The organism is Amazonocrinis nigriterrae CENA67 (assembly GCF_016056305.1).
GTDB classification, from domain to species: domain Bacteria; phylum Cyanobacteriota; class Cyanobacteriia; order Cyanobacteriales; family Nostocaceae; genus Amazonocrinis; species Amazonocrinis nigriterrae.
Genome location: NZ_JAECZC010000037.1, coordinates 1 through 53,749, shown reverse-complemented (window position 1 = coordinate 53,749; position 53,749 = coordinate 1). Strand labels below are relative to the sequence as shown.

41 protein-coding genes and 1 pseudogene are annotated in these 53,749 nt (G+C 42.0%); 21 read left to right on the top strand and 21 right to left on the bottom strand.

Annotated elements, in window-relative coordinates:
- Positions 1-47: 47 nt before the first annotated feature.
- Positions 48-1,805, bottom strand: coding sequence for a M23 family metallopeptidase (locus I8748_RS18740; protein WP_198126078.1), 1,758 nt, complete (start codon positions 1,803-1,805; stop codon positions 48-50).
- Between the two features lie 428 nt (positions 1,806-2,233).
- Complete coding sequence (locus I8748_RS18735) at positions 2,234-3,052, bottom strand: biotin--[acetyl-CoA-carboxylase] ligase (protein ID WP_198126077.1); 819 nt, start codon at positions 3,050-3,052, stop codon at positions 2,234-2,236.
- Between the two features lie 75 nt (positions 3,053-3,127).
- Between I8748_RS18735 and pgeF the strand changes: the two genes are divergently transcribed.
- Positions 3,128-3,931: a peptidoglycan editing factor PgeF gene (gene pgeF / locus I8748_RS18730; RefSeq protein ID WP_198126076.1), complete on the top strand. Its 804-nt coding sequence runs from the start codon at positions 3,128-3,130 to the stop codon at positions 3,929-3,931.
- Positions 3,932-4,440: 509 nt separating this feature from the next.
- On the opposite strand, the gene I8748_RS18725 is transcribed toward pgeF, so the two are convergent.
- The 4 genes from I8748_RS18725 to csaB all read right to left on the bottom strand — a co-directional run bounded on the left by I8748_RS18725 (position 4,441) and on the right by csaB (position 8,713).
- Positions 4,441-5,835, bottom strand: a complete 1,395-nt coding sequence (locus I8748_RS18725; protein WP_198126075.1) for a serine/threonine protein kinase — start codon at positions 5,833-5,835, stop codon at positions 4,441-4,443.
- Between the two features lie 33 nt (positions 5,836-5,868).
- Positions 5,869-7,182, bottom strand: a complete 1,314-nt coding sequence (locus tag I8748_RS18720) for a serine/threonine protein kinase (RefSeq protein WP_198126074.1) — start codon at positions 7,180-7,182, stop codon at positions 5,869-5,871.
- Positions 7,183-7,305: 123 nt separating this feature from the next.
- Positions 7,306-7,662, bottom strand: a complete 357-nt coding sequence (locus I8748_RS18715; RefSeq protein WP_198126073.1) for a hypothetical protein — start codon at positions 7,660-7,662, stop codon at positions 7,306-7,308.
- A 13-nt stretch (positions 7,663-7,675) separates the two neighbouring features.
- Positions 7,676-8,713: a polysaccharide pyruvyl transferase CsaB gene (gene csaB / locus I8748_RS18710; RefSeq protein ID WP_198126082.1), complete on the bottom strand. Its 1,038-nt coding sequence runs from the start codon at positions 8,711-8,713 to the stop codon at positions 7,676-7,678.
- A 152-nt stretch (positions 8,714-8,865) separates the two neighbouring features.
- Between csaB and I8748_RS18705 the strand changes: the two genes are divergently transcribed.
- A complete protein-coding gene (locus tag I8748_RS18705; protein ID WP_198126072.1) occupies positions 8,866-9,213 on the top strand; it encodes a DUF2499 domain-containing protein in 348 nt (115 codons plus the stop codon).
- Positions 9,210-9,503 (top strand): DUF3593 domain-containing protein, encoded by a 294-nt coding sequence (locus I8748_RS18700; RefSeq protein ID WP_198126071.1) that lies wholly within the window; start codon positions 9,210-9,212, stop codon positions 9,501-9,503. Before I8748_RS18705 ends, I8748_RS18700 begins: the two co-directional genes overlap by 4 nt.
- Before the next feature lie 281 nt (positions 9,504-9,784).
- On the opposite strand, the gene I8748_RS18695 is transcribed toward I8748_RS18700, so the two are convergent.
- On the bottom strand, positions 9,785-10,267 hold the full coding sequence (locus tag I8748_RS18695; RefSeq protein ID WP_198126070.1) for a tellurite resistance TerB family protein: 483 nt from the start codon (positions 10,265-10,267) through the stop codon (positions 9,785-9,787).
- A gap of 563 nt (positions 10,268-10,830) precedes the next feature.
- Between I8748_RS18695 and I8748_RS18690 the strand changes: the two genes are divergently transcribed.
- From I8748_RS18690 to I8748_RS18670, 5 genes are all read left to right on the top strand, one after another.
- On the top strand, positions 10,831-11,166 hold the full coding sequence (locus I8748_RS18690; protein WP_198126069.1) for a hypothetical protein: 336 nt from the start codon (positions 10,831-10,833) through the stop codon (positions 11,164-11,166).
- Positions 11,167-11,290: 124 nt separating this feature from the next.
- Positions 11,291-11,641 carry a YtxH domain-containing protein gene (locus tag I8748_RS18685; protein ID WP_198126068.1) on the top strand — a complete coding sequence of 117 codons (351 nt, stop codon included), beginning with the start codon at positions 11,291-11,293 and terminating at the stop codon, positions 11,639-11,641.
- 11 nt (positions 11,642-11,652) lie between these two features.
- Positions 11,653-12,204, top strand: coding sequence for a DUF948 domain-containing protein (locus I8748_RS18680; protein WP_198126067.1), 552 nt, complete (start codon positions 11,653-11,655; stop codon positions 12,202-12,204).
- Positions 12,205-12,879: 675 nt separating this feature from the next.
- Positions 12,880-14,337 carry an efflux RND transporter periplasmic adaptor subunit gene (locus I8748_RS18675; RefSeq protein ID WP_198126066.1) on the top strand — a complete coding sequence of 486 codons (1,458 nt, stop codon included), beginning with the start codon at positions 12,880-12,882 and terminating at the stop codon, positions 14,335-14,337.
- Positions 14,338-14,477: 140 nt separating this feature from the next.
- Positions 14,478-15,695: an ABC transporter permease gene (locus I8748_RS18670; protein ID WP_198126065.1), complete on the top strand. Its 1,218-nt coding sequence runs from the start codon at positions 14,478-14,480 to the stop codon at positions 15,693-15,695.
- Between the two features lie 133 nt (positions 15,696-15,828).
- Here I8748_RS18670 and I8748_RS36075 read toward each other — a convergent pair whose 3' ends face one another.
- Positions 15,829-15,978: a DUF4351 domain-containing protein gene (locus I8748_RS36075; RefSeq protein WP_318781243.1), complete on the bottom strand. Its 150-nt coding sequence runs from the start codon at positions 15,976-15,978 to the stop codon at positions 15,829-15,831.
- 781 nt (positions 15,979-16,759) lie between these two features.
- Between I8748_RS36075 and I8748_RS18660 the strand changes: the two genes are divergently transcribed.
- On the top strand, positions 16,760-17,470 hold the full coding sequence (locus tag I8748_RS18660; RefSeq protein ID WP_214662651.1) for an ABC transporter ATP-binding protein: 711 nt from the start codon (positions 16,760-16,762) through the stop codon (positions 17,468-17,470).
- 58 nt (positions 17,471-17,528) lie between these two features.
- Here I8748_RS18660 and I8748_RS18655 read toward each other — a convergent pair whose 3' ends face one another.
- Both I8748_RS18655 and I8748_RS18650 read right to left on the bottom strand, forming a co-directional pair.
- Positions 17,529-18,932, bottom strand: coding sequence for a hypothetical protein (locus I8748_RS18655; RefSeq protein ID WP_198126064.1), 1,404 nt, complete (start codon positions 18,930-18,932; stop codon positions 17,529-17,531).
- A gap of 351 nt (positions 18,933-19,283) precedes the next feature.
- Positions 19,284-19,691 carry a hypothetical protein gene (locus tag I8748_RS18650; protein ID WP_198126063.1) on the bottom strand — a complete coding sequence of 136 codons (408 nt, stop codon included), beginning with the start codon at positions 19,689-19,691 and terminating at the stop codon, positions 19,284-19,286.
- 832 nt (positions 19,692-20,523) lie between these two features.
- On the opposite strand from I8748_RS18650, the gene I8748_RS18645 reads away from it, so the two are divergent.
- The 4 genes from I8748_RS18645 to I8748_RS18630 all read left to right on the top strand — a co-directional run bounded on the left by I8748_RS18645 (position 20,524) and on the right by I8748_RS18630 (position 28,455).
- Positions 20,524-22,242: a diflavin flavoprotein gene (locus I8748_RS18645; RefSeq protein ID WP_198126062.1), complete on the top strand. Its 1,719-nt coding sequence runs from the start codon at positions 20,524-20,526 to the stop codon at positions 22,240-22,242.
- A 286-nt stretch (positions 22,243-22,528) separates the two neighbouring features.
- Positions 22,529-24,241, top strand: a complete 1,713-nt coding sequence (locus I8748_RS18640) for a diflavin flavoprotein (protein ID WP_225896466.1) — start codon at positions 22,529-22,531, stop codon at positions 24,239-24,241.
- 368 nt (positions 24,242-24,609) lie between these two features.
- The gene (locus I8748_RS18635) at positions 24,610-24,852 is read left to right on the top strand and encodes a hypothetical protein (protein WP_318781242.1); all 243 of its coding nucleotides are present in this window, start codon (positions 24,610-24,612) and stop codon (positions 24,850-24,852) included.
- A gap of 972 nt (positions 24,853-25,824) precedes the next feature.
- Positions 25,825-28,455: a DNA polymerase III subunit alpha gene (locus I8748_RS18630; RefSeq protein WP_198126060.1), complete on the top strand. Its 2,631-nt coding sequence runs from the start codon at positions 25,825-25,827 to the stop codon at positions 28,453-28,455.
- Positions 28,456-28,664: 209 nt separating this feature from the next.
- Here the strand turns inward: I8748_RS18630 and I8748_RS18625 are convergent, their stop codons facing one another.
- Positions 28,665-31,829 (bottom strand): HEAT repeat domain-containing protein, encoded by a 3,165-nt coding sequence (locus I8748_RS18625; protein ID WP_198126059.1) that lies wholly within the window; start codon positions 31,827-31,829, stop codon positions 28,665-28,667.
- A 338-nt stretch (positions 31,830-32,167) separates the two neighbouring features.
- Between I8748_RS18625 and I8748_RS18620 the strand changes: the two are divergent.
- Positions 32,168-32,803: pseudogene (locus tag I8748_RS18620) on the top strand (sulfurtransferase); the annotation flags it as partial.
- Between the two features lie 273 nt (positions 32,804-33,076).
- Positions 33,077-33,847, top strand: coding sequence for a DsbA family protein (locus tag I8748_RS18615; protein WP_198126058.1), 771 nt, complete (start codon positions 33,077-33,079; stop codon positions 33,845-33,847).
- A gap of 64 nt (positions 33,848-33,911) precedes the next feature.
- Here the strand turns inward: I8748_RS18615 and I8748_RS18610 are convergent, their stop codons facing one another.
- The 6 genes from I8748_RS18610 to petB form a co-directional block, all read right to left on the bottom strand.
- On the bottom strand, positions 33,912-34,283 hold the full coding sequence (locus I8748_RS18610; protein ID WP_096551615.1) for a hypothetical protein: 372 nt from the start codon (positions 34,281-34,283) through the stop codon (positions 33,912-33,914).
- Positions 34,284-34,603: 320 nt separating this feature from the next.
- Positions 34,604-35,770, bottom strand: coding sequence for a glycosyltransferase family 4 protein (locus tag I8748_RS18605; RefSeq protein ID WP_198126057.1), 1,167 nt, complete (start codon positions 35,768-35,770; stop codon positions 34,604-34,606).
- A 9-nt stretch (positions 35,771-35,779) separates the two neighbouring features.
- Entirely contained in the window at positions 35,780-36,781 is a 1,002-nt protein-coding gene (locus tag I8748_RS18600; protein WP_198126056.1) for a GDP-mannose 4,6-dehydratase, read from the bottom strand.
- A gap of 532 nt (positions 36,782-37,313) precedes the next feature.
- Positions 37,314-37,757, bottom strand: coding sequence for an ATP-binding protein (locus I8748_RS18595; protein WP_198126079.1), 444 nt, complete (start codon positions 37,755-37,757; stop codon positions 37,314-37,316).
- A 541-nt stretch (positions 37,758-38,298) separates the two neighbouring features.
- Complete coding sequence (gene petD / locus I8748_RS18590) at positions 38,299-38,781, bottom strand: cytochrome b6-f complex subunit IV (protein WP_096551605.1); 483 nt, start codon at positions 38,779-38,781, stop codon at positions 38,299-38,301.
- 264 nt (positions 38,782-39,045) lie between these two features.
- Positions 39,046-39,693, bottom strand: coding sequence for a cytochrome b6 (gene petB, locus I8748_RS18585; protein ID WP_096551603.1), 648 nt, complete (start codon positions 39,691-39,693; stop codon positions 39,046-39,048).
- Between the two features lie 367 nt (positions 39,694-40,060).
- On the opposite strand from petB, the gene ctpA reads away from it, so the two are divergent.
- A complete protein-coding gene (gene ctpA, locus I8748_RS18580; RefSeq protein WP_198126055.1) occupies positions 40,061-41,323 on the top strand; it encodes a carboxyl-terminal processing protease CtpA in 1,263 nt (420 codons plus the stop codon).
- A gap of 97 nt (positions 41,324-41,420) precedes the next feature.
- On the opposite strand, the gene I8748_RS18575 is transcribed toward ctpA, so the two are convergent.
- Positions 41,421-42,104 carry an MBL fold metallo-hydrolase gene (locus tag I8748_RS18575; RefSeq protein ID WP_198126054.1) on the bottom strand — a complete coding sequence of 228 codons (684 nt, stop codon included), beginning with the start codon at positions 42,102-42,104 and terminating at the stop codon, positions 41,421-41,423.
- A gap of 187 nt (positions 42,105-42,291) precedes the next feature.
- Here I8748_RS18575 and I8748_RS18570 point away from each other — a divergent pair, with 187 nt between their 5' ends.
- The gene (locus tag I8748_RS18570) at positions 42,292-43,776 is read left to right on the top strand and encodes a site-2 protease family protein (protein ID WP_198126053.1); all 1,485 of its coding nucleotides are present in this window, start codon (positions 42,292-42,294) and stop codon (positions 43,774-43,776) included.
- A 4-nt stretch (positions 43,777-43,780) separates the two neighbouring features.
- Here the strand turns inward: I8748_RS18570 and I8748_RS18565 are convergent, their stop codons facing one another.
- Positions 43,781-44,545: a class I SAM-dependent methyltransferase gene (locus I8748_RS18565; protein WP_198126052.1), complete on the bottom strand. Its 765-nt coding sequence runs from the start codon at positions 44,543-44,545 to the stop codon at positions 43,781-43,783.
- A gap of 114 nt (positions 44,546-44,659) precedes the next feature.
- Here I8748_RS18565 and I8748_RS18560 point away from each other — a divergent pair, with 114 nt between their 5' ends.
- Positions 44,660-45,115 carry a GFA family protein gene (locus I8748_RS18560; protein WP_198126051.1) on the top strand — a complete coding sequence of 152 codons (456 nt, stop codon included), beginning with the start codon at positions 44,660-44,662 and terminating at the stop codon, positions 45,113-45,115.
- 132 nt (positions 45,116-45,247) lie between these two features.
- Positions 45,248-46,066: a class I SAM-dependent methyltransferase gene (locus I8748_RS18555; protein WP_198126050.1), complete on the top strand. Its 819-nt coding sequence runs from the start codon at positions 45,248-45,250 to the stop codon at positions 46,064-46,066.
- Positions 46,067-46,223: 157 nt separating this feature from the next.
- Here the strand turns inward: I8748_RS18555 and I8748_RS18550 are convergent, their stop codons facing one another.
- Together I8748_RS18550 and I8748_RS18545 are read right to left on the bottom strand one after the other, a co-directional pair.
- Entirely contained in the window at positions 46,224-47,792 is a 1,569-nt protein-coding gene (locus I8748_RS18550) for a metallophosphoesterase family protein (protein WP_198126049.1), read from the bottom strand.
- 343 nt (positions 47,793-48,135) lie between these two features.
- Positions 48,136-49,968 carry an ABC transporter ATP-binding protein gene (locus I8748_RS18545; RefSeq protein ID WP_198126048.1) on the bottom strand — a complete coding sequence of 611 codons (1,833 nt, stop codon included), beginning with the start codon at positions 49,966-49,968 and terminating at the stop codon, positions 48,136-48,138.
- 1,104 nt (positions 49,969-51,072) lie between these two features.
- On the opposite strand from I8748_RS18545, the gene I8748_RS34660 reads away from it, so the two are divergent.
- Positions 51,073-51,219 carry a hypothetical protein gene (locus tag I8748_RS34660; RefSeq protein WP_214662650.1) on the top strand — a complete coding sequence of 49 codons (147 nt, stop codon included), beginning with the start codon at positions 51,073-51,075 and terminating at the stop codon, positions 51,217-51,219.
- Positions 51,220-51,262: 43 nt separating this feature from the next.
- The coding region (locus I8748_RS18540; protein ID WP_198126047.1) for a WD40 repeat domain-containing protein at positions 51,263-53,749 on the top strand (2,487 nt) is incomplete at its 3' end.

Below are 53,749 nucleotides of genomic sequence, written 5' to 3'. Positions count from 1 at the left end.
CATCCCCCTCATCCCCCTCATCTCCCCATCGTCCCCAGTCCCCAGTATCAACTGCCTGGTTGCCGACTGACTTGGGCTGTTTGTGACCTATGTACTAACTGACTAAGGGCTGCCTCTAATTGCACGCCTGAGTCAACGGCAACCCAGCCGTCTTGTGTGAGGTGGCGAATTTCAAAGTGCAGGTGCGCCCCTGTGGAGTTGCCGGTGCTACCAACTAGCCCAATCACGGTTCCTGGTTCTACCCACTGACCTGGTTGCACAAAGATTTGTGACATGTGACCGTAGAGGGTTTGTTGAGCGGAACTGTGATTAATTACAACAGCTAAACCATAGCCACCCATCCAATCAGCACTCTGTACTTGACCTTTGGCAGCGGCTAAAATTGGTGTACCCATAGGCGCACCCAAATCTGTACCAGCGTGGAAACGGCGATCGCCTGAAATCGGATGAATTCGCCAACCAAATAAGGAAGTAATAGGAGCCGGTATGGTCAGCGGATAAATCATGCCGCTACCGCCACCATAGGCAACTGCACCACTGAAGGGGATTTGTGGCAATACTGATGCCAGCGCGAAATCGTAAGACACGTTACTAGGACGGGGTGCAACGTTACCCTCTGCCATTGGTGGTGGCAAAGTACCAGCACTCGGTGTTGGAGATGCGCTTACTGTTGTGGTGGCAAATTCGCTGGGGTTGGGGATAAACCGATTTGGGCGATACGCTGTTTTGCTTTCAGCTACAGGAACGCTCTTAGTCGCACGCCATCCACCATTGTTGCCAGCAGAGGCGATCTGCCGTACTGGTGGCACAATGGGTAATTGAGCATTTTGGCTTCTTTTGAGCCAATTCGGTGCTGGTTTGCTATTGCTATCTGCTAAACGCTGATTTTGTGAGGGTGTTGTGCCACAAAGACCTCCTGATACACCTTTGGCAGACGACAAAATGGTTCGACAACCGCTCTTCCGTTCTGTCAACACCACAGAATCAGGTGCAGTGTAAGTAACCCCAGTATCATTGCTGTAATTGGTGGGGTCAATATAGGCGTTATTGTAATCCTTGGTTTTCCCTGTGGTCGCAGTTTCAGTACGGTTTGAGTTGTTGGCTGGTTGGGCAACTTCAGGAACTTTCTCAGGTATAGAGCGAGGAGCAATAGGTTTAGCTACCTCGATTTTGGGTTTTTCTTGTCTGAGACTGGCTGCTGGTTGGGAAACTTCGATTTTAGGTTTTTCTTGTCTAAGACTGGCTGCTGGTTGGGAAACTTCGATTTTAGGTTTTTCTTGTCTAAGACTGGCTGCTGGTTGAGAAACTTCGATTTTAGGTTTTTCTTCCCTGACGCGCACAGGAGTTACCCGCGAAGTTTCTGACCGATTTTCAGACTTTCTGACACGCAGTACAGGTTCGTTGACCGATGACTCCTGACTGCTGACTGCTGGTGCTGTGGTTTTGGCAACCTCTGAAGTGCGTAATTTCTGTTTCAGAATGGCTCGCCGTTGAGAAAAATTCGGCTGTGCTTGAACTGTTGTTGATACATCCGTATCTTTTTTTACTAACTTAGCAGTATTTGCAGCCGTTCTTGGTTGGGAATTTTCAACAGTGGGAACAATGTTATCTATTTGTGTTGACGTTTGAGCAAACACTATGCCGCTACTGAGGAAGCTGACGCTACTTAAAACACAAAAGCTTTGTGCTGGTAAGGTAGATACATAAATGCGGAGTAGGTTTTTGTAAGAGAAGCGTCTTGTCATCAGACCTTGCTGCCTTGAGTTGTGTAAACGGTTGTGGGCAGAATTATTGCGCTGCGTCATTTGTTCTCTCAGTTGTTTCTAAAGTAATCCAAAGATAGACGTGTTTAGATTTTTACTAATTCAATTGAAGTAGTTTTTGGTTCGATATTCTTTAAAGTTATCCAATAGAAGTTGCTGTCCAGATGAAGTATCAATGATGAAGTCTCCGGGAGCCTTGCAGCCAAGATACCCTTGCTATAAGCTAAACTCCATACATATTTTAAAGGCATTGGATGTAATTATTCTTCTTTGTGCCTTCATCCTTTGTTTGGTCAGTGGTTTGTCTTGCTCTACATAGCGTAATTTTAAACAAAGCTAACAGTTAAATAGACGAATTTCCATAGCAATTTTGTTTGAGTTATGAAAATTCTCATCATGTTTGTCATTAATCCTTTGTCACTACTAATGACAAAGGATTAATGACAAATGACAACCTTTATGAGTTTATCTCACAAATCATTTAAAGCGCCTACGTATCCCAAACTGATTTTACCTGGTTCAACAGAAAGTTCTGGTTTTATCAGTTCATCTGTATTATCTGTTTCCATTCTGAGGCGGAGATTTCCTTGGGGCGTGACTCCAACAATAATGGCTGGCTGGTTGTTGATGTATACCTTATCACCCATATTTCTCAGTAAATATAAATAGCTAGATAAGAGTATGCTTATTCCTTCTGTAGAAAGGCACTGCATACCGGATTGTATTCCCAGTAAAACTGTGGAGGTTAGCATTTCAAGACTTGAGATTGGTTTGGTAGCTTGGGAAGCTTGCCATAATTCCAAATTGATGCCGGTTTGTGGTACTGAGTTTGCCCAGTTAATGCCAACACCGATGACTGCTTGGGTGATTTGTTTGTTGTTGACTTTTGTTTCTGTCAAGATGCCGCCTAATTTGCGACCATCTAAAACTAAATCGTTGGGCCATTTAATCCCGACGTTGACACCGCACTGGCGCAATTGTGCAGCGATTCCCCAAGCGCTAGCTAAAGTTAGCTGATAGCTGGCATTAGCTTCTAGTTTAGGAGCGATCGCTACTGAAAGATATAATCCTCCGGTATGAGAAATCCACTGGCGACCCCATTGTCCTCTACCGGCAGTCTGCTGAGTGGCAATGACTACGGTACCACTTGGGGCACCCTGTTTCAGCAAGTCCCAGAGAACTTGGTTAGTTGAGGTGACAGTTTCAAAAATATGTAAACTAAATGGTAAATCACCAGACTCATACCCGGCTTTGAGAAAAGCTTTTAATATTTGCCGATTAATTTCCACAATAGATAGCCCAAATTGCGTTGTTCAAGTTAGCATTAATTGGCTGATTTGATTTCTGTTTAGGTTTGGTTTACGATGCACACTTGGCACTGGCACAATTGGCAAGGACTACCCTACCTGACTTGTAGTCTTTTAGAACATTGGCATCACGGTTTCTTTACTCAGCAGTTTTGGCCGCGATCGCCACAAGAATTAACAACAGTGCTGCAACCAGAAGCATCAGCTTATCGCTTAAAGCAGGTTCATGGCAATACTGTTGTCACTCCAGAAGAAATTACCAGCATGTTAAGTGCAGGCGGTAATTGTGTGGAAGGAGAAGGTGATTCTGCCTTGGTATCAGCAGATGGTTTAATCAGCGAACAGCCTCTACAAGCAGTGTGGGTAGCCAGTGCAGATTGTACGCCTGTGCTGATTGGCGATGTGAAAACTAAACAAGTGGCAGCATTGCACGCCGGTTGGCGGGGTACAGCGGCGAAGATTGTCCCCCAAGCCATCGCCCGACTCCAAGCTAAAGGTAGCAAACTCGATGATTTGAGAATAGCTTTAGGCCCAGCGATCGCTGGTGAAGTTTACCAAGTTTCTGTAGAAGTGGCTGCGGAAATTGGAGCTAGCATTATACCACATGAAGACCCACATAAGATTGTGGATGCATTACACCAGCTACCAAATTCACCTTTGCTAGCAGACCCTAACGAGGGTAAAGTGAGGCTAGATGTGCGGCGGGTGAATATTTTACAGCTAGAAAGTTTGGGAATTAGTGGCGAACAAATTGCGATCGCGCCTTATTGTACCTACCAAACTCCGGATCATTTCTTTTCCTATCGTCGGCTACAAGAGAAAAAAGTACAGTGGTCGGGAATTGTTAGTGAGAAGAGATAACTGATGACTGATGGCTGATGAACGCCAGGAAAGCTCAAGTCGGGAAACCATGCGCGGCAGTCGCTCATGGGGAGCCACTGCGTTGCGGTGTTAGCGTAGTGTTAGCGACGTAGGAGCGTCGGGGGTCGCAGTCTTGGCGGTTTCCGCCGATTGCGATCTCAAGAGCGATCTTCGACGCAGGAGCGTCACCCCCGAACCCGAAGGGGGGTTCCCCCCGTTGTAGCAAGTGGCGTGGAGACCCCCAAGACCCTTACGGGTGACGCTCGCAAGCTCGCTAACGCTCTTGCTAACGGCAGTCCCCCAGACGCTCGTTCGCCTTTGGCGTCTCCCTTTGGGAGAAGACACAGCTTAGCTGCGCTAACGCCGGAAACCGCTCCTGTCGGGGGCTGCCTCACCGCGCTGCCGACGCTCGTTCGCGCAGCGTCTTTCCTTGGGAGAAGACTCGCTACCGCTTCGCTAACACCACGCGGCTGGCTCCTGATGGCTGTTAATAGTCACCAATTCCCAATTCACCTATTACCTATTATTGGTAAACCTAACCAATCACTCAGTTCTTGTTTTAACCATTCCAGTTCTGGAACTGTGAACTGACTAAGACTATTAAGGTAATACAGAACAAAGTAATATTTAGCAGAGTTTCTATGATCAAACAGTAAAGGCTGAGTATCTAAATTTAGCTCAGGACTTAAGATGCTTGCCTTTAATTGAGATATATTTTGCTTGGTTAATGAAGGATAAGTCCACCAATGAATGCCTAAAAAATTGTTGAACAACTCAACCCTTTGAGAGTTAATTATAATGTGAGTACGTTTACAAAATCCCCATAAAATGGCACTTGCCAACAAAGCGATCGCTAACATTTGGATGAAAAAGCTAATTCCTTGTCCTTCTGCCGTAACAGGTGATTCTCCAAACCTGAAAAAATAAAATCCCAGCGCTATGGGCGTGATCAAAGAAATGAACGCTATTGAAGGAATTCCAAACCCTTTGGGTGGCAGTATAATTTCTAAAGTATCAGGAGTTTTAATTAAGCGAATTTTGCTACCTGGCGGCTGTTTTAAAGGTTGTTTTGTTGCTACTATTTCCTGCTTTCGGGGTTTGGGGTTCTCCAATGCTTGTATTGCTTCTTCTACCCCCAAAAATCTCTTTTCCAAACTTGGGTCAGTCATCCACTCTAACCAATCAGCAAACTCCAAACTGAGATTCACAGACTGACGAAATTGAATTTGCAACTCTTGCTGTGGTAATTCTGTAGGATGCAGTCCTGTGACTAGATAAATTAAAGTTGCGCCTAAACTGTAGAGGTCTGAGGCAGGAGTTGTGCGACCTCCAAATTGTTCTGGAGGCATATATCCATATGTACCTACAACTGTAATTGTGCTGCCTTCTTGGGCGGCTAAGGTTTGCACAGAACCAAAATCAACTAAATAAACTTCACCCACACTATTACCAGAACGATTTGTCAGCAGGATATTACTCGGTTTAATATCCCGATGAATAACAGGTGGTTGTTTTTGGTGTAAATAAGAGAGAATTGATAACAGCGATCGCGCTAATTCTTTGACTTCAGCTTCACTAAACGTCCGTCCCGCCTGTAAATGTTCTTCTAAAGATTTTCCCTCTACATAACTTTGCACCAAACCAAAGCCTTTATCGTTGGGTGTGTCTAGCTCAAAGTAATCCAAGTAACGCGGAATCGCTAGATGGTCAAGGGTTTTTAAAGTCTCCGCTTCCCGTTCAAACAGCTTTAAATCTTGCCAATCGAAATCTTGCCCCAAGTACAGCAGTTTTACCACTACTTGTTTTGAAGTGTGTAAGTCCAAAGCTAACAGAGTTCGCCTACTGGTTTGTCGTCCGAGTTGCCGTTGGACTTGATAACGTCCATTTAATATCTCGTTGCTCATTTCAATTACGAATTACGAATTACGAATTACGAATTACGAATTAGTATGATGTTCTTTTTCATACCACTGAGCAATAGACTTGCTAGCTGTTCCCATACCTAGCCCAGTGATAACTGAAGGGGCAATCATCCAGAAAACCTTATCTAGAAGTAAGGAATTAGTTTCGTGAAAACTTAAGGATTTGAAGCTAATTACAGCAATACTCATCCCCAGGATGGTGCTGATGATGGTGACTGTACGCCGATGCAAGTGGGAATTTTTCAAGGGGAAAAAGAACAACCGTGTAATGATAGCGACTACAAAACCATTGACAAAAGCGATGGGAAAACCAACAAAAGCGCCTATTTGTAGTCCCATATAGGTTCCTACTATAGGAATGACAACTGTACTGTAGAGAGCCGCACTCATTGCTACAACAATGCCACCGATCACCGTGCTGCGCCACATGGCATTCCAGAATAAACTTAAGGTGTTCACTGGCTGATCTAGACGAACCACCGACTGTGGGGTAGTTCTGATTTGTCCTGTTTTCAACGCGTTCAAAGCTGCTGATGCAGATGTCAAACGTTTCTCTAAACTCGGTTCAGTTAGCCATTGCAACCAAACCACCAATGCAGGACTGAGGTTAACAGCATCTTGAAATCCAATTCGCAGATTTTTCTGGGGTAGGTCAGCCGGATGGATTCCTGTTGCTAAAGCGATGAGTGTAGCGCCTAAACTGTAAAGGTCAGAAGCAGGCGTTGCGTACCCGCCAAATTGCTCTGGAGGCATGTATCCATAAGTACCTACAACCGTTACTGTCTTACCTGCTTTGGATGCCAAGGTTTGCACTGAACCGAAATCCACCAAATAAACTTGACCCACCCTATTGCCGTCAGGTATCAAGATAATATTGCTGGGTTTGATGTCGCGGTGAATGATTGGCGGTTGTCGCCCGTGTAAATAGGTCAGGATTTTTAATAGTGATGTGGCAATTTCTTTAATTTCACTTTCTGTAAACTTCCGCCCTGTTGTTATATATTCTTCTAGAGATTTACCTTTCACATAGCTTTGGACTAGGGCATAACCTCTATTGCTAGATGCATCTAATTCAAAATAATCTAAATAACGAGGAATGGCAGGATGATCAATTGCTTTGAGCGTTTCAGCTTCCCGTTCAAATAGCTTTAAATCTTCCCAAGCAAAATCACTGCTAAAGGTGAGCAGTTTGATAATCACTAATTGCTGAGTTTCTAGGTCATGGGCTAATACAGTGCGTCTTCCGGCTTTTTTACCTAACTGCTGTTGAATTTCGTAGCGTTGTTGCAGGATTTGTCTGTTAAAGTCATTCAGGCTTTGATCTGCCATTTACCCACTCCGAGTTCTCACCTTTACAGATGGTTATAATTCAGTTTCCAAGAAACTACAAAGGGGCAAACACAGATTCCGTAATCTTTGTGAAATTAGAAAAGCATCGCTCTCACCATTTAATTATGGTTGAAAGATAAAACCGCCATCTTGTGGATCGAAAATACTACACTTTAACTGCTGAGAGATATCTTGAAGAATTGTCAAGTCGCACATTCCAACATGAGGCTTTATACAAATCAATTTTACGGGTTCATCATCTCCTAACCAGACTTCCCAGATAGAAGAATTGCTCGAATTTTCTCTCCTGCATCCTGGTAAGTAATAATAACCTTCATGGGATGAAACTTCGGGAAAAAGTTCCGAAATTCTGGATATTATTTCTGATTTTGTCCCAATTTCTAAAATATTCGCTTCATTGAGGTCATTTATTGAAACAAGTTCAGGCGAAACTCGTATTAGCCAAAAACTGACGCTCATAACTAACTCGAACTCAACTAAAAGCTTCGTTCAACAACTCACGATGCATCAATGCTCTATCTACCAAAGACTGAATTTGTTCAGGTAAAAGCGGATCGCCATTAGCATAATGTTCTATCCAAGTTTTACCAATCAAATTAGTATCATCTGGTAAAGTTGCCAAGTCCCACCCCGGTATGGCTAGTTCTTCCATTAGGCGATTGACTTTGGGGTCGTAACTGAGAGCAAAACAGCGACAACCTTCAGCAGCTGCCATAATCAAACTGTGTAGGCGCATTCCAATTGCCATTTCGACACCGCGAAATACACCTTTTAAAAGTTGTGGGTCTTCTAGAGATAAAATCTGACTGACATCTTTTAGTTGAGATTGAATAATTTGGGCAATGCCTAAATCTTCACTTTTTTGAAATGGTAGTAATAAAATAAAAGCTTGCGTAGCTTTTTGAAAATCTACTAAAGCGCGAGTTAAATTTGCTAAACGTGCTGGTGTGAGTTGGGGATGCGATCGCAATGTCACTGCAATTCTCGGTGCTGGTAAATCCCAAAGTCCCGGTACTGGTTTAGATTCTAATGCCCAAACTGGGTCGGGAGCTATGATACAAGGAATGTGCCAATCTGATAATAATGCAGCACTGGCGCGATCGCGGACACTGACTTTAGTACAACCAGCGAAGTTTTGCCGTGCTAACCAACGAGTTTGTGGGCGCAGTAATGGCCCAATACCCTGGGCCCAAGCAACGGTTTTTAAATTCATTTTCTGAGCCAATGCCATCAGTCCCCCATAGTAAAATGGGCTGATGGTACTAGTAACATCTTGAATTAAACTGCCACCGCCCCAAATAAAGGCATCACAAGAGCGTAAAGCTTGCAGTACAGCTAAAGGAGCCATGCGATCGCAAGTTTCTACATTGTAGCGATCGTGAGTTTGTTCTGGATTACCAGAAAGCACCACAGGTGTGACATGAGATGGTAGCATTTGCAAAAGCGTCGCCAACAAAGCTTCGTCACCACCATTACCTTTACCGTAATACCCAGACAATAACGCCCGCATCTTTGTCATTTGAGATTTTGGATTTTAGATTTTGGATTATCAACTTTTTCTATATAGTTGATGAGATGTCCGTCATCCTACCAAAAAACATTAATTTGCTTGTGGGAAGATGAAGAAACAAGGTTACAACTAACAACTGACCACTGACAACTATGCACACCCTTTCAATTCCCACTTGGATTATTCATGTTTCTAGCGTTATAGAGTGGGTTGCCGCTATTTGGTTAATCTGGACTTACGGCGAACTCACTGGTAACCGCAGTTGGTGGGGACTGTCTTTGGCCATGTTACCAGCTTTAGTTAGTGCTATGTGCGCTTGTACGTGGCATTATTTCGACAATGCCGAATCTTTAGAATGGTTGGTGACGCTGCAAGCTACTATGACTTTAGTTGGTAATTTTACCCTTTGGGCAGCGGCAGTATGGATCTGGCGTTCCACCAAATCTACCGACGCTGCAATTAATAATGTTGAGCCAAAACCTATCAAATCACAGAGATGATATCTAAAGAAACCCTGTTTGCTCTTTCTTTGTTTCCCTATTTGGGTTTCTTGTGGTTTATTAGCCGTAGTCAGCAAATGCCACGTTTAGCCTTATATGGATTTTACGGAACGCTGGTGTTTGTTGCTATTACCATTCCAGCGGGGATTTACGCCCAACTACATTACGGCAAATCTTTGGCAAATGTGGATTGGCTGCATGGTAGTGCAGAATTATTTTTGACGCTGGCAAATATCTTGCTTGTGCTGGGTTTTCGCCAAGCTGTGAATCAGAGGAAGCTAACAAAATAGACTGCAAAAGTGGCGTTTAACATTGGGGCAGCCTCACCGCGGGGCTACCCCATGAGTGACGTTGCCCGAAACTATGCCTCAACTGCTATATCGTTTGAGATTTCTACCCACAAAATCATCCTGCATTTATGCAAATCTCAAAATTATCACCCCATACACTTCGCTTTCATTCAAAATTATTACTTCCAACTCTTATGAAAATTTTCATGAGTTAATGAGCAAATTTGGAATAGTTTTGGTCAGTGTTGGGGTTGAGAATAACTAATTAAGACTATAGATGATTAATAGGGGCTTTTCTCTGGATATAAAAGCTGAATCCGCTTTTGCCGTAGTGCCAATTCTTCTTTGTGTAACTGCTCTAACTGGTCTACTATTTCTTCTTCTACCCCTATAATAAAAGCCATTTCTTTCAGTTTTGCCTTTTCCTTTTCATGAATTTCTCCATCAGCAGCACAAGCCCTAATTGCAGTGAGAAGTAAATCTCTCTGTGCTATGGAAACTTGAGGAGAGCGAGCGATGACTTCTTTTAAATCTTCATCTGCCTCATATGCTTTTAGCTCTTTAATCACCCAGTCTGCTACTCCCCAAGATGCACAAAAACCAATAGCCCAATCCTTTTCTGCTTGTGAAAGAACTCCATCTCCTTTAGCGCAACATAAAACTGATTTCATGTAAATGCAACAATCTTCATCTGTAGGGATATTACTAAAACCAAAGAACCAACTGAATATCCAAGATTGACCAAGTTTTCTGATGTCAGACATAGCTATCCTCTATAATTTTGGCTTTTTTATGAAAAATTGCATGTCTATATTATTAAAAGCATAATCAACAAGCAAGAACAGATAAGACAGTTAAGAAAGAATAGCGAATATTTTGGTGAAATCTCTTACTTTTCCTACTTTTTGAATTAAAAACTTAAGTTTACTAAAGAAGTGTGTAGAAAAATAAAACTATGTGAAAATAAGCAAATTTTCTTACAGCTTTATGCAGCACAACCACAGCCGCTAAACGTTCTGAGGTATTGGCTGCGGTAACTAAAAAGCAAGTGCGGCTTAAAGGTGTTATGTATTTTTCAGGTAAAAGCTAATGGCTAGGACTTATGAATTGACAAAGATGGTGATATATGCATGAAGACTTATGGGCAAAATTGTAAGATGCGATCGCAAAAGCAAGGGTTTAATATTTTTTTGACTTTTGACTTCCCCCGTGTGGGTTGCTCACGATTAGTGTTCTTCGTTGACAGTAACTGTCGTTATGATGAAGTGAGAACCAAATCAGTAGCCCATTGAACGATTCTTGAAAGCTGAGTTGGTAAAGGTAAACAATGGTCACTGTAGTTGTAGTTATTAATGTTCTCATCTCGCTGGTACTACTTTACGTGGCTTGGCGAGTGTGGCAACTCAAGCAAAAGCTGGCATTCATAGCAGACCGATTAACTGTCTATGAACGTAATACCCATGCAGCACTATCTAACGCTCCCAAAAATATTTATACTGGCCAACAGAATATTCATAACTTGCGCCAGGGGAACCAAGGGTTACAGGAACAGATCCAACAAGTCCGGCAAATTGTCAGTCTGTTGTTTTTAGGAAGACGATTTTGGGGGCGTTCTTTTAGCAGGCGGGGGTATCAATTTAGCAAAAAGACAGTTGTAAAATAATTTCATAAATCAAAGCAACATTTCTGATGGAAATATTGTCAGGATAAGTTAACTGGATCAACCATTTAGGTCTTGCAAGGGGAGGAAACCCACCTAAAATGGGTGTAAGGAGAAAAACAACAAAATGTCTAACAACCGGTCTGGAGTATTTTTTGGCGGTTTAATGCTAGGGGCTACTATCGGTGCTGTAACTGGTTTGCTTGTAGCTCCACGCACAGGGCGCGAAACACGTAAACTTTTGAAAAAATCTGCTAATGCTTTACCAGAATTAGCAGAAGATTTATCTACGAGTGTGCAAATTCAGGCAGATCGTCTGTCTGCTAGCGCACTACGAAATTGGGATGAGACTTTAGACAGACTGCGCGAAGCGATCGCAGCTGGTGTAGATGCTAGTCAGCGTGAAAGTCAAGTGCTAAAGCGACAAAAAGAGCAAGAAGACTCAGATTCTCTTCCCCAGCAAATAGAACACTCATAGATGATACAACCGTGATTGATCCCCTGTTTTGGCTGGGACTATCCATACTTTTAGTCGCTACCAGTCTGACTGCTGTTTTGGTGGCGGCTATACCAGCTTTGCAGGAGTTAGCACGCGCAGCCCGCAGTGCAGAAAAGCTATTTGATACACTTTCACGAGAGTTGCCACCTACTCTCAATGCCATCCGCACGACTGGTTTGGAAATCACTGATTTAACTGATGATGTGAGCGAAGGTGTCAAAAGCGCTACTCAAGTCGTGAAACAAGTTGACCAAAGTCTGGATGGTGCTAAAAAACAAGCTCAAAATCTGCAAGTAGGCACACGCAGCATTTTTGTAGGCGTTAAAACTGCTTGGAAAACCTTTATACGCCAAAAACCTGCAAGGCGAACAGTTGAACGTCTGCCAATTAATGAAACAACACCGCTGACGTTGCGAGAACGAGAAGCATTGAGGCCAGAGAATCGCCGTACCAAAGCCGAACCTTACCCCACCGATGATGCTTACAATGAGGTTTCTAATTGGGAAACTAACGAAGATTGGTATAACCAAAATGGGGAATAGGGAATAGGGAATTGGTGAGCCAGCGCGGTCTTGGGGGTTTCCCCCATGAGCGACTGGCGAACCCGAAGGGGAATTGGAAAAAAGTTTTTAGTGAGTTAGTGCAGTGAGGTAGCCCTCCTCAGCGTTAGTGTTAGCGAGGAACGAGCGTCACCTAGAGGGTTAGTGGCTCTAGTTGTTGTGTTGAGCGCTATTGGCGGTGACTATAAAGCAAGAGTATACTTTACTAGGACTTACGCCAAACTGCACGTAGGGGCAATTCATGAATTATCCATACGTGATAATAAGGGTTTTGGCTATTGTTTGGGTGAGTCTTCTTTATATTGAATTGCGCCCAACTACATATAAATGACCAATAACAAGGGATGACTCTTTAAAGTCAAGATGCAACTTTTATGCATACTGGCTTAGTAAAGTCACCCATTTAGGTGAAGCATACGAAATTATTGGTAGTTATCATGAAGTAAAATTAAGCAACGATTAAGTTACACATTCGTCTAGTTGCTCAAAGATAAACATTTAATCCAAAAATTACTTTCAACTCTCAAATCCCGTACTTGCCATCCCAATAAAAGTTCAATACGGTTCAAATTAGCCTTTTTTCTCCTCTTGTCCCGAAAAAACTGTATTGAGTTCAAAGCTACTGAAGCGCAAAGCAATATTTATAGGTTGCTATTTATGTTTTCGCAGATAGAAATTCCCATTATTGGTAAAGTTAAACATCCACTAAACTGGCTACTTGGGCTGATGGCGGCAAGTACTTTGATTGTTGGTACAACGATCGCTTACAACTTGGTGAATCGTGGAAAAGGTGAAGATATTTCGCAACTCACCATTCCTGTGGAAGCAAAAAATGTCACTTTGCGGATTACTGCTAGTGGTAAAGTAGTACCAGTGCAAACTGTGAATATTAGTCCCAAAAATCCGGGTGTACTGGGGCAATTATATGTAGAACAGGGCGATCGCGTGCAGCAGGGACAAATTATTGCTCGTATGGATGTGGGCGATATTGAAGCACAAATCCGTCAGTACCGCGCCAACTTAGCACAATCCCAAGCCCAGCTAGATGAAGCCCGTGCTGGAAATCGCCCCCAAGAAATTGACCAAGCCAAAGCCAGATTAGCACAGGCGCAAGCACAGCTATCTCAAGCCCGTGCAGGTAATCGTTCCCAAGAAATTGAACAAGCTCAAGCGCAGGTGCAGTCAGCCCAAGCACAGGTAAATTTGACCCAAGCACGAGTTACTCGATATCGGGAACTCACACGCCAAGGAGCAACTTCTCAAGATCAGCTTGATCAATACATTAGCGAAGACCAAAGAGCAAAAGCTAGTTTAGCAGAAGCACAAAAACGTTTATCACTGTTAGAAAGTGGTACTCGTAGTGAAGAAATTGCTGCTAAAGAAGCAGCTGTCACCGAAGCTAGGGCAGCATTAGTATTGTTGGAAAATGGCAGTCGTCCAGAGGAAATTGCCCAACGTCAAGCAGCGGTGAAAGCAGCTCAAGCCCAACTGGCGGCGGCAGAAGTCAAGCTACAAGATACAGTAATTCGCGCTCCCTTTAGTGGAATTGTCACGCAAAAATATGCAAATATTGGTGCATTTGTCACTCCCACAACTTCTGCTTCTAGTAATGCATCGGCAACTTCCAGTTCAATTGTGGCAGTAGCACGGGGTTTAGAAGTGCTAGCCCAAGTCCCAGAAGCCGATATTGGCAGAATTCAACAAGGACAGCAAGTAGAAATTGTCGCTGATGCCTATCCAGATCAGGTTTTTAAAGGACATGTACGCTTGATTGCCCCTGAAGCAGTGTTAGAACAAGGTGTGACATCCTTCCAAGTGCGGGTTGCCCTTGATACTGGTATAGATAAATTGCGTTCTGGTTTAAATGTGGATTTGACCTTCATAGGCGATCGCGTCAATGATGCTTTGGTGTTACCGACTGTGACAATTGTGACAGAGAATGGTAAAACGGGCGTACTCGTACCAGATAAGAATAATAAACCCCAGTTTCATGAAATCACAGTAGGCGCACAAATCCAAGACCAAACTCAGATTTTAGAAGGAATTAAACAAGGCGATCGCGTATTTGTGAATCCACCGAAGGAGTACAAAATCGAGAAGCAAAAGCAACAATGAGGGAGAAGGGGAGCAGGGGTGCAGGGGAGATGGGGAGCAGGGGAGATGGGGAGCAGAGGAGATGGGGGATAAAAACAACTGACAACTGACAACTGACAACTGACAACTGACAACTGACAACTGACAAATGACAAATTGGCATGAATTTCTTAGAAAGTGTGAAAATGGCGGGTAAAACCCTGCTGTCGAATAAGTTGCGTAGTGCCCTCACCATGTTAGGTATCGTTATTGGTAATGCCTCAGTGATTGCCATGATTGGCATTGGCGAAGGTGGGCAAAGGTACGTCACTCAACAGTTGCAATCTTTGGGGCCAAATGTGCTATTTATTATTCCAGGTAATCGGGAAACTCAACGCATCACCAGAGATTTGCCGAAAACATTGGTGTTAGAAGATGCTAAAGCGATCGCAACTCAAGTCCCAACTGTAGCAGCAGTCACGGCAGAATTGAACAGTAGGCAGGTGGTTACTTACCGTAATAAAAATACTAATGTAAATATCGTAGGTACAACTCCCACCTTTTTGATCGTGCGGGATTTTGAAATTGACAAAGGGCGGTTTTTTACCGAGGTAGATAGTAAGCGTAGCAACCAAGTTGTTGTGCTGGGTGCGAAATTAACAGAAAGACTTTTTGGTAATAGTAATCCTATAGGGCAACAGTTGCGGATCAAAGATGCCAGTTTCCAAGTGATTGGAGTGTTGGCAGCCAAAGGTTCAAATTTAGGTGTTGATTATGATGATGCGGCTTTGATGCCGATTATGACAACTGCCAACAGAATTGTCGGGCGGACTTCTCCCTATGGACTAGAGTTAAGTTATATTACCGTTTCCGCTAAGAATGCCGATAGTGTGGATGCAGCACAGTTTCAAATGACCAATTTGCTACGCTTGCGGCACAAACTCAGCGGAGAAGATGATTTCACTATCAACTCTCAAAAAGATGCTTTGCAAACAGTTGGTCAAATCACAGGTGCATTGACAATTATGTTAGCTGCGATCGCAGGCATATCGCTTTTTGTCGGTGGCATTGGTATTATGAATATCATGCTGGTTTCCGTCACCGAACGTACCCAAGAAATCGGATTGCGAAAGGCAATAGGAGCAACAGAGCAAGATATTTTGTTACAGTTCATCATTGAAGCAGTGATTGTTTCAGCAATTGGCGGCTTAGTGGGAACGGCTGTAGGTGTTAGTGGCATTTTCTTAGTAGCAGCTTTGACTCCCTTAGAAGCAGGAATTTCTCCTATTGCCATTGCTATGGCCGTTGGTGTTTCCGGCGGTATCGGTTTATTCTTTGGTGTCGTCCCTGCGCGTCGTGCTGCTAAACTTGACCCGATTGTAGCGTTAAGAAGCGCTTAGTAATTCGTAATTCGTAATTCGTAATTTGTAATTCGTAATTACAGTCAGACCAGTAAAGTGTGTTACAGCTTTCGCCCTAACGCACCGTGTCTCCTAGCAGTGCGTTAGGCGCTTTGAGCTAATATATTTTTACTTAATTTTTTGAATTTGGTTGATATCGGGAGATATTCGTTAAATAATTGACTAAATCACTTTGACTAGTGAAATCTAACAGCGCTTCAGCTAAATCTTCGAGTTGAGTGATGGATAAAGTGCTTATTTGTTGTTCTATCTGAGGTTGGATGTCACCAAGGCGGCGTACTAGCTGACGTAAAATTAGTGCTTGCGCCTCCTGTTTCTTTGTAAATTACAGATTCCTGCATAATTTCCTCTCTAAACAACTGTTGAATCAAATTTTGGTCAAACCGTAAACCAGCCAGAACCTGTACACAAGCTGATATATTCTGTCGGACGAACTGATATCTGAAAATCAAACACAATTATCTGGCTTAAAAAGCTTGATGGGGAAAATACCCAAAAAAAGCTTTGATTACACCAGATGCTTACAGGATTTGTAAATCCACCACACAGCCATTACTACTAATATTATTAACTACAGAACTTGTTTAGAGAAAATTCAAACTATTTGTAGTGGTAATAGTCCTCAATCATGTCAAGATTTTCTAAATAAAGACTGTCAAAAATGGCAACAACAAATCCAAACAGATATTAACTATCTGACACCTGGTCAAGAATTATTTGTACAGCTAGTTGATACAATTAGAGGTATAGTAGAAACAGAACAAACCGAGAGCGATCACTCCTTAAACAATACCATCCAAATAATAGGTATCGGCTTTGGTGGCGGTGCAATTATCTCCGGCGTTATTGTCCAACACATCGACAAAATCAACCAACCCGTAACAATCTCTTTACACAACCCACCACACCCATTTTACGCATCTTTAATTTTAAGTATCATTGCTACCGTGAGTTTTATCAGCTTAGGTTTCTGGATAACTCGCAAATATAATAAATGATGACTGACCACTGACAACTGACCACTGACAACTAACAACTAACAAATGACAAAAATTATTCGTTTAGAAAATATCTTTAAAGTTTACGGCAGTGGTGAAACCGAAGTCAAAGCACTCAACGACGTGAATTTGATTATTCACGAAGGTGAATATTGTTCAATTATGGGGCCTTCTGGTTCGGGTAAATCTACAGCCATGAATATTATCGGTTGTCTAGACCGTCCCAGTGACGGACATTATTATCTAGATAACATCGATGTGGCACAAATGAACGATAAAGATTTGGCACATATTCGTAATAAGAAATTGGGGTTTGTGTTTCAACAATTCCATTTGTTACCCCAACTCACAGCCTTAGAAAACGTGATGTTGCCAATGGTATATGCTGATGTTAACCCAGCAGAGAGACGCGATCGCGCAAGGGAAGCTTTAATCAAAGTCGGTTTAGAAAAGCGCCTCAACAACAAACCAACGCAACTATCAGGAGGACAACAACAAAGGGTAGCGATCGCCCGTGCCATTGTCAACCGTCCTGTCGTCCTCTTAGCCGATGAACCCACCGGCGCCCTTGATTCTCGCACAACTCAAGAAGTATTAGATATCTTCGGCGAACTTAATGCTAGTGGAATCACGGTTATCATGGTTACTCATGAACCAGAAGTTGCTCGTCAAACCCAGCGCATAGTTTGGTTCCGCGATGGTCAAGTAGTACATTCAAACTTGACTCCAGCCGACTTGAACCACTTAGCCGCATAACAAAATCACTAATACTAATTCGTACTACACCCTACACCCCACCCCCTTCTTGTTGGCATTATTTTCTACTATCTTCTATCTGCAAACCATACCAGCCATACCAATGACGCACCGCTAACCAAATAGCGGAAAGTAAACCTGCGACGCTGAGAGTCAAACCGCTAAACGGTACTAATAATCCCAAAACTGGTAATACTGCACCAGCGATGGTACAAACGATCGCAGCCAAAGAAGCACTGCGAGTTAACCCCAACCCCCAACTCAAGGTTAGCAACACAAGCGAAATCATTGTCCAAGCTAACTCTGCATTCATGAAGCGGCTTAGATAAGTTAAAGTCAACAAACAAGCAAAGAAAATACTACCAGCGATCGCGACATTTTTCAAACTCATTGGTAGGGATAAATATAACAATAATATCCACCACAAAAAGATTGCTGGTGCTAACAATAAAAGACGAGGAATAATGCCAGTATTACGAATGGGATTAGTGTTAGTAAATACGCCAAAGGGATTTTTCACCGAAACATTATCATTAAATATCCAAGTAAATTGAGTGCTACGTCTATCAGTTTTAATCTCATTCGGTACAATCCCACTAGCAAAATCAACAGAACTAAAATTAGCAATTGCTGTGAGGCGAAAGTTAGATAACAATTGTCCTGCGGTACTGTAAACCCAACGCGGCCCTCCTCTGGCTTCATAGGTAACGCGAAAGGTAGTTTCTTCCCCTGGTTGTAGCTGGAAGGAAAAGCTATAATTTCCTGGATTAATTGGTTCTAAACGAGTGCGATCGCGTTCTACTTTATAGTTAGCAAGTAGTGAGTAGCCGTTAGGTATTGGTGCTTCAAAGAAAAAACTATTAATATCTTTGAGTCGGTTGACAAATTTGTAATCAGCACCATAATCTACCTTATAAACTGCACTGCGACCTTGAACATCTGTGTTTTGGTCAAGCTTTACCTGAACTTGCGACCCAGCTAGTGGCAGAAAGCGGTTAACCTGTTGCGTATCACTTACCCTAACTATCTTGCCGTTAACTTGAGTATTATAAGTAATCGGTTCCTTGGTAACATAGCGTATTTGAGGCGCAATTTGTTCTAGTTTGTCCCCAGCTACACTTTGAACAACTTGCGCCACCTTTGTCTGTTCCCAGTAGTGATAGCGATTGCTTAAAGTTGAACAAAGAAAAAATCCCACCACCAACAGAACTAATACCAAAGTTAAATGTTGCAAACCTTGTAATAGTTGAGAGTAGCGAATAGCCCACTCGCCTAGAAAAATTGCTTCTTCTTGTTGGTGGCGACGAAAGGCAAAACTGACAACAGCGATCGCTACTCCCAAAGCTAAGATTAAAAAGACTAATAATAGAGAAGCTTTGAGTACATGGTTTCCAAACTGAATTAGTTCTGTTGGATGTGTTAAATCGGGCAATCCCGGAACACCCTGAGTAGAAAAAAACATTAGTGGTTTATGACAGAATTTGGAGAATCAGACCGATAAAATCTCACAAAAGTTTCTGCAAATATGTCAGTTGTCAGTGGTCAGTGGTCAGTTGTCAGTGGTCATATCATGTCCGCTCAATTACCCTTAATATCCGCGCTTACCCCACCCCGCCAAAGCGATGCTTTGTCTCCCCTCCCCTTACCAAGGGGAGGGGTTGGGGGTGGGGTGTTTTTATTATGGGCAATTTGCCGGACATGATATCAGTGGTCAGTGGTCATTAGTTATTCTCTCCCTCATCTTTCCATCCCCAATGACGCCATTTGATCCACTTGGGGAGACCCCAAGACCGCAATGGCTCCCCAATTCCCCTTACTTACTACGACTGTCTCCTGCTTGGCAAACAATCTCCATAGAGTTACTCTCAGGAGTACCACGCTTGAGGACAATCTCTCGCTTGGCTTTATCATCACGGATCAATTTGCCAGCCGAGTTGTAAAAAGAAAATCTTTTGGAAAACAACCGATGCTGAACACAAGAAGCACTCAGAGTTGTTTGTGCTGTACCATCTCCATCCTTGCGTAAGAGTGTATACTCGCTTCCTTTAACCGATGCCAAATCAAGTATAATTGGCTCGCCATTAATATCAGAGCCTACTTGAATATAAAGATTGGTATTAGTTGTTTGAGCGATCGCTGTTCTACCAAATGAAAGATTGATGGCTATACCTACACCTGCGGTAAACACCGAGACTACACTAGCGAATTTATTTAAAAACATAAAGTTTAAACATTGAGAAACTATATATTCTTTTTATTCATACAAAGTTAACTTGTGGTGCGGTAAAACTACTAAAAATTTTGTTAATCAAGATACAATTAAAAATATTAATACTAGTAATTATGTTGAAAAATTAAAAATATAAAATTACTGATATTTAGGTTTTTACGTAACTCAACCAAATTTCTAACCAGATACTAGCTTGCTAATGTTAGTAATTTGAAAAATAATTGCAACAGTTAAAGTGCTAAAAAGCTTATATAGCAATTATTTCAGAATCTAAAATGGTATGAAATAGAAAACTCCAGAGCTTGCTTGGCAAGCTCTGGAGGAGAGGATTCAATCATGGTTTATAAATCTATTGTTCCCAAAATTTATAATTAAATTCACAGGGTTTCTACTGAGAATAATGATGCGATTATTCTAGTTAATAAGTAAAAATATCTCAATTCATCTATATAAAGCAATTGATTTTATACCAAATTAGGAAATGTATATCCTACGGTATCACACACCCCACAAAATTAAATAGAGGTACAGTGGTAGGTAAATTATGCTTTTTGTTACGAAAAGCTTGTCAAATAAAATAAGTTATGTATGATATGTTTGGGATTTTAAATTATGCCAAGAAATATCAAAAATTAAAAAGTGTTACTTAGAGATAAAGTAAATTTTAGGAGATTTTTCGAGTTAAAAACAATGCTAAAAAATAGCAATAATTGATACAAGTTGAATTTTCCGAAATATATTCTTCATTACAACTTTAAAAAAGATTTATAGGCACAATGGGGGCAGAGAAACAATACTGTTTATTTGCGCTCGGAGACGAATAATGGTAGCGATCGCAGAGAACGTTCAGCATCGGCTAACTATACAGACTGTAGAAATTGCCCCTAACACCACAGCGATTCGCTCTCTTGACTGGGATCGCGATCGCTTCGATATCGAATTCGGACTGCAAAACGGTACGACTTACAATTCATATCTAATTAGGGGCGAACAAACAGTTTTGATTGATACTTCTCACCAGAAGTTTCGTCAGCTGTATCTGGACACACTGAAAGGACTTGTAAACCCTAAGACTATTGATTACATTATTGTCAGCCATACAGAACCAGACCATAGCGGCTTAGTAGAAGATGTGCTGCAATTGGCACCGAGAGCTACTGTTTTAGCTTCAAAAATTGCACTGCAATTTTTGGAAGGTTTGGTACATGATCCATTTTCTAAGCGGATTGTGAAAAGTGGCGATCGCATCAACATTGGTAAAGGACACGAAATCGAATTCGTGAGTGCGCCTAACCTGCACTGGCCAGACACCATCTTTAGTTATGATCGCAAAACCCAAACCCTCTTCACCTGCGACGCCTTTGGGATGCACTTCTGTGACGAACGCACCTTTGACGAAGACTTAGAGGCGATCGAAGCTGACTTTAGATTTTACTATGACTGTCTCATGGGCCCCAACGCTCGTTCTCTCTTGAATGCCATGAAGAGAATGAACGAACTGGGCAAGATTAACATTATTGCTAACGGTCACGGCCCGCTGTTGCACCATCATTTAGATGTGCTAACTGAGTGTTATCAAAGTTGGAGTCACAGACAAGCAAAGGCAGAGACCACTGTCGGCTTGTTTTATGTTTCCGAATACGGGTATGCTGATCAGCTAGCTATGGCCATAGCTGAAGGCATCCAAAAAACTGGTGTCGCCACAGAAGTTATCGACCTCAGTACCGCTGGTATACAAGAAATCCAAGAACTAGCAGGTAGAGCATCTGGTTTAATTATCGGAATGCCCCCAAGTACTGCTATTGCTGCTCAAGCTGGTATTAGTTCACTACTAGCCGTGGCCAAGAACAAACAAGTAGTTGGCTTGTTTGAATCTTACGGCGGCGATGATGAACCTATTGATACCTTGCGGCGCAAATTTATCGATTTAGGTGTGAAAGAAGCCTTTGGAGCGATTCGCATTAAAGATGTACCCTCCGACGCCACCTATCAGTTGTGCGAAGAAGCCGGTACAGACTTAGGACAATTGTTGGTCAAAGAACGCAACATCAAGCAGATCAAATCTCTTGATGTCAACATGGAAAAAGCTTTGGGACGGATTAGCAGCGGACTATATATTGTTACTACCAAAAAAGGTAATGTGTCAGGTGCCATGCTAGCTTCGTGGGTATCGCAAGCGAGTTTGCAACCATTAGGATTTACGATTGCCGTAGCCAAAGACCGCGCCATTGATTCCATGATGCAAATAGGCGATCGCTTCGTCCTCAACGTCCTGGAAGAAGGAAATTATCAAGAACTGAAGAAGCAATTCCTCAAACGCTTGCGTCCTGGTGCAGACCGCTTTGCTGGCGTCAAAACCCGCACCGCCAAAAACGGTTCACCGATTTTGACAGACGCTTTAGCATACATGGAATGTGAAGTACAAAGCAGCATAGAGTGCAGCGACCACTGGATTTTATACTGCACCGTCGATGAAGGTCGTGTATCCAAACCCGATGCATTCACAGCCGTTCGCCACCGCAAAGTAGGAAATTACTACTAATTGGGAATGGGGAATGGGGAATTGGTCAGTTGTCAGTGGTCAGTGGTCAGTTGTCATTAGTTATTCTCCCATCTCCCCTGCTCCTCTGCTTCCTCTGCTCCCCTGTGCCCCTAATCCCCACTCCCTTTCGGTCGTGGGGGCCCCAAGTTCCCCTGCTCCCCTGCACCCACGCCGCCAGCAACCCATGAGCCTCCTAAACACCCTGACTGGCTTGATTCAATCTGCTAAAAACTGGGCGCACTCTACCCGGTTTTTCCATTTTTTTTCCACACTTAACCGTAAATCTATGATCGATTCCAAACCCCGTGACGTACAAGTTCTTCCCATTGCTACAAACACTAAAATCCTCAGAGCGCGTAGTTGGTCACGTCTGCGGTTTGAAATTGAATATGCATTAGAAAGAGGTACTACCGCCAATTGCTATTTAATAGCAGGTGATAAAACCGCAATTATTGACCCGCCTGGTGAAAGCTTCAGCAGCATTTATCTGGAAGCATTGCAAGAGACTATCAACTTGAAAAAGTTGGATTATGTGATCGTGGGTCATTTTAGCCCCAACCGCGTGCCAACTATCAAGGCGATTTTAGAATTAGCACCACACATTACCTTTGTCTGTTCTGTTCTGACTGCTACTCATTTACGTGCAGTTTTCCCAGATGACGCTTTAAATATCTTAACGATGCGTGGGAAAGAAACTCTAGATTTGGGTAAGGGTCATGTTTTAAAATTCTTGCCTATTCCCAGTCCTCGCTGGCCGGAAGCACTTTGTACCTACGACCAACAAACCCAAATTCTCTACACAGATAAGTTATTTGGAACTCATATCTGTGGCGATGAAGTATTTGATGATAACTGGGAAGCATTTAAGGAAGACCAACGTTATTACTATAATTGTCTGATGGCTCCCCAAGCTCCCCATGTGGAAGCAGCTTTGGAGAAGATATCAGATTTACAGGTGAGAATGTATGCTGTCGGTCACGGGCCTTTGGTGCGTACTGGCTTACTTGAACTGACCAAAGCTTACGGTGAATGGAGTCGTTCTCAAAGAGACAGAGAGATTTCTGTAGCGTTACTTTATGCCTCAGCTTATGGTAACACAGCAACTTTAGCTCAAGCGATCGCTCTCGGACTAACCAAAGGAGGAGTCGCAGTTCAATCAATCAACTGCGAATTTGCTACACCTGATGAAATCCAAGCTGCGGTAGAAAAATCAGATGGCTTTATCATCGGTTCTCCTACCATCGGTGGTCATGCACCTACCCCCATTCATACAGCTTTGGGTATCGTTCTGAAAGTAGGCGATAACAATAAAGTTGCAGGCGTTTTCGGTTCCTATGGCTGGAGTGGCGAAGCCTTTGATTTAATTGAAGGTAAACTTAGAGATGCTGGCTATCGGTTTGGGTTTGAAACTCTCAAAGTCAAGTTTAAACCCGATGATGTCACTCTCAAGTTCTGCGAAGAAGTTGGTACAGACTTTGCCCAAGGACTGAAAAAAGCTAGAAAAGTACGGGTACCACAACAAGCCGCTACACCCACAGAACAAGCTGTCGGTCGGATTGTTGGTTCAATTTGCGTGATTACAGCTAAGCAAGGAGATGTTTCTACAGGGATGTTAGGCGCTTGGGTATCTCAAGCAACCTTTAATCCACCAGGTTTAACAGTTGCGATCGCTAAAGACCGAGCAATAGAATCTCTCATGTATCCAGGTGGTAAATTTGCCCTCAACATCTTAGCTGAAGGCAGTCATTCCGAATACATGAAGCACTTCCGCAAGAGTTTTGCGCCAGGCGAAGACAGATTTGCCAACTTTAGCACCACAGTTGCCGAAAATGGCTGCACAGTTCTCACCGACGCTTTAGCTTATGTTGAATGTTCGGTCAGTCAACGCATGGAATGCGGCGACCACTGGGTAGTATATGCAACTGTTGACAACGGTAAATTAATCCAACCTGATGCTGTCACTGCTATCAACCATCGCAAAACCGGGACGCATTATTAAAAGGCTCTAACGACCAGGGTTTAGCAACAGATACCTTGTAGGGGCGTACAGCTGTACACCCCTACAGTCTGTGTCGCAAAGATGATTGAAAAATGATAAGTCTTTAACCGGACACGATATTACGCCCACCATAAAATACGTTAAAAAATTTCAAAATAGCCGAAACCCTTACCACTGAAAACTGACAACTGAAAACTGACCCCTGACAACCTTGACGATTTAACTTAATTTGTGCCAACCTACTGAGGAACTTTTAGTCTATCTTTTGGTCTAGCCCGAATGTGGTAGAAAAGTTCAAGTGAGATTCCGCAATTGTCACCAAGACAATTGAATAAATATCATGTCATCTTGAACTAGAAAATCAGTATGTGGCAATTCTCACACAAAATGCCAACTACTGCCACAACGCTTTTATATTACTTGTTCCTCCTATGACCGCACAAAACAACAAAATTAAATTCCCTATTTGGCAGTATCTTAACCAACCCTTGTTTAGCCGCGATTCTAAATTAGAGTTGAATCCCCGGCGCTTTGCCCACGGCTGGCGAATTCAACTTCTTAAACGGTGTTGGACTAAAGAATGTGATGCTAAAGGGCCTCAACAATATTAAAAAACATTAAAAAGTGCTGCACTCACTTAAAGTTTGCAATCTCAGCCTCGTCCATATAACGTGGCTTTTAACGTTTTGTTTATGGCTGTCATTAGTCCTTTGTCCTTTGTAAATACAAATGACTAATGACCAATGATAAGGAACGACCACATCACATTAATTGCAGTGCAGCAAACATCTACAAATTAGTTTACATTCATCCACAAAGCTATATATTAGACCTCTTACAAAAGTTTTTGTACGTCGTCAAGCATAATAAATTTTTATAAGTGTGACTTCAGGCGTTAGTACTTTTGCAAGAAGTTTAATGCAGACATCATGACCTGACTTTTCACGGAAAGTACTGAAACCCTCATCAAGACTGGGGGTAGGGTGTGGCTTTTATGGGAACTGAAGAAAGTCTCACTACACCCCACACCCTCTAACTACTGAAGTAGTAGCCTGCCAAAAAGATTTTGACAGGCACAGGGATTGGGTAAGGGGAAAAGGGGCGGATGTTTTTAATTTCTTTCCCTTTCCCCTTTTCCCTTTCCCCGGTCTCCAAGAGTCAAAATTTGCGTGGTGAACTAGTAGGCTTTAGCTATTAGTTGAGAAATAAATGACCGAGGGGGTAACTCAGCCAACAGTTCAGCTATTTTTAGCTTCAGAAGACTCGCGCAACGCTTGCACTAATGACGCAAGGCGCTAAGACGGTAACTACCTCGCCAAAATCCGTCTTGAAAAGTTTGCTCAACGGGGGGAACTCCCCTCCGGGTTCGGGGGTTCGCAATCGACGGGAACCGCCAAGACTGCGACCCCCTCACCGCACGCAACTTTTCGCAAAATCCCATAACTCATGCTGATGTAACTATTCAAACATCAGTTGCGGAAGTGAAATTTTCCCAAACGAGTTAATCTAAGATCCCGTTGCCTTATAAAATCCTGCTCAAAAGGATGTCCTAGGATAGAGTTGGCTTGTGGTTGGAGAAGCATATGTCCTTTGTGCCATTACATATTCATAGTGACTACAGTTTGCTTGATGGGGCAAGTCAGCTGCCAGATTTGGTCGATCGCGCGATCGCACTGGGGATAAAAGCGATCGCCCTCACAGATCATGGTGTCATGTATGGCGCTGTGGAACTGATCAAAATTTGCCGCAGTAAAAATATTAAGCCAATTATTGGCAATGAAATGTATATTATCAACGGCGATATCGAAAAACAAGAACGCCGACCCCGTTATCATCAAGTTGTTTTAGCTAAAAATACAAAAGGTTATAAAAATTTAGTTAAGTTAACCACTATTTCTCACCTTAAAGGTGTACAAGGCAAAGGTATTTTTTCTCGTCCTTGTATTAATAAAGAATTATTAAAAGAATATCATGAAGGTTTAATTGTCACTAGTGCTTGTTTAGGTGGAGAAATTCCCCAAGCAATTCTCAGCGGCAGACCAGACGCAGCCCGTAAAGTTGCTCAATGGTACAAAGATGTGTTTGGTGATGATTTTTATTTAGAAATTCAAGACCACGGTTCTCAAGAAGACCGCATTGTTAATGTTGAAATTGTCAAAATTGCCCAAGAACTAAATATTAAATTTGTCGCTACCAATGACTCTCATTTTATTTCTTGCTTTGACGTAGAAGCACACGATGCTTTGCTATGTATTCAAACAGGCAAATTAATTAGTGAAGAGAATCGGATGCGTTACAGTGGTACTGAATATCTCAAATCTGCTGAAGAAATGAGGATGCTATTTCGTGATCATTTGCCAGATGATGTCATAGCTGAAGCTATAGCTACTACTGAAGAAGTTGCCGATAAAGTTGAGCCTTACCAAATTATGGGTGAGCCTCGCATTCCTAACTATCCGATTCCTTCTGGTCATACTGCTGATACTTATGTGGAAGAAGTGGCTTGGCAAGGACTTTTAGAAAGATTAAATCGTAAATCCCGTAATGAAGTTGATCAAGTCTACAAAGACAGATTGGAATATGAATTAAAAATGCTGCAACAGATGGGTTTTTCCACATACTTTTTAGTTGTGTGGGACTACATCAAGTTTGCTAGAGATAACAATATTCCTGTGGGCCCAGGTCGCGGTTCAGCGGCTGGTTCATTGGTTGCCTATGCCATGCGAATTACCAACATTGATCCAGTGCATCATGGGCTATTATTTGAGCGTTTTTTAAACCCCGAACGGAAATCTATGCCTGATATTGACACAGATTTCTGCATTGAAAAACGGGATCAAGTTATTGATTATGTCACTGAAAAATACGGTGCTGATAGGGTAGCTCAAATCATTACCTTTAACCGTCTAACTTCCAAAGCTGTTTTAAAAGATGTCGCCAGAGTATTAAATATCCCCTACGGGGATGCCGACAAAATGGCAAAATTAATTCCTGTAGTGAGGGGTAAACCCACCAAACTCAAGGTGATGATTTCTGCTGAAACTCCAGAACCAGAGTTTAAAGAAAAATATGATAATGACCCCAAAGTTCGCCATTGGGTTGATATGGCAATGCGAATTGAAGGGACTAACAAAACCTTTGGTGTTCATGCAGCGGGTGTGGTGATTTCTGCCGATCCCTTAGATGAAATTGTACCATTACAAAGAAATAATGACGGCTCTGTGATTACCCAGTATTTCATGGAAGACTTGGAATCAATGGGCTTGTTAAAGATGGATTTTTTGGGTTTGCGAAATCTCACATTGATTCAAAAAACCATTGAATTGATTGAACAAACCAATGGCTATCGTCTCGACCCAGATGAAATTCCACGTCAGGAAAGAAAAGCGCAGAGGATATTAGCCAAAGGTGAACATAGCACTTTACCAAAAGATGTACATAAATCCTATGAACTTTTAGAAGCTGGTGAATTAGAAGGGATATTTCAGTTAGAATCTTCAGGAATGCGTCAAATAGTGCGAGATTTGAAGCCTTCTAATATTGAAGATATTTCTTCAATTTTGGCACTTTATCGACCAGGGCCATTAGATGCAGGCTTAATTCCGAAATTTATTAACCGGAAGCATGGGCGAGAAGCTATAGAATATGAAACTTCAATTTTAGAACCAATATTGAATGAAACCTACGGAATTATGGTCTATCAAGAGCAAATCATGAAAATTGCTCAAGATATGGCTGGCTATTCTCTAGGACAAGCTGACTTGCTGCGTCGCGCTATGGGTAAAAAGAAAGTTTCCGAAATGCAAAAGCAGCAGGAAAAGTTTATTGATGGTGCGACTAAAAACGGCGTTAGAAAGCAAATAGCTGAGAAATTATTTGACGATATGTTAAAGTTCGCCGAATATTGCTTAAGCTATGATACCGAAGTTTTGACGGTTGAATATGGATTTATTCCTATAGGTGAAATTGTAGAAAAACGTATTGAATGTAGTGTGTACAGCGTTGATAGTAATGGCAATGTTTACACGCAACCAATTGCACAGTGGCATCATCGCGGTAAACAAGAAGTTTTTGAATATTGTTTGGAAGATGGTTCAATAATTCGGGCAACAAAAGACCATAAATTTATGACTACTGATGGTCAAATGCTGCGAATTGATGAAATATTTGAAAGGGGTTTGGATTTGTTACAAGTTAAGGGTTTACCGGAATAGAATTGTATTAGTTCAGAAAATGCGATCGCACTCATACTTGTAAATATAACTACAATTAAATAAACGCGATCGCCAAGCTTTTAAGTTACTCTTCATCCAAGTCGAAAAGTACTTGTAAATCAGCTTCTGGCATCAGCCGACGCAATACCACTAACTAACTGAACCGTATTGCCTGATGGCATAGCCTGAAAAAAATTAGCCAACAATTTCTATTCGGGTTTAGTCCAAGCTCTAATTACTTCAATTACAATACCAGCAGGAGCAAATAACACTTTTACAGTTTCAATACCTGCTGCGGTTATCACTCTTTGCAAACGTACTTTGAGGGGTGGACAACGTTTAATGGCTTGGTCAATAATTTGCGCGTCTTTGAGTACTGGATGTTTCTCAACAGCTTTATCAACAATTAATTGAGCTTCGATTGGTGTTGGTTTAGTCTGCTCTATTTGCTCAAGCAATTGCTGAAGTACTTTTTCTACTTCAGCAATATTTTGTGTTGATGGATAATTATTTTGAGTGCCAATCATATCACCTTCAAAATTTCCAGCAATATTGCCGCCAGTAATAGGGGCATGAAAATTCATTTGTACTTTAGGAGTTTCTGACATAGTTTTGAGAGTTTGTTTAATTAGCTCTAGATTATCGTGTATAGGGTCTTTTGGTTTCTCTTCTTCAGATGGAGGAGAATAAAAAATTGCATAATTATAAAACTTGCAAAGCTTTTGAATTACTAAAATCATATCTTTTTGATTAGTTGCAAGTTCTGGCATTAGGGTTAATAGTACCTCCCATATCTGGTATAGCAGTTCACATTTTATCAAATCATTATTTGATGATATTTTTGAATTTAAATGGATAGATAAATCTTTCCACTTATTCATTAAATTAGAGTTACTGAGAATACATTGTAGACAGTCATTACAAATTTGAGCTAACTTGTTTGCGGCAGTTTCAGAAACAAACGTGTTTTCATAATCATATAAAGAATTATATATATTTTGTAATACCTCCTTTACTAAAGAGTTGCGGATAGAAATTAATCCCTCTTTTGCCGTTGAGCAAATATCTGATTGTTCATCATCTAAGGCTTTTATCAAGGCAGGAATTGCCGTATCGCCACCAATTTTACCTAATGCTTCAATCACCTTCAGACGAACTTCTGATTCTTGATCATCAAAAGCTCCTATCAAAGCGGTAACCGCAGTTTTGTTGCCAATTTTACCTAATGCTTCAGCTGCCTTTAAACGCACAAAATATTTTTCATCATTCAGCGCTTTAATTAAAGTAGAAACTGCCTTGTCACTACCAATTTTGCCTAAGGCTTCAACTACCCTAGAACGTACAAAAGGCTTTTCATCACTTACTGCTTCAATCAATGCAGAAATCGCTTCAATACTTCCAAGCTCTCCTAATGCTTTTATTGCCATAGAACGCACAAAACAATTTTCATCTTTGACAGCTTCTATTAAAGCTACAACTTCCATCTCTGAGCCAATATTCCCTAATGCGAAGGCTGCATGATAGCGGACACGAAAATCTTGATTATTTAATGCTTGTAATAAAAATGAAATAACTCGATTAAAGACTATTTCACCTAATATCTTATTGGCTTGATAATTTCTTCCTTTTAAATAATAATCATAACCTTTTGGACTGATCAGTATTTGATTTTTTAACAAAATCAATAGTTTATCAATTGCTGTATCCGATAAAGTAATACTTTCTAACTCGTAAACAATATTGTGATACAGATAATCTTTGTAGTCATCTTCGTACTTTTCAGCCTCCCCTAAGCTAGAAATATACTCATCTTCCAATTGAATAATTGTAGACATTGCCTCATCATAGCCGACATATGCTAAAGCCTCAGCAACAATATAATCATTTTTATAATCTTGACTATTCCATGCTTTGAGCAATGATGGAAGTGCTTTTTCAGAACCTGTTAAACCTAAAAGATAAAATTTGAGTTCCTGGGAAGTATTTAACCCCAAAACTAAGTCCACCGTTTTCTCCTGAAACTCCTTCCTTGCTTCCCCCGCCAGCCTTGCCCCTAACATCAAATCTACTTCCAAAGCTAAGTTTACTATTTGTACAGTTTGCGTTTCATTGTCTACCAACGCTAACATCAGCGCTAGGGGTTCTGTCCACTTCAAATAATTCAGATAATCGCGTTTCAACCTTTCCTCACTAATCTTAGGAAGCAGTTTCAGCAGCTTTTCAGCAGCGTAGTATTCCTGAAGCAACTGGTGGCGAAACTCAATTTGATCATCTGTTCGCAGTTGAATCAGGTGATACCTAAGCAAATCTTCCAACCAGCGCCTTGCACAATCATCAGCATGGGCTACTTTGCCCTGCAAAAATTCTGTCAAAACATTCCTAGCTTGCTGTTTGGAAATAGATAGTCGAAACTCTGTAGGACTATCATCTTGCATCATCACAAATGCTAGATGCTGCAATAACTCAGACTGCCAATTTCGTAAACCTTCAGAAATTGGAACATCTCTCTTGAGTTTGTCATACTCTCCAGAGAACCAACGAAACAGCGAACCCAAGCTAGTCGGGATTTGTTTGCTGTAGTCAAATACCTCACACAGCATCCACAGTAACAGTGGGGTTTCTCCCAACTCTCGCAAACGCCCACCCAACCGCCGCAGCATCTCGTCACCCACCTCTGGCAAATAAGCCCGGACAAACTGCTGCATCTGCCCTTCCGTCAGGGGTTGCATTTCCAGCTTTTTCTCAATGCCTAAATCAACCCCTAAATCCCTGGTGGTGAAAATCATTGGTGTGACTCGGCGAAATGTCTGCCGAAATCCAGCTAAATCTCGTCTTGCCTCTTCATTAGGCAATTCATTCAACCCATCAATAAGTAACAATAACCGCCCTGTAAACAGCAAATTTTCAATTTGTGTTTCACTAAGTAACAATTGATTTTCAATCAAAAAATCCTGAATGATACCCAAAACGGAAGTTTTATACCGTCGCAGTTGTACCAAAACAGGGATTTTGGCTTGCGAGTCTGTTTTGGCTTTTTCTGCTTCTTCCCACAATAGCCGTTTTAAAGCAGTCGATTTACCTGAACCTGGTTTTCCTTTTAATAAAACATGGTTAGCTGCATAGTTCCGTAACCCTTCGAGAACATTCAACCGTTCAATTTTTTCTCTTTCTAATGGTTGCCCTTGCCCTTGTGGTGGTTGTATAGTCTGCACCATCAACCCCAAGTCCAAACGTCTTCGGGATTTTTTCTGTTCAATTCGTTGACGGTCTAAGGCATCGATTGGTGTATAAAATTCCTGCCAATCTCTGTATGTGTCATCTACACAGAGAAATTGTATATATGCTTGAAAATCAATGCTTTTATCTTCAACCATGCCAGTGAATCGGCTGAGAATAGCTAAACGGTGTTTTCTATACTAACAAATAAAATTTTTCAGTGTTAACACTTCGACCTTTAATCTTACTTAATTTGGGTTTTTTAGTAAAAATAAAATTACCGTAGGGTGTGTTAGGCTCATATTTTTAGATGATTTGCCACGAAAAACATAATCAAAGCGCCTAACACGCCATATAAATGATGGTGCGTTAGGCTAAAGCCATAACACACCCTACCTGAAGATTTACTTTATAAAAATTTTCTTAATTTAGCTTAATTTATTTGTTGCTTTGATAACAAATATTAAAAAAAGTTTTTCCATAACACTCAACATTAGAGGTAGGAATATCTGGTACAGAAAAGTTAATTGTGTATGAAGATGCTTTAAATAAAGGTTACGGACAATCTTGTAGAGCAGCTTTTTTATTAAAGTATTTAGGCTGCACTCAGGTATCTGTTTTACAAGGAGGATATCAAGCTTGGCTAGCTGCTGGATTACCTACCACTAATGAAGTTCCTCAACCTGAAAGCAGCATATTTCGATTGCATCCTCAAGCTGATATGATGGTGACTACAACCGAGATGTTGGAAGCAATTAACAATCCAGAAATTATTAAATTAGATGTGCGCGATAGGGAAGAATGGCTTGGACTGAGTTCTTCTCCCTACAATCCTGATTTTTGTCCTCGTAAAGGTAGAATCCCTAACGCAGTATGGATAGAATGGCATCGTTTCATGAATTGTGATTCGGAAATTACCACGCTGCGATCGCCTGCCGAAATCCGAGAAATTTGTCAGTCAGTGGGTATTACTTCAGAGTCTATTGTGTATGTATACTGCTTTAAAGGTTCAAGGGCTGCTAATACATTAATAGCCCTTGAAGAGGCAGGAATTACTGCTAGAAATTATTTTGGTTCTTGGAATGAATGGTCGCGTGACTTTTCACTACCCATTGATAGTACAGTAAAATAATTCGTAATTGATAATACCCTTCAAGAAGCCGCTATTGCGTCTACGTAATTCGTAATTATTACTGTTTTTAGGTGCATTTGCCCTGCGCGATCGCAGCAGACAGGAATTGCTTCCTCGTTCTTCTTGGCTGCGGACATATTACATTTAATTACGCCTGCAAAGATACCTGTACAATTGCCACAATTTGTAAATCTATTTGATGAAAAATTTTACAACCTGGAATCTCTGATTTTTTCAGTAGTATAAAAATATTGAATTATTCAGTATTTTGATATGCGTCAATTCTTTGATCATCTACGTACTTGGCTAATATTGGGTTTAGTTTGTCTAGTCTTAGGCTGGTCACTTCCTGCACAAGCAGTCAGCGAAATTAATCCCCAACTAGAACAGCAAGTTTTACAAATTCTCCGCCAACACCCAGAGGTAATTCTCGAATCCGTCCAGGCTTACCAGCAGCAACAGCAACAGAAATTCAAGCAAGCACAACAGGCTTTTTTACAAGATTTAAACAATAATCCCCAAGTTGTAATTGGCAATTCTCCTACTATCGGCCCGGCTCAATCAAAAACAGTATTAATAGAATTCTCTGACTTTCAATGTCCCTACTGTGCTGAGGCGCATAAAACACTTAAGTCATTGCTAGCAAATCATCAGAATGATTTAATATTGGCTTATAAACATTTACCCTTAGCTGCTATTCATGCTGAGGCATTGCCAGCTGCACAAGCTGCTTGGGCGGCAAATCAGCAGGGTAAGTTCTGGGAATATCACGATGCTTTGTTTGCTAATCAAAAGCAACTGGGTGAAGATTTGTATTTAGATATTGCCAAAAAACTCAATTTGGATTTGCAAAAGTTTCAGCGCGATCGCCTGCTTGCAAATACTGCTATTGGGCAAGATATCCAACTAGCTCAAAAATTGGGGATTGCTGGCACACCCACCTTTGTAATGAATAGTAAAAATTTCTCTGGCGCGGTGCAACTATCAGATATTGAAAGTAAATTGGCTGAAAGTGAAAATAAGCAAATTCAGGTTCATGATTAGTACTTTAGTACTAATCATGAACCATAAAGAATATTTCTTAGCTACTCACTAACCGACAAACAGCTTAATCTTCCAGTGATTTGGCTGGTACTTCAATTGCCGTTACATCAATTGTGCCATCTGGCGTAAAACGCCGAAAATGACCATTTTGTACTAATATGCGCTCTCCGCAATTAGCGCACTGCAACTGGCTGTTATTTAAACCAGTGAATTCATATCCGCACACCGGACACTGGTCAGTAACCAAGTTGCGTTGCAGCCACCAGCGAAACCCAAAGAAAGCAATCACAGGTGCTAACAGCAGCAATCCAAAAATAATCAATAACGAATTTACCAACCAGCCCAAGCCCAATGATGCTAGTAACCAGAAAACTGCTAACACAGTGAGCCAAGGGCGAAGATTGACAAGATTTAGCTGAAAAGATTTAAGGCTCATTTTTTAAATATTGTCTTGCTCTCCCTCTAGGATAGCGAGTTTAGGGAGTAGTCAATAGTCAGTGATCACTAGTCAATAGTGAAGAAAGGGGAGATGAACGGAGATAATTGATGACTGATGAACGCCAGGAAAGCTCAAGTCGGGAAACCCGCTCATGCAACTGGCTCCTGATGACTGGGAGCAGGGGAGATGAAGGATGAGGGGATGGAGGAACAAGGTAAATAATTCTTTACTGCTGCCTCCAGCATAGCTTCCTCCTGCCTCCTACTTCTTAACAACTGACCACTGACCACTAACAACTGACAATTGCCTCTTTTGGACTATAAACTCTTGACTAGAGACAAAAGCTGTTTTTGGAAGGCATCCATACCAAAATTGGCGATCGCTTGCTCTCGTAACCACTGTCCATCACAACGTTGGTCATTACCTTTGAGGATTTCTATACAAGCTGCTGCTACTGCGTCGGGATTACGGTGGGGCACTCGCCATCCCAGCTTACCATCAGCCAAGGGGTCAGCTGAGCCATCGTTGTCACCGGATAGCACTGGTATCCCACAAGCCATCGCTTCTAAATAAACAATGCCAAAGCCTTCTTGAGAGGGCATAATATAAGCGTCTGCAAGGTGGTAGTGTGCCATTAGTTGTTCTGTGGGAACGAAACCAGCAAAAACAACGCGCGAACTCACACCTAAGTCTTTAGCTAGCTGGGCTAATCGCGGTTGATCATCGCCACGACCAATCACCAAATATTTCACTTCGGGGAAAACTTCAGCTATTTTGGGTAACGCCCGAATCGTCACATCGACACCTTTGTAGATGTCCCCTGACCACAGTCGCGCCACGGTCATTAACACCTTAGCGTCTGTTAAACCATACTTTTCGACTAAATCCGGTAGCTTAGACCCAGGAGTAAACTGATCTCCATCAATGGCACAAGGTAGCATTTTCACCTTGTTGGGGTCTAGATTATTAGCAACACAGGCGCGATCGCGGCTATAGTGACTAATTGTCCAAATTCCCGCTGCTGATATTAGGGCGCGGCGTTCTTGAGGTTTAAGTGGTTCCCAAACTTCTTTGCCGTAAGTTAAGACAGTGTAGGGAATCCCCAAAGGCTGGCAAAGGGTTTGTATTAGTACTGCTAGCTTGATGTGACCGCAAAAAACGTGCTGGGGGCGTTTTTGCAATAAATACTTGAGCAGAGCCACAGCCATTTTCACCCTGCCCATCTGAGGAGACTGATTTTGAAAGTAATTAAACTTTAAATCATCGCACTCGAAAGGATTAGAGCAATCAGAACTATCTCGTAGCACAAAGACTTCTGCTTGATAACCAGCACTTAACCCCAAATAGGCACGAAAAATATCCTTTACGTATGATTGAATACCACCTTCACGTACAAAAATTTCTAGAAACACGAACACATGGTTGACTTGTTTGCTAACATTAGCACTTGAAATTAGGGTTTCGTTGACTGTATCAATTAGCATTTATCTTTTTTATACTCCTACAGAGGATGCAGAAGCAGGTATCACTAAACCATTTTGCAACCGCTCCATATCTGTTTTTACCATTTTCTCTAAAAGTTCCTCAAAGCTGACTTGAGGTTCCCAACCCAGATTCTTTTTGGCTTTGCTTGGGTTGGCAACCAAGTGAAAATGTTCGTCTGCTCTTAATAAGTTAGTATTAATTACTACATATTTTTGCCAATCTAATCCCACACACTCGAAGGCTGTAGAAACTAATTCCCTAACACTGTGGAGTTTACCTGTACCAATTGCATATTCTTCCGGCTCATCAACCTGTAGCATTCGCCACATTGCCTCAACATAATCTCCAGCAAATCCCCAATCGCGTTTGGCATCCAAATTGCCCATTTCTAAGGTTTGAGTTAAACCCAATTTAATCGATGCAGCTGCTAAAGAAACTTTGCGAGTGACAAACTGAGGTGGACGTAAGGGAGACTCATGATTGTACAGAATTCCACTACAAGCAAATAAACCGTAGCGCTGCCGATGATGTACCATTGTCCAGTGGGCGTGTAACTTAGCGGCTGCATAGGGATTTTTCGGACGAAAGGGGGTTTCTTCATCTTGAGGAGAACATGATACATCCCCAAACATTTCAGAACTGCTGGCTTGATAAAACCGTGTAGATAAACCAGCCTGTCGCACTGCTTCTAATAGCCGAGTCGCAGTACCAGTGATTAAATCCAAAGTTCCTAAAGGGTCTTTCCAGGAATCAGGAACAAAACTAGGAGCAGCCAAATTGTAAATTTCTTGAGGACGCAGTTGTTCAACCGCAGTCAACAGCGCCTTACTGTCTCTCAAATCAACTGTGTAAATTTCCACCTGGGTTGCTAAGTTTCCCAGTTTTGCTAAATTCGGTTGTCGATGTGGCGAGACCAATCCCACAACTCGGTAACCTTGCTTGAGAAGCAGATGGCTGAGATAGTAGCCATCTTGACCAGTAATTCCTGTAATTAAGGCTGTCTTAGTCATATATTGTTCCCGATTTCCTCTATCTCTGTCAGCACTAAACGACTCTTATTGGAAAACACAAATTTCCTGGAGTCACCAAAGGTAGTAAGCTGTTCTAAATCAAAGTTGCATATATTATTTTGTAGACTGTTCCCAGTTGACTGTTAACAGACCTGACGAATGTGAGTATGCAATGAGTATGTGTTTTAGCTTAGATGCGATAATTTTTATCGACAGATAGCATCACTAGGCCTGGTGAGCCGTGCCTCAACAAAAGTTAGGATTACCAACTACTTGCTGCCAAATCCTAACAAAGTATTAGCTGCAACTTGTATGCTGACTTTACTGGATTGAGTATTTTTTTTTATACAAAAATTTATGTATAATTAGCCGAAGAGTTTTAGTATAATTACGTAAATCAAGGCAAAATGAATTGAATTTAGGTCAGTGCAGATCTCTAAAAGGGAACAGTGTAGTTAGTAGGAACCAGGGGTCAGAAGCCAGGAGTTAGGAAATATCATGATTTAATCTCTTGGCTTCTGACTCCTTGTTTTTACACTTGACCTTGTTGGGCATATTTGACAATCAGCAAACAATTTCTATCATCTGCACTGCGTTCGTAGACAACACGGTCAGCTAAACGCCTCAGGAGAAACCATCCATAACCCCCTGCTTGCAGAGTACCTGGTTCTGGCTCTGCGATCGCATCAGGATTAAAAGGTTTTCCATAATCCCAAATTTTGATTTCCAGTCGGTCTATCCATAAGCTAACTTCAATCTCTATGGTTGTTTCTGGTGGTAAAGCACGATGAGCATGACGAACTGCATTAGTAAAGCCCTCTGCTAATGCTAAATTGAGGCGATAAAGTTGACTTTCTGACCAGCCAAGTTGAAACAAATATTTTAGACAAAACTGCTCAAACCATTGTTGCACTTGGTTTAGAAGGCTCAGTTCGCTCTTCACCGTCAGATGGTCTTGCTGCACTATGCTAAACATTGACGGTGTTTTGAATATAAGTAAACCTAAGTTGCTAGTTATGGAATTTTGCACTTTTAGCAAAATTTTTCTGATAGCTAAAAAAAACCTAGTTTGGCGGATTTTCTCTACCAAAATACAAAATATGGCTGATTTTGGCATTATTTGTAACTAGCAACTTCACATTAACCGAAGTAAAAGGACAAGGAATTAAGGAACAGTTAACATTATCAGTAAAGAATTTGATCACTGAATAACTCATAACTGGTATGAGTACTTAGTACTTTGCCCTCAAGTGGCGTTTCTAACGACACTCAGATAAAAGTATAGTACGGTTACTATGACGCTCTTACACTCGCGCTTCGCCGCGATCGGTAAAATATGTTTATATTTGTTGCGTTTTGGTGATTTGAGATTTTGGAATAGCTTTTCTATCCAAAACTTATAATCCCAGATGCCAGTTGGATTACTAAAATTGACGCCTGTCAATTTTTTTCAAAAGCACATCTATAAAATATGCTCTTGAAACTCACAGGCGTCAAAACTCTTTGCAGTGACTACTTTAGAAAAGTCCCAAGGTCAAAGATTTGTCTAATGGTAAGGCAGCACCAATACCTAGCCACAGAGTGACGAGAGTGCCAAACAGGAACACTGTAGTCGCTACTGGACGGCGGAAGGGGTTTTGGAACTTATTAACGTTCTCAATAAAAGGAACGAGAATCAGTCCCAGAGGTACGGAAGCCATTGCTAACACTCCTAAAAGTTTGTTAGGAAGCGATCGCAAAATCTGGAATACAGGATACAAATACCACTCTGGCAAAATTTCCAGTGGTGTGGCGAAAGGATTGGCTGGTTCACCTGTCATCGCTGGGTCTAGTACAGCTAGAGCCACTATACAAGCGAACGAACCCATGATTACAACTGGAAATACATACAATAGGTCATTGGGCCAAGCGGGTTCACCATAATAGTTGTGACCCATGCCTTTGGCGAGTTTGGCTCTTAATTGAGGATCGCTGAGATCGGGTTTTTTTTGCGTTGCCATTTTTTAATGCGCTCTCCTGCTTAATTTCAGTTAAAGCATTTGTCAAGCCATCAGCTATTAAATATCCCTAAGTTGCGGAAGCGCCATGCTGTCGAGTTCATGGGGCTTCCGCCCCTAGGGTTCTACAGCTTTCAGCTACAAATACAAGTTGTTTGTTTTTTTAGTAACTTAAGAGTCATCTATTGCTGATTTTCCCTCAGTTTAAAACAAACGACTTAATCTTGGAACTGATTGCTGTTGCTTTTCGCACTTGAGCTGATGAAATTACAAAGGCCCGGAAATACCTTGCTTGCGGATCATCAAGAAGTGGAATAGCATGAAGACCGCAATCAGCCAAGGTAGCACAAATGTGTGGGCGCTGTAGTAGCGAGTCAGGGTTGCTTGACCAACACTAGAACCACCGCGTAGTAGGTCGGAAATCAAAACGCCAACTACGGGAATTGCTTCTGGTACACCACTAACGATTTTCACAGCCCAGTAGCCTACTTGATCCCAAGGCAGGGAGTAGCCTGTTACACCAAAGGAAACTGTGATTACCGCTAAGATAACGCCACTTACCCAAGTTAACTCGCGGGGCTTTTTGAAACCGCCAGTTAGGTATACTCGGAAGACGTGCAAAATCATCATTAGCACCATCATGCTGGCAGACCAGCGGTGGATGGAGCGAATTAACCAACCAAAGCTGACTTCATTCATGATGTACTCCACAGAGGAGTAAGCTTCAGCAACTGTTGGTTTGTAGTAGAACGTCATGGCAAATCCAGTGGCGAACTGGATGAGAAAGCAAGTTAGGGTAATTCCACCCAGGCAGTAAAAAATATTGACATGGGGAGGGACGTACTTGCTAGTTACGTCATCAGCTAGCGCCTGAATTTCCAAGCGTTCCTCAAACCAGTCGTAAACGTTGGCCATACAATCTCAAATTCCTAAAAATCGGTTGCGGTTGATCAATCTCCCAATTAGCAATTTTGGGATTTTCACAAAGAGGAGTTGGTTTGTTTGCTTTTGAGCTTTCAAAGTGATAAAAGTTTATAAAAACTTAACACTCTGCAAATATGGGATATATTGCGTTCTCTTTGCAACCCAACACAGAAAATGTGGACACAAAGTAGATCTTATCGTTTGTTGAGCGCGATGCGTCAGCATCAATTGCCTTAACAAGTTGATGAGAACAATGCATCACTTCTATAAAAAAAGTAACATAGTCGAGAGATAGATTTCATCAAACTACAAGGTAATTGGGCAGTTATAGACAATTTGGGTTGAGGTGGGATTGAAAATGGGGTTCATGCACAAACAGACTTTTCGCTTTGGATTTTCATTATTAATGGCTTTTTGCTTGGCGCTGGGGGTACTCATCCAGCCAGCAGCGGCTTTGACGCAGGAACAAAAGCTAGTTTCAGAAGTTTGGCGAATTGTCAATCGCAGTTATTTGGATGGCACGTTTAATGATCAAAACTGGGCGGCGGTCAGGCAAAAGGCTCTACAAAAGCCGTTAAACAACTCGAAAGCAACTTACGGGGCGATTCAGGAAATGCTTAAAAGCCTTGATGACCCTTTTACCCGCTTTTTAGACCCAGAACAGTACCGTAGTTTGCAGGTGAATACTTCTGGAGAATTGACTGGGGTGGGTTTACAAATCGCCCTCAATCCCCAGACGGGAAAGTTAGAGGTAGTGTCTCCCATTGCGGGTTCACCAGCGGATAAAGCCGGAATTAGACCACGCGATCGCATTCTCAAAATTGAAGGCGTTTCTACACAAAATCTCACCCTCGACGAAGCAGCAGCCAGAATGCGCGGCCCCATTGGTAGCTTGATTACGCTGTTGATCGAGCGAGACGGAGAAGGAGAAACGGAAATTAGAGTAGTACGCGATCGCATCACTCTTAACCCTGTTGTGGCAGATTTACGCTTTTCTCCACAAGGTACGCCCATCGGCTACCTGCGCCTAACTCAATTTAATGCCAACGCCTCTATGGAATTGGCACATGCTATTTCTAGTCTAGAAAAAAAAGGCGCTGCTGCCTACATTCTCGATTTACGAAATAATCCAGGAGGACTATTACAATCAGGTATTGAAATTGCCCGCCTGTGGTTAGATTCGGGCACCATCGTCTACACCGTAAATCGTCAAGGTATTCAGGGTAGTTTTGAAGCATTCGGCCCAGCCTTGACAGACGATCCTTTAGTAATTTTGGTCAATCAAGGAACTGCTAGTGCCAGTGAGATTCTCGCCGGCGCACTACAAGATAATGGTCGTGCTAAGTTGGTAGGTGAAACCACTTTTGGCAAAGGTTTAATTCAATCCTTGTTTGAATTGTCAGATGGTTCTGGCTTGGCAGTCACAATTGCTAAGTATGAAACTCCTAATCACCGGGATATCAATAAATTAGGTATTAAGCCAGATCAAGTCATTACTCAAGAACCAATAACCCGCGAACAAATTGCTACAGAAGCGGATCAACAATATCAAGCCGCTGTAGAACTCTTAGCAAAAAATTCGTCAGAAATTTCGCATTCAACTGACCGTGCCAATTCTTAAATTTTAATATGAGTTCGATGAACCTCTCCCTCCCAGCCTCCCTCTTTTTGTAGGAGAGGGGTTGTGGGAGAGGTCAAAACAGCACTTGGTCAGTCCCTTAAATTATCGGCTGTATCGGCAGCAAAGCTGGTAAATCTAGAGAAGCAAGACGCTGGTAAGCATTATCTATGATACCTTTACCCCTGAGAAAACCAGTATTCGCACCCGGACAAATATACTGGAGAGTTTCTGGTGTAAAGCGGTCTAACAAAGACTGGAGACTTTTAATCTGCCTGGGCCAGTGGAAAGTTTTTGCTGTGCGTAATGGCATCGGTTCGCCTTGCTGGTTGGGAAGTAAATGTCGTCCAGAAAACAGTACACCTCCCAAATCACTGTAGTACAAGCAAGATGAACCAGGAGAATGACCAGGTGTCCAAATTAATTGTGCTGTGGGGAGCGTAAATTCTTGAGCAAAGGTAGTTACAGTTAATCCTGGTAATAAATAAGCTTCTTGTTCTTGAATCATAATTTCGCAGCCCATAGCTTGCTGCAATTCTGCCGTTTGACCAATAGCACCGCGATGGGTGAGAAATAACCAACGCACACCGCCATGCGATCGCAAAAAATCTTGATTTGTTTGAACTAAGGCAGGGCAATCTATGAGGATATTGCCTTCATTTCTTACAATGAAGTAAGATGTTCCTCCTAATGTGTCCCGATTTGGTGGAAAGGCAAAAATGCTGTTAAGAACAGCATGTGGTGGCTTAGCTGTTTGACTTGGCTGTTGAGGTAAGGGGCACATGAGAAAAAACCGAAACTGAGGAGTTGGGAAAATCTGGTGACAGAGTTGAACTTCTTAAGAATTGATACTTGAGAATTAACAAGCGCTGTTAACCGTTGGGGGAAAGTGGGTTTAGAGTCTGCCTTGTAGTCTCAGCTGTGATGCTGGCACTTAATGGTAGGACATTTTTTCAAAATCATTGAAGATCATGACATTTTTTTGGTTTCTTCTCCTACTACTGGGGCTGGCTACTTATCTAATGGTGCAGCGCAGTGTCGCTAACATTACTCGCACACCGGTCTGGCTGTTGTGGCTGGTTTTGATGACACCAGCATTGGTATTGAGCGGGTGGACGCTCATACATGGGGTCAAACAACCTCCACCGCCATCACTGATCATCTGGTCGTCAAGTTTCTGCCTTCTGTTATACTGGCTTTTATTTCAATTGGGGCGTCGGGTACCAAAAGATAAACAAACCCAAGCCCAAGCTATTGAATCACAATCGCCTATCCAACCTACCGTAGAACCAGTACCAGTGCGTCCCATCGAGCTAACAGAAGAAACCCAACTGCGAAATTGTTTTCCCTGGTCGGTTTACTACATCCAAAATATTGAATATAGACCCCAAGCCATAATTTGCCGAGGTCAGTTAAGAACTACACCAACTAAAGCCTATCAACAGATTAAGGCAAATGTGGAAGCGGAATTTGGCGATCGCTTTTTGCTGATTTTTCAAGAAGGCCTCAATGGCAAACCTTTCTTTGTACTTGTTCCTAACGCTCAGGCGGCTAAAGCAGCAAATGCAGGTAAACCAGAAAAATTAACGCGACCAGGATTAGCATTATTACTGCTATTAGCGACTTTAGCAACTACTACCCTGGTGGGAAGCAGAATTGTTGGGATTCAACCGACTCAAGTAGAATCTAATCCAACTGTCCTTTTGCAAGGACTACCCTATGCTATGGGTCTAATGACTATTTTAGGCATTCACGAACTTGGTCATTATTTGACAGCTCGGTTCTACAAAATTCGCTCGACGCTGCCTTACTTTATCCCCATGCCTTTTTTCTTGGGAACTTTTGGGGCATTTATTCAAATGCGTAGTCCCATTCCCAACCGCAAAGCTTTATTTGACGTAAGCATTGCCGGGCCAATTGCTGGTTTTGTCGCTACATTACCCTTACTAATATGGGGTCTGGCTAATTCTAATATAGTTCCTTTGACTGAAAAAACGGGACTGTTAAACCCTGATGCTCTCAATCCCAAATATTCAATATTACTAGCATTACTCTCAAAATTAGCATTAGGCAGTCAGTTAACTGCAAAATCAGCTATTGATTTGCATCCCATAGCAGTAGCTGGTTTTCTAGGATTAATCGTCACAGCATTAAATTTGATGCCTGTAGGACAATTAGACGGTGGTCATATTGTCCATGCAATGTTTGGACAAAGAACTGCAATTGTGATTGGGCAAATTGCACGCTTGCTGCTGTTACTACTTTCTTTAGTGCAATCAGAATTTTTTGTCTGGGCAATTATTTTATTGTTTATCAATCCAGTGGATGAACCTGCCTTGAATGATATCACTGAACTTAATAACGGACGTGACATTTTAGGATTGATGGCAATGGCTTTGTTGGTGATGATTGTGCTGCCATTACCCCAAGCGATCGCCAACTTGTTACAAATTTAAACACTCAGTTGTTATCCCTCTTCTCAAACACAATTACATGCTGCTGGGGTAACAAGTTTTTGGTTTCTCGCCAAACTAAACCAACGGCTTGCATTTCTTTACGGACTTGCTTTTGAGTCATCTTGTGCAGCCGTTTAATCATAATAAAAGGATTTTCGCCCCGATACTCAACCAGCACCACCCTACCACCAGGTTTCAGTGCTTTGACAATTCCTTGCATAACTTCTAGGGGATACTCGAACTCGTGGTAAGCGTCCACCATCAACACTAAGTCAACACTGGCTGCTGGGAGGTTGGGATTGGTAAGTGTAGCCAAAACAGGCTCAACATTAAAAATATTTTTTTCTTGTTTGAAATATTCAATAATCTCTAACATTTCTGGCTGAATATCCACAGCTAGCACCTTTCCCGCTGTTAATAACGGTGCGATGCGAAAACTCATGTAACCGGTACCTGCGCCAATATCCGCCACGACATCATTAGGTTTGAGGTTGAGGAGGCTAATAATTTTACTTGGCTGTTCCTCGGCTTCTCGACTGGGACGTTCTAGCCAGCCTGCGCCTGTGTGTCCCATCACATGAGCAATTTCTCGCCCCATGTAGTATTTACCGATACCATCCAGACTATGAAGCGATCGCTGTTCGTAAACTGTGGTAGATGTGGAATCTGCCCTTGCACCAACACTAGATAACTCCAGCAGTAAGCCTCCCAACATCACTAAAAAAAATAAGATAAATGGTAAAAAATTCAACTTGCGGTTATGAATCATATCAAGTGCAGTAAATCAGTTTGGGGACTTCTTACCTAATTAATGATAATCCTTGAACTCACGTATCATTAAGATAGCTTTAACTACAATCAAAGTTCAAAAGGGAAAAAACCTGTGAGTTTTCCATACACTGGAGGTTGTCAATGTGGACAGATTCGTTATGAAATCCGTGCTGAACCATTAACTCTTTATGTATGCCATTGTCAGGAGTGCCAGAAACAATCCTCCAGTGCCTTTGGAATGTCACTTACAGTAGCAGTAAATGCTGTTGTGATTGTTCAAGGACAACCAAAAACTTGGACTCGCAAAGCCGATAGTGGGCGTGAAGTCAAAAACCTGTTCTGCGGCGAGTGCGGAACACGACTATTTCATCAGCGGACTTATAGCCCAAATACTATTAACGTCAAACCTGGAACTTTAGATGATACCAGCTGGTTACGTCCAGTCGCAAATATTTGGACACGCAGTGCCCAGCCGTGGGTAAATATTTCTGACCAAATGCTTAATTATGATGGACAACCAGAGGATGTGCATTCTCTGTGGGAAAAATGGACACAACAGCAATCATGAACTTATGTAGGTGTTGCAGGTCGAGGACACTGAGTATTTGACTTGGCTGTTCATCAACTTTGGGTTCAACAGTAAGCAACTCAAGATCACCAGAAAAATTACTATAAACTCTAGAAGATTTGATATTTGGTTATGGTTAATCTAGATATTTATAAGCAGCAACTAAAAGAATTTTATGGTAGTAGAACTACTTATGACTATGAAGAAGGTACTCGCCATCCCCTAGAAGCTAAGATTCTACTGGAATTTGTGCCACTTCAACAGGGACAGAAAATCCTTGATGTGGCTACAGGAACAGGTTTAATTGCCATTCCCGCAGCTGAAAAAGTTGGTTCACAAGGCTATGTAATTGGGATTGACATGACCCCTGGAATGTTGCATCAAGCAAGACAAAAGATTGCAGAAACCAACTTACAAAACATCGAGTTAATTGAGGCAGATGTAGAATACTTTAACTTTAATGATGATAGTTTTGATGTTGTCTTTTGCTGTGAGGCAATTGTACTTTTTCCTGATATTCTTGCTATGTTGCAAAAGTGGTATCACTATTTAAAAATAGGAGGGTTTGTAGCATTTACCTCTCCTCCTGAAACTGCTTATTTAGGAACTGTTTATCAGAATATATGTAAGAAAGTATTGGGCGTATCAGTACAACATATTCTAGAAGAATTAGGTACTCCAGAAAAGTGTCATAACTTGCTACAACAGGCAGGTTTTAGAGACATCGAAATTAAAATTGAGCCATCGGGGCGATATCGTAATTTGCAAGATAAAAGATTAACTGCGAGAGAATTGAATACGAGTTTTAAAGGTAATCCGCTGTTAGCAAATTTATCACTAGCACAATTAGATCAATTTCAACTTGAGTACAGTGCAGAAATTGCAAAACTGACAACTGATCAAGGAGTTTGGGAAGATACCACAAAGTTCTTTGTTCGGGCCAGAAAGTGAGTGATGCGGATAGACAGCACTAACAACTGATACTGTTTCACTTTAATTTTGATACAAATAGGGAGCAGGGGAGCAGGGGTGAAAAAATTTGTATCAGATTTTTCGTGAAATGGTATGACAACTAACAACTGACAACTAACAACTAACAACCTTTGATTTAAATTACAAACGGTTCAAGTTCGCGACTATACCACTCATGGGCAACCCGCTCAGCTACCAACGGTCTAACGATAAACTTAGGTGGACAACCATCCAAAACATCAACCCGCACACAGGAGTAAGGTAATCGCTTTTGATAACCGTGACCGTTGCGACCAACATATAGTAAAGAATCCGCAACTTTACGGCTAGGATTACCAGGAATATCGCTAAAAGTTTCCATCAACTCAGACCCTTCGGGACGCTGGCGACGAGGGCGGCGACCGCTACCACCGGAGATAACATAATTGATGTGAGAGTCAGCGTAACCAGTGTCAACGGTGCGGAGATATTCTAAACAGTGGGCGTGACCATTGAAAATCAAATCGACTACTGGACGATCCTTGATTAAAGAACCGAGAGTTTCCGCCACCTGTGACAACACCCAGCGCAGGCGGTGACGTACAGCCAAAGTTTGTGCTTGGTTCCACTTAGTCGCCTCAGTGACGTAGGGGGGATGGTGGAAATAGATCACACGTCCGCGCACTTCTTTTGTATTCCAAGATTCAATTAGCCTGTTGCGTAACCAATCAAGTTGTTCAAAGTCGATAATTGGTGTACTTTGGGATGCTAATTGCTTCTCGATATCAATTTTGACTTCATTAATTTGGTCTAACTTGGCGCTGAGATCATCAAGTTGTTCAGCATCAGCAGGATTATCGGCGTTGAGGCGATCGCACATTGCCAAAATCTGTAACTCTTGGGAGTCTATTTCCTGGCGACGCTTTTGCAATTCCCGACGGTAAACTTCTCCTGCTTGGGTTGTTGGTAAAGGAGATGGTGTATTAAAAGTATTGGAATCAAGGGCGAAGAAGTCAATACCACCGTAACGAAACGTATAATAACGGTTGGGTAAACGAGTGAACTTTCCGGGTTCATATCGTAGACAGCGCCCCGTGTCAGTTTTAGCGGTATAATGGCTGTCTAAATGACTTTGTAACTTTTCTGGGTCAGCCGCTATTATATAGTCAAGAAACGCCCGTGCATAGGCATCACCTTGATTAGAACCATGCCAGCCAATTTCAAAATCTTTATAGCGCAGCATTCGACGTAGCCGTAATGTGCTTCCAGTGACCAAACGATACATCAACGGCACATCATAATAATCATGATTGCCCAGCACCGGCAGAAACGGTAGATTAAAAACCATGCGATCGTAGCGAATATTTTTTGGGTTGTGACCACCCACGAGAAACTCTCGGTAAGGTTCAATAAAATTCGCTGGGTAGTACTCATGGGAACCCACCACATAAATTACATCCCCAGTGTGCAGCACAAAACGGCAATCATCCTTGTGGCGAAGCATAAGTTCAGCAACTTGTCGCTGGGGATGGTGTCCGTAATGAGATTTTGTGCCACTATCACCAATAACCATAAAGGAAAATTCGGGACTATTTTCCTTACCATCATCAATAACCATGCTGGTTTGGTCGATACCCGACGAGATAATCTTGGAATGTTTCCACCGCACCCTTTCTTTCATCTTTTGAATTTTCACAGGTATAGGTGGTTCAGCAATTAATCTCATACTAGACACTCCCAAATTGTAGTCAAAGGTCAAAAGTCAAGGGTCAATAGTCAACAGTCAAGAATGAAATCTGAAATTTTAGCTTCCTAAATTTAACTTCCGAGATCAAAGCTGCAATTTCCGAGATCAAAGGCGCAATTTTCGAGATCAAAGCTGCAAGTTCCGAGATCAAAGCTGCAATTTCCAAGTTCAAAGCTGCAAGTTCGGGGATCAAAGCCTCAACTTCAGGGTTCAAAGCCTAAAAAGATATCTATATCTATCAACTAACATTCTCAACGCAATATAAAAAACTTTCCTCCCATGCCCAATTCCCAATTCCCAATTCCCAATTCCCAATTCCTAATTATTTATAACCCGCCGCCTGTAATAAAAACAGCTTGGCATAACGCCCTCCAGCCGCCAACAATTCTTCATGAGTTCCTTGTTCCACCACTTCCCCAGCTTCAATAACCACGATTTTGTCAGCCATCCTGACTGTAGAGAAGCGGTGAGAAATCAAAAATACCATCTGTTTTCGGGTCAGGGTACGAAAATGATTGAAAATATCAAACTCAGCTTGGGCATCCATTGCTGATGTTGGTTCATCTAATACCAAGATATCTGCTTGACTCCGCATAAAAGCACGAGAAAGGGCGATTTTCTGCCACTGTCCCCCAGAAAGTTCTTGTCCTCCCTTGAACCAACGCCCCAGCTGAGTCTGAAAGCTTTGGGGCAATTGTTCAATAAAAGGTTGTGCCATGCCTTTTTCAGCAGCAACTCGCCAACGGTTTTGATCTTCTAAATGTTCCACATCGCCCACACCAATATTCTCGCCTACAGTGAATTGGTAGCGAACAAAGTTCTGAAAAATGACACCGATGCGCCGCCGCAGCGCATCCACATCCCATTCTTGCAAGTCCAAGCCATCCAACAAAATACGTCCAGAGTCGGGAGTGTAAAGTCGGGTCAGGAGTTTGATTAAGGTAGTCTTGCCAGAACCGTTTTCACCCACAATTGCCAGTTTCTCGCCAGGTTTCAAATGTAGCGAAATATTTCTCAATGCTGGCTTGGAACTACCTGGATAAGTAAAAGTTACATCGATAAAGCGAATCCCATCTTGAGGATTTAAACCTCTGGTTGCTTCACCCCAAGGTTGTACTACTTCTTCTTCTAAAAAATCGTAGAGATTTGATAAATATAAGTTGTCTTCATACATTCCCCCTATAGAAGTCAGGGCATTAGAGAAAGTAGACTGACCTTGGCGAAACACAGTCAGATACATTGTCATGTCTCCCAAGGAAATCCTACCCATTACTGTCTCTACCACAATCCAAGCGTATGCCAGGTAAAAAGCAGCAGTACTCACCAAACTCAACAGATATCCCCACAGTCCCCGCCGCATAGTCAAGTCGCGGTCTTCGCCGTAGAGTTGATCAAACAGTTGATGGTAACGTCCCAGCAACATCTCCCCAATTTGATAGAGTTTGACTTCTGTAACATAGTCTTCTCTAGCCAGGAGATTTTCTATATAGTGTTGTTGGCGGGTTTCTGGCGCACGCCAACTAAATAGCCGAAAGGCTTCTCCAGCAAATTTTGTTTCTGCAATGAATGCAGGCATAGCTGCTATAACTAGCACTACTACCGACCAAATTGATAAATTCACCAGCAAAACGCCATAGGTGACAAGAGAAAGGGCGTTTTGTACTAAGCCAAAGGTACGATTTACTAAAGAAAGAGGACGAATCGATGCTTCTCGCCTGGCATTCGTTAATTTATCGTAAAATTCTGAGTCTTCAAACTGCCACAGATCCAGTGTCAGCGCTTTTTCCAATATCAATACATTTACCCGCTGACCCAATAGCACCCGTAACAACGACTGACAAACACTAAGACCCCGCTGACTGCCAGCTAGTAAAGCTACAGCGATCGCTTCTAATCCTACATACAATAAAGGTCGGTAAATATTGACAAAATTATGGCTTTGTGATTCAACTTGCGAGGCTAAGACCACCGCATCAACGATTAACTTGCCGATGTAGGCGATCGCAGCTGGTAAAAGACCAGCCATCAAAGTTAAAGTAGCAAGGATGATGGTCAAAGAGCGGCTAGTATTCCACACCAAGCCTATAGCCCGCCCGCTATAACGGAAAACTGCCAGTGATTGGCGCAGGGCATTTCGTTTCTTTTTATTCTTCATTATTCTTTTTATAGCGTGGAAATACCCGCAATTGCTCAAAGGGCACTAGAAACTAGAGATTAGGGATTAGATACTAAGTATTAACTACTATCAAAGACTTCTTCTAATCCTCGTTTCCAACACCCAATTTCCTACACCCAATTTTTTCAATTCGGATACTATAACTTCATCCCTGCATCTTTGAGAGATGTATCAGCTTATTGACTTATTTTTCAATATTTATAACTATTTGTAAATATAATATATACTAAGTAATATCATCAAAATTAACGTATTTCAATTCTCAAAGGAACTATGATTAAGTAATACTGCTAGCTAAATTTTGGACTAATACAACCTTATTTGAAAATTTATCAAAACTTTAAGTAGATTTGACTAGAAATATTATACACTGTTATCCTGGGTATAAAAGCTTTAATCAAGTGTAAATAGCAAAGATCAAAATATTCAAGTCGGAGTATTTCTTTGCTCATACCCCCTATTGAAAATGACCTACTAGTTACCTTACAAAGCACACGGGTATTAAGGCCTTTTAATCCTTATTAATGGCGGTTCATATACCCTTTTACCCTTTATCAAAGACTAGACATTGCCGACATGGATCAACTTCCTTTTTTGAGGAAAGTCTGGGAACAGGTCACTACCTAACCTTTGGGTTCTGCATTGTAGTACGCATAAAACTTTGTCGAAGCCATCTACGCTACCTTTAAATATTAGAAATACTCTGCTTTGGTGGATATCTGCTATTTGATTGATCAGTGAATTCAATGGTTAATAGACAATTAAAATGTACGAGTTAATACAGTTTAAAAAACTGATTTCAGAACTTATAAATCAGTCTGTTGTCCTGTAAAAATAATGATTCACATTTTGGTTAGTGTAGGTAAGTCTTCGTCACTAGTGAAGGGTGGTTTGAGAACAAATCCTAACCAAAAGTTCTACAAATTTAAGTTTTTTGGTGTCGAGAAACTAAGAAATCAGACCATTCCGGTGGTTATATCGCCAAAATCGGAATTTTCCGAAATATCTTGTATCCTATCAAGACAAAGGGAAGAGTGCTTTTTATCATCATTTCAAGACAAAAACTTTTGTTTTACATAACGGATGATAGCTAGCGAAATTGCCGAGTTAACCTGCGGAATTAATGATTTGAGTTATGTTTATCTACACATAGGAGACTATAAGTTTGAAGACCACGAGGTAGTAAAGATTATGCAGCAAGGATTATCAAGCAATGAAACGACGTTCTAGATACATCATTTTATTTTGCTGTACGCTCTTCACGATCTTACTGATGTCCTTCTGGGGTCAGATAAACGGGCCTATAACAGCCCAAGATAGTTTACAAAAATCGAACACCAAAGCAGTGAGTGCGATCGCTTATAGCCAGGATGGAAATAACCTGGTGAGCGGTACTGAAGATGGTCGAGTTGTGGTGTATGATGCAGCCACCGGCAAGAAGAAAATAGCTATATCGGCTACCTCAGCAGAAGTCGCCATCACAGGACTTAGCTTCACAAAAGAAGGAAAGCTCAATAGCGCTGGACGAGACTCTGTATTGCGTCAGTTGGATCTACAAACAAGCAAACAAACTTACACCCTCCCAGGACACGAACACCCAATTAAAACACTTGCCACCAGTCCAGACGGTAATTTCCTAGCCACTGGAGGCGAAGATACTAAAATCTTCTTGTGGAACGCACAGACCAACAAACTTGACAAGATTCTCGAAGGACACGACAGCTTTGTCGAGAGCTTGGTCTTCAGTCCAGACAGCAAGACCCTAGCCAGCTCAGATGATCAAGGTCTAATCAAGCTATGGGACGTGAAAGAAGGTAAAGAAATCAAAACCCTCCTCGGACACGCCGATAGAGTCAATCAACTTGCCTTTAATCCCAAAGGTGACATCTTAGCCAGTGTCAGCGATGACACCACAGCTCGACTTTGGGATGTGAAAACCAAAAAACAACTCAAAGTTCTGCGTAAAGCTACTCAACCGCTGAAGACAGTGATTTTCTCTGCGGATGGGAGTAGCTTGCTTGCTGGTGGTGATGACAAAAAGATTTTCGAGTGGAACACAGTAACCGGTAGTTTTACTAAAAGTCTCATTGGACATAATGGTTCTATCAAAAAGCTGGCTCCTAGCCCCGATGGAAAAAAGTTTGTCAGCGCAGACAAAAATGGTGAGATTAAAATCTGGAACGCAAAAACTAGTATCCAGGAGCAAAACATCCAAATACCAGATAAGACAGTGGATAAGCCAGTATCCATTGACCTAGATGGAGACAAGAGCCTGAAAAAACAGAAAACTCCTAACTCTGTTAAAAAAGCCGTCGTTAGTCCTACCAAACAAACACCAATCATCTCAGCAGCATCCCCATCAGGAGCATCAATACTGATAGTCATCAGCACTAGCAACCCGTTTAGCAACTACTACAGCGAGATACTACTCAACGAAGGATTAAACAACTTCAACACCAGCGACATCACCAACATCAGCCAACAAACACTAGCACAATACGACATAGTGCTACTAGGAGAAATCGCCCTCAGCACAGACCAAGTAGCCATATTCACCGATTGGGTAGCCGATGGCGGCAACCTGATTGCCATGCGCCCCGACAAAAAACTAGCAAACCTATTGGGGCTTTTGGACACATCATCCAGCCTCGACAACAGCTATTTGCTTGTAGACACCTCCACAGAAGCAGGCTACGGCATAGTAGATCAGACCATCCAATACCACGGAAGTGCCGATCGCTACACACTCAACGGAGCATCTAGCATCGCCAACCTCTACACAAACGCCACAACAGCCACCAGCAACCCAGCCATCACAGTGCGTAACGTCGGCAACAACGGCGGTACAGCAGCAGCATTCACCTACGACCTAGCACGTTCAATCATCTACACACGCCAAGGAAACATCGCCTGGGCCAACCAGGAACGCGATGGACTATCACCCATTCGTTCCGACGACCTCTTCTTTGGCAACGCCAATAGCGACATGCAAATAGATTGGGTAAATCTCAACAAAGTCGCAATTCCTCAAGCCGACGAACAACAACGCCTGCTAGCCAACCTAATCATCAAAATCAACCTAGATAAAAAACCACTACCACGTTTTTGGTACTTCCCCAACGGCAAAAAAGCAGTCGTACTCATGACAGGTGACGACCATGCCAACGGCGGCACAGCAGGAAGATTTGACCAATTTAAAGCCAAAAGTCCAGCCAACTGCGTAGTCGAAAATTGGGATTGTGTACGCGGCACATCATATATCTTCCCCAACTCCCCACTAACCAACCAGCAGGCAGCCGCCTACACAGCAGAAGGGTTTGAAGTCGCCTTACACATCAACACCAACTGTGCAGACTTCACAGCCAGCACATTAGAAAACTTCTACACACAACAACTCAGTAGCTTTACAACCAACTACAGCAGCATTTCAGCACCCAGCACCCAGCGACATCACTGTCTAGTGTGGAGTGACTGGTTTAGTACCCCAACTATCGAACTCAATCATGGCATCAGGTTCGACACCACCTACTACTACTGGCCACCGAGTTGGGTTGCCGACCGTCCAGGATTCTTCACAGGCTCTGGAATGCCAATGCGCCTAGCCAACACCAACGGCACAATCATTGATGTCTACAACGCCACCACCCAACTAACCGATGAATCAGGACAAACATATCCATCCTCAATCGACACTCTCCTAGACCGAGCAATAGGCAGCCAAGGCTATTACGGTGTTTTCAACGTCAACGCCCACACAGAT

Bases quoted from the DNA above. Each gene is read 5' to 3' on its own strand.
- I8748_RS18565 (WP_198126052.1), bottom strand. From the start codon at position 44,545: ATGATTCATAACCGCAAGTTGAATTTTTTACCATTTATCTTATTTTTT.
- I8748_RS18660 (WP_214662651.1), top strand. From the start codon at position 16,760: ATGACAAAAATTATTCGTTTAGAAAATATCTTTAAAGTTTACGGCAGT.
- I8748_RS18725 (WP_198126075.1), bottom strand. From the start codon at position 5,835: ATGAGCAACGAGATATTAAATGGACGTTATCAAGTCCAACGGCAACTC.
- I8748_RS18610 (WP_096551615.1), bottom strand. From the start codon at position 34,283: ATGAGCCTTAAATCTTTTCAGCTAAATCTTGTCAATCTTCGCCCTTGG.
- ctpA (WP_198126055.1), top strand. From the start codon at position 40,061: ATGGGGTTCATGCACAAACAGACTTTTCGCTTTGGATTTTCATTATTA.
- I8748_RS18550 (WP_198126049.1), bottom strand. From the start codon at position 47,792: ATGAGATTAATTGCTGAACCACCTATACCTGTGAAAATTCAAAAGATG.
- I8748_RS18700 (WP_198126071.1), top strand. From the start codon at position 9,210: ATGATATCTAAAGAAACCCTGTTTGCTCTTTCTTTGTTTCCCTATTTG.
- I8748_RS18705 (WP_198126072.1), top strand. From the start codon at position 8,866: ATGCACACCCTTTCAATTCCCACTTGGATTATTCATGTTTCTAGCGTT.
- csaB (WP_198126082.1), bottom strand. From the start codon at position 8,713: ATGCGGGCGTTATTGTCTGGGTATTACGGTAAAGGTAATGGTGGTGAC.
- I8748_RS18570 (WP_198126053.1), top strand. From the start codon at position 42,292: ATGACATTTTTTTGGTTTCTTCTCCTACTACTGGGGCTGGCTACTTAT.
- pgeF (WP_198126076.1), top strand. From the start codon at position 3,128: ATGCACACTTGGCACTGGCACAATTGGCAAGGACTACCCTACCTGACT.
- I8748_RS18645 (WP_198126062.1), top strand. From the start codon at position 20,524: ATGGTAGCGATCGCAGAGAACGTTCAGCATCGGCTAACTATACAGACT.
- I8748_RS18615 (WP_198126058.1), top strand. From the start codon at position 33,077: ATGCGTCAATTCTTTGATCATCTACGTACTTGGCTAATATTGGGTTTA.
- I8748_RS18595 (WP_198126079.1), bottom strand. From the start codon at position 37,757: ATGTTTAGCATAGTGCAGCAAGACCATCTGACGGTGAAGAGCGAACTG.
- I8748_RS18655 (WP_198126064.1), bottom strand. From the start codon at position 18,932: ATGTTTTTTTCTACTCAGGGTGTTCCGGGATTGCCCGATTTAACACAT.
- I8748_RS18600 (WP_198126056.1), bottom strand. From the start codon at position 36,781: ATGACTAAGACAGCCTTAATTACAGGAATTACTGGTCAAGATGGCTAC.
- petD (WP_096551605.1), bottom strand. From the start codon at position 38,781: ATGGCAACGCAAAAAAAACCCGATCTCAGCGATCCTCAATTAAGAGCC.
- petB (WP_096551603.1), bottom strand. From the start codon at position 39,693: ATGGCCAACGTTTACGACTGGTTTGAGGAACGCTTGGAAATTCAGGCG.
- I8748_RS18640 (WP_225896466.1), top strand. From the start codon at position 22,529: ATGATCGATTCCAAACCCCGTGACGTACAAGTTCTTCCCATTGCTACA.
- I8748_RS18625 (WP_198126059.1), bottom strand. From the start codon at position 31,829: ATGGTTGAAGATAAAAGCATTGATTTTCAAGCATATATACAATTTCTC.
- I8748_RS18675 (WP_198126066.1), top strand. From the start codon at position 12,880: ATGTTTTCGCAGATAGAAATTCCCATTATTGGTAAAGTTAAACATCCA.
- I8748_RS18720 (WP_198126074.1), bottom strand. From the start codon at position 7,182: ATGGCAGATCAAAGCCTGAATGACTTTAACAGACAAATCCTGCAACAA.
- I8748_RS18715 (WP_198126073.1), bottom strand. From the start codon at position 7,662: ATGAGCGTCAGTTTTTGGCTAATACGAGTTTCGCCTGAACTTGTTTCA.
- I8748_RS18740 (WP_198126078.1), bottom strand. From the start codon at position 1,805: ATGACGCAGCGCAATAATTCTGCCCACAACCGTTTACACAACTCAAGG.
- I8748_RS34660 (WP_214662650.1), top strand. From the start codon at position 51,073: ATGATAGCTAGCGAAATTGCCGAGTTAACCTGCGGAATTAATGATTTG.
- I8748_RS18650 (WP_198126063.1), bottom strand. From the start codon at position 19,691: ATGTTTTTAAATAAATTCGCTAGTGTAGTCTCGGTGTTTACCGCAGGT.
- I8748_RS18545 (WP_198126048.1), bottom strand. From the start codon at position 49,968: ATGAAGAATAAAAAGAAACGAAATGCCCTGCGCCAATCACTGGCAGTT.
- I8748_RS18575 (WP_198126054.1), bottom strand. From the start codon at position 42,104: ATGTGCCCCTTACCTCAACAGCCAAGTCAAACAGCTAAGCCACCACAT.
- I8748_RS18555 (WP_198126050.1), top strand. From the start codon at position 45,248: ATGGTTAATCTAGATATTTATAAGCAGCAACTAAAAGAATTTTATGGT.
- I8748_RS18605 (WP_198126057.1), bottom strand. From the start codon at position 35,770: ATGCTAATTGATACAGTCAACGAAACCCTAATTTCAAGTGCTAATGTT.
- I8748_RS18670 (WP_198126065.1), top strand. From the start codon at position 14,478: ATGAATTTCTTAGAAAGTGTGAAAATGGCGGGTAAAACCCTGCTGTCG.
- I8748_RS18630 (WP_198126060.1), top strand. From the start codon at position 25,825: ATGTCCTTTGTGCCATTACATATTCATAGTGACTACAGTTTGCTTGAT.
- I8748_RS18685 (WP_198126068.1), top strand. From the start codon at position 11,291: ATGTCTAACAACCGGTCTGGAGTATTTTTTGGCGGTTTAATGCTAGGG.
- I8748_RS18695 (WP_198126070.1), bottom strand. From the start codon at position 10,267: ATGTCTGACATCAGAAAACTTGGTCAATCTTGGATATTCAGTTGGTTC.
- I8748_RS18690 (WP_198126069.1), top strand. From the start codon at position 10,831: ATGGTCACTGTAGTTGTAGTTATTAATGTTCTCATCTCGCTGGTACTA.